Origin of the sequence: Rhodococcus sp. IEGM 1372 (assembly GCF_030056835.1) — a bacterium.
GTDB lineage: Bacteria > Actinomycetota > Actinomycetes > Mycobacteriales > Mycobacteriaceae > Rhodococcoides.
Window position 1 is genome coordinate 1 of record NZ_JASHKS010000022.1, and the last position, 54,885, is coordinate 54,885.

Here is a 54,885-nt window from a genome sequence, read left to right on the forward strand (position 1 = left end):
CCGAGGATGCGGTGGTCGGTTCGGTGCGATTCGTCGAGCAAGGCCTGCAGTCGCTTGGTTATCTGCGGCATCAGCTCGTCCGGGCCGACGCCGATTTCCTGATCGACGGTGTCGCTCGCGAGCAACTCGCCGCCGAGGGTGAACACGCCCAGCTGGGAGCGGCTGCGTCCGATCGCGGCGGCGAGCACCACACCGGCGTCGATGTCGAAGGACAGTCTCGCCGGGGGTCTACCGCCGGTGGAGTGCGTGTCCTCGGTTTCGATGACCAGGCCGAGCTCGGTGAGCGCGGCGACGCGGGAGGCGACAGCCGATCGCGACAGTCCGGTGATTCGGCCGAGCTCGGCACGAGTAGCTGCTTCTCCGTCGCGAATCAGAGCGAAAACCTCACCTGCCGTCGCAGGTGGAGCGCTCAGGCGCGGCATGGACATAAACGCCATTCAACCAACTGGCAACTTTTACGGCAACAGCCTAAGAAGCTCCACTTAGAACTTTGAAAAACATAAGTTGGGTTGTCGATCGACCTAATGAGCCTTAGGGTGAGTGATGAGAGACCGAACATCGGAGATACTCATGGACACACTTCATCCGGTCCTGCGTCAGGTCACCGACCGCATCGCAGACCGCAGCCAGTCCGACCGCACCGCCTACCTCGCGCGAATCGCATCGGCCGGGGATCGAGGCCCGGCCCGTGGCCGCCTCGCCTGCGCCAACATCGCCCACGGCTTCGCAGCCTCCGGCAAGGCCGACAAACAGGCCCTGCGCGGCATGGTCAAGCCCAACATTGCGATCGTCTCCGCTTACAACGACATGCTCTCGGCGCACAAGCCGTTCGAGACCTACCCGGCCGTGCTGAAGAAGTCGGTCATCGACGCCGGCGGCATCGCGCAGTTCGCCGGTGGGGTCCCCGCAATGTGCGACGGCATCACGCAGGGCCGCGACGGCATGCAGCTCTCGCTGTTCAGTCGCGACATCATCGCGATGTCGACCGCAATCGCGTTGTCCCACGACATGTTCGACGCCACCCTGATGCTCGGGGTGTGTGACAAGATCGTCCCCGGAATGCTCATCGGCGCACTGAGTTTCGGCCATCTGCCTGCGGTGTTCGTGCCCGCCGGGCCGATGACCACCGGACTCCCCAACGGGGAGAAGGCAAAAGCGCGCCAGCTCTACGCCGAGGGCAAGGTGGGGCGCGAGGCTCTGCTCGACGCCGAGGCCGCGTCGTATCACGGCAGTGGCACCTGCACGTTCTTCGGAACGGCCAATTCCAATCAGTTGCTCATGGAGGTCATGGGCCTGCATTTGCCGGGATCGTCGTTCGTCAACCCCGGAACCGCGATGCGCGATGCGTTGACCCGCGAGGCCGCGCACGTCGTCACCGGTCTGACGTCGTTGGGCGACAACTACACACCTGTCGGGGAGATCGTCGACGTCAAGTCGATCGTCAACGGCTGTGTCGCGTTGCTCGCCACCGGTGGTTCGACCAATCACACGATGCACCTCGTCGCCATCGCCAAAGCCGCGGGTGTCACGTTGACCTGGCAGGACCTGTCCGATCTGTCGGCCGTCGTGCCGCTGATGGCCCGGATCTACCCGAACGGCAAGGCCGACGTGAATCACTTCCACGCTGCCGGTGGACTCGGGTTCGTCATCGGGTCCCTGCTCGACGCCGGGCTGATGCACGAGGATGTGAAAACCGTTGCTGGGCAGGGTCTGCGGCGCTACACGCAAGAGCCGAAGCTCGACGGCGACGGGGTGATGTGGCAGGACGGTACTCGGATGAGCCACGACGACAGCGTGTTAAGAGGTGCGAACGAGCCGTTCAGCGCCGACGGCGGACTGAAGATGCTGACCGGGCCGATCGGCAAGTGCGTCATCAAGACTTCTGCACTGGCACCCGAACATCGCGTGGTCACCGGACCGGCGCGAGTGTTCGACGATCAAGCCGACTTCCTCGAGGCATTCGACGCCGGGCTACTCGACGGCGACTTCGTGGCCGTGCTGCGTTATCAGGGCCCGAAGGCCAACGGTATGCCCGAGTTGCACAAGCTCACCCCGGCTCTCGGAATTCTGCAGGACAAGGGACGGTCCGTGGCGCTGATCACCGATGGCCGAATGTCCGGTGCCTCCGGCAAAGTCGCTGCGGCAATTCACCTCACGCCCGAGGCCGCGAGTGGGGGACCGATCGCGAAAATTCTCGACGGTGACATCATCACCCTCGATTCCCTCGGTGGCACACTGTCGATCGACGTACCGCTCGACGAGTTCGAGGCACGGCCGGTCACCGGCCGAGCCTTGGACAAGGACGAGTGGTCCAGCACCGGTCGCGACCTGTTCTCGGGCATGCGTGCGCTCGTCGGCCCTGCCGACGAGGGTGCAATGTTCGTCATGCGCTGAGTCCCTGTAACTCCAGAAGAAGGTAAGAACGTGACTGCATCTCTGCTCGACCGCGTGCCCGTCATCCCCGTCGTCGTCATCGACGACCTCGACCATGCCGTTCCGATCGCCCGCGCCCTGGTGGCGGGCGGTGTGCCCGTCATCGAGCTGACGTTGCGGACACCGGTGGCCCTCGACGCCATCGAGCGCATCGCCGCCGAGGTCCCCGACATCCTCGTCGGTGCCGGCACCATCATCACCCCCGGCCAGGCCAAGCAGGCCGCCGATGCGGGCGCTCAGTTCCTGGTGTCGCCGGGCTGCACTTCGGGATTGACCAAAGCCATGCGAGACACCGGGCTGCCCCACTTGCCCGGTGCCGCAACGGTATCCGAGGTGCTCACCCTCCTCGAAGCCAGCTACACCGAGCTCAAGTTCTTCCCGGCAGAAGCCTCGGGCGGGGCGAACTTCCTGAAGTCGATCCACTCGCCGATCCCGGCCGCGCGATTCTGCCCGACGGGTGGCATCTCGAACGCCAATGCATCGACGTACCTGGCCCTGCCGAACGTCGGCTGCGTCGGGGGATCGTGGCTCACTCCGGTTTCGGCCGTGGCGCAGGAGGATTGGGACGCCGTCACTCGGTTGGCCGAGGCCACCTCGACGCTGAAGACCTCAGCTCAGTAGCGGTCTTCGGTACGCGCGTTCATCCGCGGGTGACCGAGATACCGCCGTCGACGTAGAGCGTTGTGCCGTGCACCATCGCGGCGTCGTCGGAGACCAGGAACAACACACCGTTCGCGATGTCCTGTGGCGAAAGCACAGTGCCTGCAGGCGTTCCGGCCGTCATGGCGTCCAACACCTCCCGCGCGTCCTCGTTGCCCGGGGTCAGCGTCGCACCGGGTGCGAGGGCGTTCACCCGCACGCCGCGTGGACCGAACTCGGCGGCCCAACTGCGCGTGAGTTGTTCGTCGGCGGCCTTGGTTGCGGAGTACATCGCGGCGAACGGGCTCCCCATCGTGGCCATCCACGATCCGATGTTCACGATGACGCCGCTGCCGCGCTCGGCCATGGCCGGTGCCAATTCACCGACGAGCACGTGCGGAGCACGGACGTTGACGGCGAGCATCGCATCGAGTTGCTCGTCGGCGAGATCTGCGGTTGCGGTGGCGGGATAGATACCGGCGTTGTTGATCAGAATGTCCACGCGACCTTTCAGAGCTTCGGTGGCGGCCCCAGCGAAGCCGCGAATGTCCTGGTAGCTGCCGGAGAGGTCCACCGGCACGAAACTCGCGGTGCCGCCGGCCGCGGAGATTCGATCGACCACCGCCGACCCCTTCGCGGTGTCGCGGCCGCTGACGACGATCGATGCTCCGTGCGCGGCGAGAGTCGAGGCGATGGCGGCACCGATACCGCTGGTGGATCCGGTGATGACGGCGGTTCGTCCGGAAAGTCGCTGTGATGCGGAAGAAGTCATGACGTCATGTCTACGGGCGCTGAACACGGCCAACCAGGCGTCACTCGACCTAGGTCTGACATGACCAGGCTGGCAACCATCGCTGTCGCTACTGTGGAATTCGTGAGCAACGACAGGTCCGCCCTCAGCGCATTTCTGCGTGATCGGCGCGACCGCATCACCCCCACCGAGGCCGGACTGCGCACGTATCCCGGGACCCGACGAGTGCCTGGACTGCGGCGGGAAGAACTCGCTGCGATGGCCGGAGTGAGCCCGGACTACTACAGCAAACTCGAACAGGGTCGGCAGGCGAACGTCTCGATCGAGGTGCTGCGAGCGATCGCTCGGGCATTGAAGTTGAACGAGGTGGAGTCGGCTCATCTGCTCGACCTTGCATCGCCCGCCGGATCCGTCGATGACGCCACCGAGCGACCGGATCCGGGATTGCTCCAGGTGATGAGGGCGCTCGATCACGTTCCGGTGCTGCTACTCGGACGCTCGGGCACCATCCTGGCCAGCAACGCATTGGTTCGATCAGTGCTGAGCTTGCCGTCGGCGGCCGGAGAATCGCTGTTCGACTATCTTTTCGCAATCCCATCGCCCGCGAGCGAATCGTCAACTGGTCGCAGTTCGCGGCCGCCGCGGTCGCCAATCTGCGCCGCGACCTCGCTCGTCGACCCGGGGACCGCGTGCTCACTGCCTTGATCGACGAATTGCGTTCCAGCGAGCCGTGTTTCGAGCAATGGTGGAGCGACCACGAGGTCCGTGAATTCGAACGCGCAACCAAGATCATCCAGCATCCGGCGGCGGGGACCCTCGAATTCGGTATCGAATTTCTGACCTCGCCCAGCGAGCCGGGGCAGAGTCTCATCGTCTACACGGTCGAGGACGGATCGAGCACCGCCAAGATCCTGCCGATCCTGGCGAGCTGGGACCCCAATTCGGCAATCACCACCTGAACTCGAGATCGACCGGATTCGATTCGATGGAACCCGACGCGTCGGTGCGGCGTCCTACTAGCTGTCCGTCATCGAACAATCGGGGGAAATGATCATGTCGAATCCGTACGAGCAGTCAGAGTTCCAGCAGCCCTATCCGGCAGCGCAGTCCTATGTGCAGGCACCGACTCTGCCGTCGTCCAATGCGGGATGGGCCGTCGTCGCCATCATCTTCTTCTGGCCGTTGGCCATCCCGGCGTTCAATCACGCACTGAAGGTGCACCCGCTGTGGATGATGGGAGATGCTCAGGGCGCGCACTATTCGTCGAATCGTGCCGGGTTCTTCGGCAAACTGTCGCTGGGGATATTCGTCGTCCTCATAGTCCTGTACTTCGCCTTCATTGCCTTGGTCGTCGCGAACTCGTACTAGGGCCAGACACTTGACCTCGACATGACTCGAGGTTCTAGCGTCACGGGCATGGACACAGAGTCCGATCCGGATCGTGACCGCGCTGACGTGGTTGTGTCGCCGCCCAGGGTGCCCGGCCTCGCTGCTGGCCGGGCACTGTCCGAGCTGGTGGTGTCGTCAAAGTAGACTCCATAGACCGTGAGCCTCACCCTCGGAATCGTCGGACTGCCCAACGTCGGCAAGTCCACCCTCTTCAATGCACTGACCAACAACGATGTGCTGGCCGCGAACTATCCGTTCGCCACCATCGAGCCCAACGTCGGTGTGGTCGCGCTGCCGGATCCCCGGCTCGAGAAGCTGGCCGAGGTGTTCGGTTCGGAGAAGCTCGTGCCTGCGCTGGTGTCGTTCGTCGACATCGCCGGCATCGTCAAGGGTGCGTCCGAGGGCGCAGGACTGGGCAACAAGTTCCTCGCCAACATTCGTGAAGCCGACGCCATCTGCCAGGTCGTTCGTGTCTTCGCCGACGACGACGTGGTGCACGTCGACGGTCGCGTCGACCCGACCGCCGATATCGAGGTCATCGAAACCGAACTCGCTATTGCCGATCTGCAGACGCTAGAGAAGGCCATCCCGCGCCTCGAGAAAGAGGTGCGGATCAAGAAGGATCGCAAGCCTGCACTCGACGCGGCGCTGGCAGCGCAGGCCGTGCTGAACGACGGCAAGACGCTGTTCTCGGCCAAGGCGAAGCTGGACTTCGAGCTGCTCGGTGAATTCCAGCTGCTCACCACCAAGCCGTTCCTCTACGTCTTCAACGCCGACGAGTCGGTGCTCACCGACGACGCGAAGATCGGCGAACTCGCCCGCCTCGTCGCTCCCGCCGACGCCGTGTTCCTCGACGCGAAGATCGAGTCGGAATTGCTCGAACTCGACAAGGAATCGGCAGCGGAACTGCTCGAATCCGTCGGACAGACCGAGCCTGGTCTCGACGCGTTGGCTCGCGCCGGCTTCCACACCCTGGGCCTGCAGACCTACCTCACCGCAGGCCCGAAAGAGGCCCGTGCGTGGACCATTCATCGTGGTGACACCGCACCGCAGGCAGCGGGCGTCATTCACACCGACTTCGAGCGCGGATTCATCAAGGCCGAAATCGTCTCCTTCGACGACCTCGTAGCCGCGGGTTCCATGGCCTCGGCCAAGGCTGCAGGCAAAGTGCGCATCGAGGGCAAGGACTACGTCATGTCCGACGGCGATGTGGTGGAGTTCCGCTTCAACGTCTGATCGACGAATCCGCAGAATCGGTGGCGCAGTACGACCGCGTGTCGGATATTCTTACCGCGGTGGTACGCGCCACCGACTGCGCTTCCACGTGGCAACCACGTGAATCATCGAGGAGAGGCCTGACCAGATCAGGACATGTCCGGATGGGGTGCGGCGCAGAATTGCGCCATCTTCATTCCGCCGATGCCTGACATCGGTTGACGAAAGGACATGACATGTCGTCGAAGGACGAGAAGAACCTGACTCAGGTGATCGAGAAGATCTCGAAGATGGACGAACCGCAGCGTTCGGTCATGCAGCGTGTGCACGACATCATCGTGTCCGCGGCCCCCACGTTGAAGCCGCGGATCTGGTACGGAATGCCCGCCTACGCGAAGTCGGCGAGCACGCCGGCGCTTGTGACGCTGCGCAACGACGATCGATTGAATCTGGCCATCACCGAGAAGGCGGCATTTCACGCTGCCGGTGGTGCGGACGGGCAATTGATGCCGGCGGCGTGGTTCTTCGAGACCGTGGACGAGGACACTGCGCACCGAATCGCCGAGATCGTCCGTTCGGTGGTCGACTGAGGACGTTCGCTCGACCCCGGGTTCCGTCGGGACAATGAGAACTAGAGTCCCCTCGCCGTGACGGAAGCCCCAGCAGGACCGGGGTGTCATGGTCGTTCACGCCGGAATTCTGTAGCTGACGTTTGGCGGTGACTCCCTGGTCCGGCGTCGCCGCGCGTGGTAGCACATGAAGTGCTACTTTGGTGCGATGGAACGAATCGGCATCAGGGAGTTACGGCAACACGCCAGCCGTTACCTGGCGCGCGTGAAGGCCGGCGAAACCGTCGAGGTCACCGATCGTGGCAAACTTGTGGCGCTGCTCGTCCCACCCGAACCTGGTCGCGATGCCGTCGATCGCCTCGTTGCCGAGGGACGATTGTCGGCGGCAACGCTTCCGGTTCGTTTTCCCGAACGAGTGCGCGCAGAGGTATCCACAGAATCCATGCTCGACGACATGCGTGACGATCGGTGATTTACCTCGACTCGTCCGCTGTGCTCAAGCTCATCTTCGACGAGGCCGAAAGCGACGTCCTACAGACCTGGCTGACGGAGCGAGCGGGAGTGCCTTGGGTCAGTAGCGAACTGGCCAAAATCGAAGTTGTGCGCGCAACGCGTCGCTATTCACCAGGTTCGGTGTCCACTGCTCGGGCAGTGGTAGCGCAGATGAATCTCGTCCCCATCGATTCGAGTGCAACCGACCTGGCGTCCGAAGTCGGTGACCCGATGCTGCGCACCCTCGATGCGATCCATCTGGCCAGCGCACTATTGGTTCGAGACCATCTCACGGCGTTCGTCGCCTATGACATCAGGCTGGCAGCGGCCGCAGAGGCGCACGGCTTGACCCTCGATGCGCCTGGCTGACGCCACAGCTCGGGTCGTTGTCAGCCCGGGGAATCAATGTTGACTACGCTCCGAATCAGACGATAGGAGAACGTGAATGGGTCTGCAGGAACTCGAGGCTTTGGTGCACCGAACGGCCACAGCTGGGGAACCTTTCGAGCGTGGAGCCGACGAGGCGGAGCAGGCATATTTGTCTTCGCTTGCGGCACGGCCGAGTACGAAGCTGATCTGTGAGGTCGGATTCAATGCCGGTTTCTCGAGTTGGGCGTTCCTCGACGCATCACCCGACACGACCGTCGTGTCTTTCGACCTGGCCGCGTATGCATACAGTGCCGCCGCGAAAGCCCATATCGACGAACACTTTCCGGGCCGACACACCCTGATTGAGGGCGACTCGCACACCACCATTGCGGCCTACGCGAAGGAACACCCGTACATGCGGTTCGCCGTCATCTTCATCGACGGAGACCACTCGGTGGAGGGCGCTCGCGCAGATCTCGACGATCTACGTGCGCTCGCTACCGCAGAATCGGTCGTGATCATGGACGACATCACCCCGTGGCTCTGGTTCGGCGAAGGCCCCACTCAGGCGTGGCAGGATGCGGTCGACGAGGGTCGGATTCTGCACACGCAGTACTTCCGCGACGGGGAACCTGTCGACGCGGTGGAACCTCCCGCCGCTCGCGCCTGGGCCGAGGGCCGCTACCCCTTCTGAACCTCCGTGCGGTGCAAGCAGCGTTCATCCACGACAGTCGGACACGGCCTGCCGAACCAACTCGGCAGCCTCGTCGGAGTTCGATGCGTAGTGGACATTGTCGAAGCGGTGCAGGTAGGCGTCGTAGATGCCGGAGACCTTCTTGTTCACGTTGTCCATCGCCACGACACGTTTGCCCATCATTGCGGCCAGTACAGCTGCGTGCAGTCGATCGGTGAGCACGACAGGAGCTAGGTTCAGAATACGTTGCGCCACACGAAGGTTGAGCTTGGCTGTTTGCTCGTACGAGCGTAGAAGAGCGGGGTAGAGCAGCCGATTCGTTCTGGGGAAACGTTGCGCAATCAGAGTCGGCAGCATCACAGCCGTCGAGATCGCCAGATCCGCTCCGCGCAGGCCCCAGTCGTAGTGCACGGACGAGGCGTCGATGGTCACCGCCGTGTGGCCGAGGCTTTCCGAATCGGCGCGCAGGAGTTTCACGACGTCCACTGCAGATCCTTCGGTGCTTCGAGCGATGTCGGCACCGAACGCCATGTCCGGACAGTATTCGACGCGGTTGTTCGGGAAATGGGCGAGCGCCAACTCGTACGAACGCTTTTCACGCAGCATGAGGGTCAGATCCGGGTGCTGTGCGTACAGGCCTGCGGTCCTCGCAAGGGCGTCGGTGTCGGCAAAGTCGATGCTCTGGGGGAGGCAGACGATCTTGTTGCGAGGAAACCGCGCAACGATCGCTTCACGGAATTTCTGGTCGATCGGCCACCGGTCACCGAAATTTCCCCCGCCTTGCAGAAACAGGGTCCCGTCACCGATTCGTTCCTCGAGAAGAGCATCGTTGTGAGTGAACGGATCCGACACGTAGTCGACGTGCACGTCCAACCGCTTCAAATACTCGACCTCGCCGGCGTAGATGAGCGAGTCGCCGGCGTTGTAATGATTCGGAAAGTCCAAGTGAGCCACTCGATCTCCCGATGCCGCGTGAGGCCGCAGGACGGCGAGAGTCTCCTCGCGTATCGCGTCGATGGCCCCGCGGGTCATCGGACGCTCGGCCGCTGTCGTCGGCCGAGCGTCGTCACTCGAATCCGCAGTGCGCCGTAGTGAATCCCGATGTAGTGAGCCCACAGACCGACGGGCATCGGTCTCAGCATCTTCGGTAACCACGGATTGCGAACTGTCGCAAGATAAAGAATCGACACTGCATGTACGGGGATCCGCACGAACGACGACGGGTGCGGGCAGCCAGCCGCACGGTGCTTCGTCGACAGTTGGTAGGACGTGTGCCCGTACGCGCGGCCTTGCACGAACGATCGACGGACAGTGGTTCTGATGCGGTAGGCGACCAACGCATCGGCGGCATGTCCGAGCGTCAATCCCGCTTGCTGAATCCTCCACGAGTAATCGACGTCCTCGGCACCGCCGATGAGGTCCTCGTCGAAGTCTCCGACCTTCTCGAAAACTCCTCGCCGCATTGCGAAGTTGCTGCCCGGCGCGTACGGCAGGTAGGCAGTGGGGAACAGAGCGCCGGGTGGCGGTACATTTCGCCACTCCGCCACGTCTGCCGAATTGAGGGATTCGATTTCGAGTGCGCCGCCCACAGCGTCGAAGCTGTCGAGCGCGCGCACCATTGCAGTCAGCCAGGTCGTATGAGCGACGTCGTCATGGTCGAGGAAGGCCGCTACGTCACCGCGTGCGGCTTTCACGCCGACGTTTCTGGCGTACGAAGCTCCTCGCTTGGCGGAGGCGTCGACCCTACGTATCGACAGAGGCAGAGATAGCTCTTCGAGGTGTGAGCGCAAGCCGTCGGTCGAGCCGTTGTCGCTGACTACGAGCTCGACATCGCCCGTGTAGTCCTGTGCGGCGATGGCCTCGAGCTGCTCGTCCAGATCGGGCAAGCCGTTGTACACGGGGAGGACGATGGAAACCAGACTGATCGGCACGCTCGGACCTTACCGCGAATTCGAGCGCTGATCGGTCGCGTGCCCCGCTGTCCAGGCGCAGGTCGGCTACTTCTTCCCACGAAGTTTCTTCTCCAGCGGGGTCGGGAACGAAGGGACCACCGGGGTGCCGTCGAGCAGAATGGTGAGTCGTTCGGCCTCGGCTGCAACTGCTTTCGACGCCGTCGATCCGACGTCCTCGAGCAATTCGGTGACCACCTCGCCGGAACCGGTCACCGCCCAGCCGCCGACGATGCGGCCCCCGGACCAGATGGTCGGGCCGATGTTGCCGAAGGTGTCGAATAACGGGGCCTTGTGTTCGCCGAGATACCAGGTGCGGTGCTTCCAACCCATCGGCGTCGGATCGAGTGCAGGTAACAGCATTATGCCCGTGCCGGACGGTTTGTCGAAGGTAGTGCCGGGCAACATGATTCCGTCGCCCTCGGTCAGTTCGACCGCCTCGGTGTCGAGGCTCGAGACCGCACCGCGAGTCTGCGTCTTGTTCCAGCCCGTCCACCACTGCAGATCGTCGAGGGTTGCAGGTCCGAATACTTCGAGCCAGCGTCGTGCCAAGTCCGTCCTGGCCTCGGTCTCGTCGAGATCGGGAATCCCGTCCGGCCACCAGTGATCGATCGGTGCCCATGCGTGTCGTCGGGATGTCCACGCGCCCCGCGGTTCGACGCGCACCAGTTTTCCCTCGGCGGCCATCATGACCAGCACCTCGGAGGTGACGTACCTCTTGACGTCGTACACCTTGTCGGTGGTCGGCAACAGCGCGGTCTTGAGCCCGGGCACGGCGGCCGAGAGCTCGGCTCCGGTCGCGGTCCCCATCGATCGCAACGCCGATTCGGTCTCGGCTTCGGTTGCGGCGAGCCATGATTCGACGTCTGCGATCACCGGTTCGGTGGGCAACGTGGAGACTTGCTTGATCAGGCGCGCTCGCATGGTGCGCGCAACCCCGAGGCTCGCCGCTGCGTGAATCATCGGAACGTCGTCGTGCGCGACGACGAACATGGTGCGCCGCATCGCCATCAACCGCACCAGACTCCGGCGCTCGTACATCGCGTCGCGAACATCCGAGAGGCCCAGTGTTCGAGCGCGAGCCAGCACCGACAGATACACCGTCGCCGGATCGGTCGCATGCAACGCGAGGAGTGACGACACCACAGCTTCGGTGGTCGAGGCACGGGCAAAGTGCTGCGCGACGAGCCGGTGTCGGCGCTGAGCGTCGGTGATCTTCACGCGATCAGTGTGACTGCTCTTGTGGCGCAGGGCCGACGAATCCGGTGCAAAGAGCGTCGGCGATGTCGTTCATCCCGTGTGCGCGGGCGTCTCCTGCCGCACCGACGTGGTCGTACTCGACCAGCACGAACGTGACTGTCCAGCTGCCGCGGTCGTGATCGTCGAGTACCGCGTAGCGCGCATGCGGAGACCCGGATTCCATGACGTGCGGGTAGGGCTGATCGTCGTCGTACGCGGGGGTGCCGACGCTTCCCGGATTGACCACGAGTGTGCCGCCGGGGAGAGTCCACTGTCGCTGCAAGTGGGTGTGTCCGCAGGCGATGACAGCTCTGTCGGTGAAACCTGCTGCCCGGTCGAGAATTTCGGCATCGGTTGCCTCGCGAGAGCCGTCGGGGTCGACCGAGTGCAGAAAGTACTGCTGATCATCGGTGGGTGTTCCGTGCACTGCGAGGATTCCGTGATCGAGGTCGAGTGAGAACGGCAGCGAGCCCAGCCACTGTCGATGCTCGTCGTCGAGTCGATCATGGGCGTGCCGATCCCAACTGCCCATGGAATCGGGATGCTGTTCGAGCAGATAGCGATCGTGATTGCCGGCGATAGTGGGGAAGTCCAGCGCCATCAACCGATCCGCAGTTCGACGCGGATGCAGGCCGCCGGAAAGCAGATCGCCGAGATTGATCACCGTGTCGACGCGATGGCGTTCGATGTCTTCGAGGACGGCGTCGAGCGCCGCGATGTTGCCGTGAATATCGGCTATGAGAGCTACTCGCACGACCACAGAATTGCAGCGGGGTCAGTCGACTGCAACACGGCAGCCACTGGGCAACCCTCGCCTAGCATGAGGACGCATGCGACGCTCTCGGTTGGTTTGTGTCTCTATCGCTGCTGCCGTGTTCCTGACCGGGTGTACGGGACCACCCCCTCCAGAGGAGGAGCGTCTCCCTGCGCGAGTGTCGTTCGACGACGGCTATGGCCAAATTTTCGTGATGAACGAAGACGGCACCGGCTTACGTCAGGTCAAGCCTACTGTGACCGGTGAAATGTCCGATACGAGGTATGCGAACTACGCCTCGATTTCGCCCGATGGATCGTCCATCGCTTATACCCGAAATGGCCGGTTCATCGAATCTGTGGATTTGGAGTCCGGAAATTCACGGACTCTGTACGAGGGGGGATATCAGCCCACCTTCTCGCCGGACGGATCGACAATCGCATTCACGAGCCTCGACGGGATCAGCGCGATGAATGCGGACGGTAGCGACGTACGGCTGTTGGCTCGCGAGGAGAGTGCGTTCGGCGCAGCTTTCACACCCGATGCGACCCGCGTCGTCTTCAATATCGGCGGATACATTGTCGCTGTACCTGCTACGGGCGGTGAGACGACTGTGGTTCTGAGAGATCAGTTCTGGAACGCCGACCCTACATTTTCCCCGGATGGTTCAACAATGGTCTTTTCCAGCAATCGGGGTGGAAACAACGGGTCTGAGCTGTATTCGATGCCTGCGGCCGGTGGACCGATCACGGCTTTGACCGACACGTATGCGGTGCACCCTCAGTTCAACGCGGACGGTTCCCGGATTATCTACAACAGGGCGACGACGCGTACCGGCGAACTGGTTACCGACATCGTCAGTTACGAGCGGTCCGAACTTGCAACGATGAACGTTGACGGCTCCGATCAGATTCGGCTGACTCCGCAGTCGATCACAGCGCAGGACGCGAGCTTTGGCGGAGGAAGGCCCTGACGGCATGTTGCTTGCGCGACGCGGACCGGCACGAGGGCTGTTGTCGGCTTTCCGTTCGGGACACTGTTCTCGTGAACGATGCGGACCTCGAACAGCGGAGATGAAAGACTCCTGCCCGACTTCAGCGCCGCGGAGGTCGAGCGGCTCCTGAATGCAACCCGTCCATGGTCCGTGACTAGCCAATGGGAGCGGCTGTCACGGTTTCTGACAGCGAATCTGAAGGTCGAGAATTTCGGTGTCTCCGACAAAGCGATCACAGAAGCCGAGCTCGCGATGTGCCCGTTGGCCGAAGAAGTACGGGAACTCTACCGATGTGTCGAACGAGTTGATGACCGCCGGGGCATGCTGCTCTTGCCTCCCAGTTTCGAGCTGTTGCCCGTTTCGCAGGCCACCGATCTGGCGGTAAATAAGCGCCTTGCTCGAAGGCTTGACCTTCCCACTTAGTGGCCGACGTTGGTGGATCGACCAGAATGAAAAGTATGGCGCAATACTGGAGCGAGTATTCGTTGTCCGAGGTAGACGGACGGGTGCCTAGCGAGCTACCCGCGGGACGCTACGTCAGCGTCATCACGAACGGTCACGGCGCGTTGACCGCGTGGGTTGCTGGACCGGGCCGGTGCTACCGCACGCCCTATCAAGCATCCGCTCATCCGCCAGTGCGGGTCACTCGCGGTGACCCGAGCAAAGAACCCGAGGAAGTCTGGTTCGAGCCCTTCACCGAGTCGGACCTTCGGATGGTGAACGACGACGTCAACGCCTACCTCGCAGACGCCGGCGTTCGCCTGCAGCCACGGGGATACAAATGGCACGTGCTGGTGCCTGAGAACATCCGCGACGGTCGTGAGTTGGACAACGCGATGGGAGAGAAGAACCAGTGGATCGAGCCAGCAGAGGTCCTGAAGGCAATACGACGATTGTACGAATCAGTGGTGGGCCAAGCGCCGCCACCATCGTGACAGCGCCGGCTGTGTCTGCATCGGTTGGTCTCGTGCTTGTCAACGGCCTGCCGAGTCTGCTGGTGACCGTGCTGCACAACGACAGTCTGCGATCACAACCACAGGGCTGAAACCGCTACGGTGCGAATACCTTGCCCGGGTTCAGGATTCCGTGGGGATCGAGTGCCTTCTTCACCGCGCGGTGCATGTCCAACACCACCGGATCGAGTTCTTGCACCAGACCGTCCATCTTGAGCAGTCCGACTCCATGCTCGCCGGTGACGGTGCCACCGAGTTCCAATGCCGCGTCGATGATTTCGGCGAAGGCGGCCTGAGCCCGCTCCCGAGCCGGGAGGTCGTCGTGCGGCGTGATGAGCAATGGGTGCAGGTTTCCATCGCCTGCGTGGGCGATGTTGGCGATCGTCGTCTCGTAACGCAGGCCGATCTGCTCAATGCGTGAGAGCATCTCGGGCACATGCTTCTTCGGCACGCAGACATCCTCGGTCAACACCGGGCCCATGCGCTCCATCGCGGGATACGCCAACCGTCGGGCATCGAACAGCGCGTCGGCCTCCTCCTGATCCGTCGAGACCGCAGACCACGTGGCCCCGGCCTCGTCGAAGCACGAGAGCATCTTCTCGGCTTCCTGATCGCCGATCAGTCCGGGATCGTCGATCCGCCCGAGCAACACCACATTCGCCTCCACCGACAGTCCCATGTTCTTCCAGGCGTCGACGGCGATAAGGCACTGCTTGTCGATCAGCTCCAACGCTGAGGGCGTCAATCCTGCGGCGGCCACCGCTGCGACGGCACGCCCGGCGTCGACGATCGAATCGAAGTAGCCTGCAACGGTCCGCTGCGGATCCTGGAGCGGACGGAGCTTGAGCGTCACCTCGGTGATGATGCCGAGCGTGCCTTCCGATCCGACCATCAGACCCGCAAGATCGTATCCGGCAACGCCTTTGGCGGTTCTACGTCCGAGCCTCACCAGCTCTCCGGTTCCGGTGACCACCTGCATGCCCATGACGTAATCGCGCGTGACGCCGTACTTCACGCAGCACAGTCCACCGGCGTTGGTGGCGACGTTGCCGCCGATGGTCGACCACGGCGCGCTGGCCGGATCCGGCGGGTACCAGAGACCCTGTTCGGCGACCGCTGCCCGCAAGTGGTCGTTGACCACCCCCGGTTCGACGACGGCGTAGCGCTCGAGCGGGTCGATCTCCTTGATCGCGTCCATGCCGTCGAGGGCGAGCACGACGCATCCCTCGGTGGCATTCGCACCACCGGACAGTCCGGTGCCCGCCCCGCGAGTGACAATGGGCGCGCCGTGAGCGAGGCAGGCGCGAACGACGGCCTGCACTTCTTCGGCGGTGCGGGGCCGAACGACCGCGATCGGGACCGAATACGGTGCCCACTCTGCCTCGTCGTGCTGGTACGGCGCGATGACGTCGGGATCGACAACGATCCGATCCGTGGGGAGCGAGTTCGACAACCGATCGACGAGCGACATGTCTCGACTGTAGCCATGCGATGTCCGATAGCGTCGGGTCATGGCAGTCGACTTTTCGTGGTCTCAATTTCTGTGGATTGTCTTCGTTTTCGTCGGGGTGCCGTCGACGTTCTGGGCTCTTGTTCTGTGGGCCGTCTTCGCGAAGCGTCGACAAGGAAGGGGAACCGGTCCGCTCGGCCTGTGGGCCACCGGATCGACTGCTGCCGCATCGGGTTTCGTGGCGTGTGCAGGGTGGCTGAGCTGGTCTGCCGACTATCGGGGCGAAGTCCGTGGACCGGGTCTCCCGGCCCCTAACGAGTTCCCAACATGGCAAGTCGCTGCGTGCGGTGCGACGGTCGTGTTGCTGTGCCTGCTGGCTGCGCACCTGTCACGATGGCCGAAGACCGGGGGACACGTTGCTGCGTTGGGCATGACGGCGGGCTTCTCGACGGCGTTCTGCGTCGAAGCGAGTACCGATGCCACCGGGCAGTCGGGTGTGGGTGTCATTCTGTGCATGCTCGGCTGGGGATTCAGCTTGACCCTGCTGATCCTCGTTCGAAACGCGGTCGTTGGGCGGAAACAGCCTGCACGCGAGCCGTGAACGACGTCAGATCTCGATACCCGTTGCCTCGACCACGCTGGCCCACAGGGCATCTCGCACGCGAGGTGAATCACCCCGCCACGACGGGTAGTGCGTCGGACGCGGGGCTCGGTCGTGCCAGAACGTGCCGGTACTGGTCAATGCCTGGTCGGATGCGACGAGCCAGACGATGGTGTCGGCCCCGTCGTCGGCACTGCGCAGAATCGGCTTCATCACCGAACCGAACAGTGGCATCGATCCAGTCACGCCGGGTGTCGCCGCCCAGCCGGGATGCATGCTGTGCACAACCGGATCGTCTTCGAGTGAGAACCGCTCGGCCAGTTGCTCGGTTACCACCACCTGCATGCGCTTGGTCCTGGCGTACGCCGTCATACCGGAGTACTTGCCGTTCTCGTACTCGAAATCGGCGGACTGCAGCGGCACCGGGTACATGCCGCCGCTGGAGACGAACACGACCCGCGATCCGGCGTCGAACAGTTCGCGCAGTCCCACCGTCAGCGCGACCGGCCCGAGAACGTGGGTGGCGAAAGCAGATTCGTGACCTTGTGCGGACAGTTGCCGCCCGTCCGGCATGACCCCGGCGCAGTGCACGAGCGCGTGCACCGCGGTGAGTTCCGACGCCAATGCCGCGACCAATTCGGCAACGGAATCGAGGTTGCTGATATCGCACTCACGCACCACCAGGGAGGCGTCGGGCACCTCGGCTCGGATGGCGGCGGCCGCGGACTCCAGCCGATCGGCCGACCTGCCGACCAGGTGCACCCGTGCCCCCAACCTGGCCAGTTCCTTCGCGGTGGCTGCGCCCAATCCGGACGACGCGCCGGTCACCACCATGTCTATGGGGGAGGGGAACGGCGTCGGATCCGCGGCCCAGAATCGGCGGCGCACCGTGGCACCGATGCGGGAGTATCCGGGAACGACTGCTCTGTCGAGGATCGTGTCCAGCGTGCGGGTCAGCAATGACATGGGCCTCTGATACCCCGCGGTAACCGGATGTATGCGCGCCCGCACGCTGGGGTCGATGCCAGAATGTGTCCATGGTTCACCCCGCCGTCTCCGACGACACCCGAGGCATCCTCGCCGAACTTCCCGCCCACCGACGCGAGACGTTCGAGTTGCGCCTCGAGCAGTGGTTTCCCGATCTGCACGACGCGGTCACCGCCGTCTACCCCGATCCCGACGCCGTGGCGGCCACCCTCGTGGAGATCGCTGCGCGCGCCTATGCCGCCCGCCCGGAGGATCTGCACCGGCTCGATCAGCGTCGTTTGCTCGAACCGGACTGGTTTCAGCAGCCGGACATGTTCGGCTACGCCTGTTACGTCGACCGGTACGGACAGACGCTGCGCGGGGTGGGCCAGCGGCTCGACCATCTGACCGATCTGGGTGTCACCTACCTGCACCTGATGCCGCTGCTGCAACCGCGGCCCGGCGACAACGACGGCGGCTACGCGGTGATGGACTACCGAGCGGTGCGCGAGGATCTCGGTACCAACGAGGACTTACGGGCGCTCGCGGAGACGCTCCGCGGACGCGGCATCAGTCTCGTGGTCGATCTGGTGCTCAATCACGTTGCTCGCGAACACGAATGGGCCGAGAAGGCGCGCGCAGGCGATCCGAAGTATCGAGACTACTTCCTGATCTATCCCGATCGCACCACCCCGGACTCGTACGAGCGCACTCTCCCCGAGGTGTTTCCCGACTTCGCGCCCGGCAGCTTCACCTTCGACGACACCCTCGGCGAGTGGGTGTGGACGACGTTCAACGAATGGCAGTGGGATCTGAACTGGGCCAATCCCGCTGTGCTGCAGGAGTTCGCGAGCATCGTGCTGCACCTGGCAAACCTCGGGGTGGAAGTGCTGCGCCTCGATGCGATCGCATTCCTGTGGAAGCGGCTGGGAACCAACTGCCAGAACCAGCCCGAGGTGCACGCGGTCACCCAGGCCTTGCGCGCCACTGCTCGACTCGCTGCTCCGGCCACGTTGTTCAAGGCCGAGGCGATCGTCGGACCCCGGGATCTGCTGCCGTACCTGGGTCAGGGGCGGCACACCGGACGAGTCTCGGACATTGCCTACCACAACTCGCTGATGGTGCAGGTGTGGTCGATGTTGGCAACGGGCAGTACAGCATTGGCGCGACACGCGTTGGCGTCGTTGCCCCCGACGCCGCCGAGTGGCACCTGGGTGACCTACGTTCGCTGCCACGACGACATAGGCTGGGCCATCGACGACGGCGACGCGGCGTCTCTCGGCCTCTCAGGAGCAGGGCATCGCCATTTCCTGGCCGACTGGTACTCCGGGGAATTCGACGGCTCCTGGGCCGAAGGCCTTGTATTCCAGTACAACCCGGACACCGGCGACCGCCGGATCAGTGGAACCGCAGCAGCGCTGACCGGTCTGGGCCCGTCCCGCCTGGATCCCGACGGCGCGTTCGGGCGAATCTTCCTGGCGCACGCCGTCATTGCCGGATGGGGCGGAATTCCGGTCGTGTGGAGCGGCGACGAGCTCGGCTCCCCGGGCGATCCGAACTGGGCCGAGGAGCCAGCTCATGCCGAGGACAACCGGTGGGTGCATCGGCCGCGCGTGACCGACGCCGATCGCACCGGCCGATTCCAGCAGGGGAGCGACGCGCAACGAGTGTTCGACGGCATCGCGCGGATCGCGAAGGTGCGCGCCGGACTACCGATGTTGCACGCCGAGGCACCGGTGGACGTACAGAGTGAGTCCGACGACGGTCTGCTCGTGGTGCGCAGACGGCATCCCAGCGGCACCCTCGTCGCCCTCTACAACGTCACCGCCGAACACCGGCCGTTCCCGCACGCGCAGCTGATCGAACTCGGAATTCCTGCCCCGGTCGAGGTCCTCTCGCAGCACGATCTGCAGGTCGACGACGCCGGCTCGGTGTGGTTGCCGCCGTACGCGGCGTGGTGGATCGTCGACAGCCCGCTGCGTTAGGAGAGGCGGAGCCGTGACCGGGCTGTTACCCTCCCCGAGACGGTCGGATGGATACGAACAAGGGGACAATGTTCATGCTGCATGGTCGGATACGAAGTCTGGTGCTCGCTGTAGTGGCGGTGTTGGTCGCCACGATGGCAACGGTGCTGATGGGGACCGGTGTGGCGAAGGCCGACTCCGAGCTCGTCTACGTCTACTCGCCGTCGATGGACAAGAACATTCCGGTCAAGGTGCTCAAAGCTGCGGGTGGGGGCCCGGCACCCACCCTGTATCTGCTCGACGGCCTGCGCGCGCCCGAGAACGACAACGGCTGGCTCATCGAGACCGACGTCGAGAGCTTCTTCGCCGACAAGCACGTCAACGTGGCCATCCCGTTCGGCGGCGGCGGCACCTTCTACTCCGACTGGCAGCGTGACGACCCCAAGCTCGGACGCGTGAAGTGGGAAACCTTCCTCACCCAGGAGTTGCCTCCGTTCATGGCCGATCGCTTCGGCAGCGACAACGTCAACAACGCGGTGGCCGGACTGTCGATGAGCGGAACCTCGGCGCTCAACCTGGCCGCCCATCACCCCGACTTCTACAAGGCGGTCGCCTCGTTCAGCGGTTACCCGACCGCCAGCAGCCCCGGATTCGCGCAGGGCATTGCCGTCGCCGTCGGCGAGATGGGCGGCAACGCTCGCAACATGTGGGGTACCTGGCCGTCTGCGGACTGGATCCGCAACGATCCGTCCCTCAACGTCGGTGCGCTGCGCAACACGGCAGTCTTCGTCTCCTCGGGAAGTGGCTCACCGGCCACGGACCCTGTGTTCAACCCGGCCAGCAGCAGCTTCGACCCGGTCAGGTTCGCGCAGATGGTGCCGCTCGAAACAGCCGCAGGCATGAGCAGCCGGGCATTCGTTCCGCTGCTGCAGGCTGTCGGTGGTCGACCCAACGTCAAGATCACCGGTACCGGTGTCCACTGGTGGAACCACTGGGAGCAGCACCTGCACGACGCATGGTTCGAGACAATCGCCCCTGCCGTCGGCGGCTGACAGCTACTCTTTCCGCCATGACGCCACCGCGGATCACCGTCGACTACACGGTGCTCGATTGCCCGGATCCAGCAGCGCTTGCCCGCTTCTACAGTACGATTCTCGGCTGGGAGCCTTCCGGCGACGACGGTGACTGGGTGGTGATTCACGGCCCGGGCGAGCTGCGGCTGGCGTTCCAGCGTGCGCCGGAGTTCACTCGGATCGACTGGCCGAACGACGGGATCAAGATCCACCTGGACCTCGTGGTCGACGACATGGAACAGGCCAGGGACTTCGTCGTCGACGCCGGGGCCGAACTCATCGACCACGCGCAGCCCTCGTTCTGGGTGTACCGCGATCCCGCGGGGCACATCTTCTGCCTGTGCAAAAGAGAATGAAGGAACCGTCATGGTCAGCGAAACCCACCCGGTACTCGTCGAGCGATCAGCCCTCGTCCGCGCCGACGCCGCGACCGTGCACGCTCTGATCGACAACTTTCACCATTGGCAACAGTGGTCGCCCTACGAGGGACTCGACCCTGGTTTGCAGCGCACCTACACCGGTCCCGACGCGGGAGTAGGGGCGTCGTACTCGTGGTCGGGTAACCGCAAGGCCGGCGCGGGGACGATGACCATCACCGAATCGATTCCCGAAGAACTGATCGTGCTCGACCTCGCGTTCACCAAGCCGTTCAAGAATCGGAACGTCACGGCGTTCCTGCTCGAGCCTGTCGCCGACGGGACCCGGGTGACCTGGCGTATGTCGGGAAAGCAGAGCAAGCTGTTCGCTCTGATCGGAAAAGTGTTCTCGATGGACAAGCTCGTCGGACCGGATTTCGAGAAGGGGCTCAGGCAGCTCGCCGTTGTGGCCGAGAAGGGCTGAGTCGGTTCTCCCGTAGATCCGTCTGCTCGCCGAGCCAGCGGGCGAGAACCTGGCAGCCGGTGAGGCCGTCTGCATAGTCCTCGCGCGCATACGCGATGTGTCGGCCACCGCCGGGGTTCGACCACTCGAATCGACGCCAGCGCATCGACTGCGGCAGATACCCGCCCAATTCTGCGGCCGCGGTGCGGAGGCGTCGAACATCCTTCGCCCACTGCGAGGGTCGAAGGCGCGTCCGGGTCGCGTTTTGGAAGCTGTTGCTGCGCAGTAGTTTCAGTAGTTCACGCAGCCAGATTTTCGGGGTGCGAAACGACATCCATCGGGTCAGGTCGGCAACGTCGCGAATGAGACTGTCGTCGCTTGCGTTGCAGATCATGTCGGACTTCAGACCGATCCACTGAACCGGAATCGACTCGGGCAGAGCCGGACCCGCGCCGGCGACGCCACGTCCGGTGCAGCCGTCGACGGCACCCACCGGCTGCTGAGGGTCCGATACCAGACCAGCGGCAACGATGCGGCTGCCGTCGATCGTCCCGTCGTGGACGAGACCGAGGACCTCGCGCACCACCGTCGCTCCCTGGGAGTATCCGATCAGCGCAATCGGCCCGGCAGTGCTCTCGACTGTGCGGCGTAGACGCCGGACACCGATGTCTGCGCTGTGCCGAAAGCAGAGTCCACCGAGCGCGACCGGACCGTACGACGCCGGATAGCCGACCCAGCGGTCGACGAAGCGGTCGTCGAGCTCGCGGGTGACGCAGGCCAGCAGGCCCGTCACCCGTGTCCGGTGGTCAGACGGATGTGATTCACCGGTACCTCCGACAGCGAGTACGGTGATCGTTTCCTGGCTCATGGCTGTCAGTCTGGTGGGCGAACCTGAGCCCGACGCCCGACAAATGCTGAGAACTGTCTGGCAGTTCGGTCCCGGTCAGGACAGAGCGGTACGGACCTCGTCGAGAGCGTCGCGAAGGAGTGTCTCGTACAGATCCGGGTCGGGTACGGCGGCGCTGTTCGATGTGATTCCGATGGTGACGGTATCGCCGATGCCGTGGACTCCGTGGGTCAGACTCATGGCGGGGGACAGGGCCGGAAAACCTGCGGTGAATCGGACGGCGCCGCCGCCGAGCGTCAGGTCTGCGGCACCGCGCGAGACACTGGACACGACGGTGTTCCCGGTGACCGTCGGCGGGGCTGCGGTCGGATCGAACTGCGCGACGCCCCATTCGGCCAGAAATGCTGGCACGTGTGCTTCGACGTCGTCCTGTGATGTTCGGGCGGCGTGCGCCAACGGATGATTTGCGCGAGCTCGGCGCGCAGCCAGATCGGCGGCGATGAGCTGACTGCGAGTACGGATGTCCGGTTCGGCGGGGAACAGTCCGACGCCGACATTGCCGAAATTGTTTCGCGCGTCGGCTCGCTCATCCCTCGCCACGGTGACCTCGGCGGCCAGATCCGGACCGTCGCCGAGAAGCCGTTGCAGTGCAACGGATACTGCAGTCAGCACGAACGTGGTGACGGTGGTCCCGCTGGACTGCAGGTCGGTTTTCGGAAGCACGATGGTCCGCACCGACGTCCGGCCGGTGGGCGGCACGTCGAGGGCGGTCGGAGCGCGCGGGTGTGCGGGCGGGGGAAGGTCGCCCGAGTCGGTGCCTCGCCCGAGGCTCAGCGCGTCGCGTCGGGCGCGGACACCGCCGCGAACCATCTGCGCCAGCCGAAGCGGAAGAGTTGCGGCGGCAACGATTGTGGATGCCGACTCGAACAGCGCGCGAGGCTCTGCCCGGACGCAGGCAGGCGGGAGTGGATGCGTGCCGAACAGCTCGCGAGCAGTGCGAGCGGCCAGTGTTCCGTCGGCCGCCGCGTGCGAAAGCTGCAGCACGGCAACGAGGGCCGTGCCGCCTGGAGCGTCGACGATGTTCGGATACAGGTGCAGGTGCCACACGGACACTCGGGGGTCGACCTGACGTGCGAACGATGCAGCGATCGCCTCGAGGCACTCCGACCATGTGCTCGTTTTTCGGTGCACGGAGATCGCGTCGGAGCGCGGGCCCGCCTCGGTCCAACGGGGATAATCGAGGCCGCACGCGACGTCGCTGATGCGTCGACTCAGGACCTCGATGCGGCTGCTGCGCTCGTACAATCGGGCCACCTCGGAATCGAGGTCTCCCGATTCGCTGGCGAAGCAGTACAGCAGAAACTGGTCGCTCGGAATCTTCGACGCCATCCAGTACGCACGCGCGTCGGTCGGATGCAGGCGGGTCGATCCGGGGCGGTTGTGGGCGGCTCGAACGCGGGGCACTCGTCGAGCCTATGCGTCCCTGTGTGAACCGGAAATCCACAGACTGGCCGGTCCCATTCTGTGAACTGTCACCAGGATGGGCCGAGGACTTCTTCGATTGCCTGGAGGTCTACCGGCACCATGGGCGCTAGCCTGATCCAATGCATCGACCAGCACTGTGGCCGCGACGCCGCGGCGGCACCCAACGGCGGGTGTCGTGACGCCCAGAGTTGCCTCGGGTTATCGGGCTGGACTGCGTTCCTCGACCAACGCCGCCGCATCGGCCGACTTCGTCACCGACATCTCCTACACCGAGTACGGCTCCGCGGCCTGCACCCTCGGGGTCGCGGCGGACAACACCGTGTTCGTCGCACCCGCGTTCACCGTGGACGGCATCGGGGTACTGCGCTCGTCCGATTTCGGAAAGTCATGGCGTGCATCGGTTCCCGAGGGCGTGCGGCAGGGTCGGAATCGTCCGTATCTGTATTTCGACGACGTCGACGAGCGTCTGTTTCTGCACGCCGGACGATTCGACGCGGTGCCGCCCCATCAGTTGCGAACGGGCTTCACCCTGGGGGTCAGTGACGATCGAGGCGAAACCTGGCGCACGCGCACAGTGGCATCGAAAGCCAGGATGGATGCCAAAGTCTTTGCCGGTCCAAGCAATTCACGGACCGGAAGGGTTACGTACCTCTCCGCGCCCACGCCGTTCGCAGTACGTGTGCGGCCACTGATCAACGTCACCCGTCAGGTCATCTGGCGGTCCTTCGACGGCGGGGTGAAGTGGGAAGTAGCCGGTGGTTTCGACATCGATTCGAAGAACATCCCCGGATTGCCGAGTCGGGAGTACGTCTCGTTCGGTAAGGGTGTCGTCGGTCCGGACGGCACCGTCTACATCGGTGGCCGCTACGGTCGACGGTTCGCTGTGGCGGTCAGTCGCGACGAGGGCCTGACGTGGGACGTACGGATGGTCCCGGGATCGGCGCTGGCGAAGTACCACAACGCAGTGCATTTTCTGCTGCTCGGTTCGCGCTATCTGCTGCCGGAGTCGATGGCCGTCGACGACGACGGAAACGTGTACGCGGTGTGGCCGGACCGCGACGGATTGCTGCATGCTTCCTGGTCCTCGGACGGTGCGGTGAATTGGTCGAGGCCGGTGGTGGTGTCGGCACCGGGAGTGCGCGACGCCCGCTTCGGCGCGATCACCGCCACCGGGTCCGGGCGGGTGGGCATCGCATACTACGGACGCGAGAAGGGGCGTGCCTTCCACGGCTTCATCGCGCAGTGCCGCGACTTCCGTACCGGCAGCCCGGTGTTCGTCGGCGGCAAGTACAACGAACCCGATGCGCCGCTGTTTCCCTACGGATTCTGCAGTGGCGTTGCGGGTTTCGGTTTGGGCCGTTCACTCAACGAGATAGTCCGCGTGCATTTCGCCCCCAACGGTGACCTCGTGACCGGGGCCGCGATGCAGATGCGGGGAAGGAACAGGCAACGCCCCTGGGCGGCGCGCTCGCAACACACCGAGATGCAGGCGGTCCTGGGACGGCTGGGTCGCATCGTCAGGGCATAGACGAAAGGCCCTGCAGCGGAGCGCTGCAGGGCCTTTCGTGGTCTTGCTTACCTACTAGGCGACGTTGATCATGCCGACTGTGGGGAAGAAGAAGCAGCTCTTGTCCGAACCGTCGAGGGCCTTGTGGTTCACCGTGCCGAACACCGCGGCCAGAACGGTTCCCGATCCGGTTTCGACGGGTACGGCGCGGGCACCGGCGGCAGGCAGCGAGTCGATCGCTCCGATGACGAACGGCCGAACGATGTCCTTCGCGGCGTCGGGCACACCGGAATTGGTGAGGATCGAATCGGCGAGAGTGGTTGCCAGGCCGCCGAAGTCGGCGAATCCGCCCTGCAGGGTGTTGACGTTGAACCAGGCGACCTGCATCCCGGTCTTGTTCTCGGAATCGTTCACGATTCCGGCCGGGACGAACGCGAACATCGTCTCGCCCTTGTCGACTGCATTGAGCTCGGGAATCTGGATGGACGGCAGGAACGGCAACGTGGGGATGGCAGGCGCGGTCAGCTGCGGCCACGGTCCTGCCGCTCCGCCTGCGACACCGGGAACGATGCCGAGGGGCGAGCCCGCCGTTGCGGAGCAGTTGATCGCTGCGGTGGGGTAGAAGAACGGCGTGATGCCGAAGTCGGTGAGGGCTTTGTTGGCTGCGTTCAGTGCGGCGAAGGGATCGACGTTCGCATCCTCGGCGACCGGGGTGCGTGAGTCGGCGATCGCGGTCGCGGCGTCGAGCGAGGCACCACCCTGTCCCTGCAGTGCGGCGATCGCCTGCGCCAGCGGATCGGCCGATGCCGGATCCGCTGCGGCAGTGGCGGGAACAGCGAGCAATGCCGCGCAGGAGAGCGCGAGCGCGCCCGCCAGACGGCTGAGGCGACGAGACATGTGTGACTCCTGTGACTGATGTGGCTTATGTTGCGGTTGCGCTGATATCACCACACATCATCTCGACGTCACAAGCTCAGATAGATTCCGTTGTTCAATCGAGACGGTCCCAACGAGTTGGGCTATGACCGCCGTCACCCCACGTCGATGCCGAAGTCGCGCACGATTCCCTCCAGTCCCGAGGCGTAGCCCTGGCCGATGGCGCGGAACTTCCATTCGGCCCCGCGTCGGTACAGCTCGCCGAACACCATCGCGGTTTCGGTGGAGGCGTCTTCGCTGAGGTCGAAACGGGCGAGTTCGCGCCCATCGGACTTGTCGACCACGCGAATGAAGGCGTTGACGACCTGACCGAAGTTCTGGCCCAGGGCGTCGGCGTTGTGAATGGACACCGGGAAGACGATGGAGTCCACTTCCGGGGTCAGGGCAGCCAGGTCGACGTCGATGCTCTCGTCGTCACCTTCGCCCTCGCCGGTCCGGTTGTCGCCGGTGTGCTCGATGGCACCGTCGGGGGAGCGCAGGTTGTTGTAGAAGACGAAGTAGCTGTCGCTCAGTGCCTTCTTCGTGGTGCGAAGTCCGATAGCGCTGGCGTCGAGATCGAAGTCTCCGCCGGTGGTGGCGCGGACATCCCAGCCGAGTCCCACGCTCACCGCCGTCAGATTCGGTGCTTCCTTGGTCAGCGAGACATTTCCACCCTTGGCAAGCGTTACGCCCATGTCCATCCACTCCTCAGCGCGTTCGTCCGTGCGTCGTCCTCTCCACCATATTCATGTTCGTCATCTGGGTGCGCGAGGTGCTCGTGTGAAGCTGGAGGGGAACGGGGTGGGTGTGAGCAGTGGGGCTGGCGGTACCGATGGGATTGTGGTGGGATACGACAAACGATGGAAGATAGCAGTGGTTGTGCGGTTTATCGGGTAGGCGCGCCGCCGCGATCGAACGACGATGGAGATTTTTGTGCAGGTTTCGCGACGTGAACTGTTCAAGTACGCCGCCGCGGGGTCCGCGGCCGCCGTCGGATTGGTTGCGTTGGGTTCGGCGACCGCGCACGCCGACGCCGGGCTCGGCACACTCGTCGACTATTCGGGTGGGGTGCCATCGGCATCCGCGATCAAGAATGCCGGTCACCTCGGAGCTGTCCGCTACGTTTCCGATCGGCGACCGGATGCGAACTGGATGATCGGGAAGCCGATGCGCAAGTCCGAGGCCGATGCCTTGACATCCGCGGGCCTGGAAGTGGTCTCGAACTATCAATTCGGCAAGGGGACCACGTCCGACTGGCGTGGCGGGTACGCCGCGGGCGTGAAGCATGCAGAGCGAGGCCTCGAACTCCACCTCGCCGCCGGTGGTCCGGCAGACCGCCCGATCTACGCGTCGATCGACGACAACCCCACCGCTGTGGAGTTCGCAACCCTGATCGCGCCGTACATCCTGGGCTGGCAGTCGGTGATCGGAGCCGAGAACACGGGAATCTACGCCAATTCACCGACCATCGAATTGGCCTCGGTCGCCGGCCTCGGCCGGTGGTATTGGCAGCACAATTGGGGAACGCCGAAGGGCTTCGTTCATCCCGACGCGCACATTCATCAGATCCGAATCGACAAGGATTTCGTGGGCGGGGTCAAAGTCGACATCAACAATATTCTGAAGGCCGATTACGGGCAGTGGTCGAAATCTGCCGCTGACATTCTCTGAAACAACATCGATGTAATTCTTTTCCGGCAATCTCCGAATGCAGCACGGCATTCGGAGAACCCGTGCATATTCTTTCCGAATTCACCCCACAAACAGTTCGCCCCCGGCTTCTCACGGAAGCCGGGGGGCGAACTGCGTCAGCAGTGCAGATACGAGCTACGGGACGTAGACCGTACCGATGGTGGGCAGGAAGGTGCAGCTGCGCGGTGCGGCCGCCGGGTCTTCCTTCGACTGCGTGGTGATCGAACCGGAGACGACCGAGAGAACGCGTCCGGGGCCGGTGTCGGCTATCGCGGACAACGTCGCCGGACCGTCGGTGTTGATCATGGATGCGCCGGTGAGATCCTGGGTGCCCGAGCGACGGTTGTCGATGTTGAGCCAGGTCACCGTCAGGGGAGCTGCCTGCTCGGCGGCAATCGGGGCGGTGCCGAGAGCGGTGAAGACGAAGCCGGCCTGGCCTGCGCCGGGTCCGGGAGGCGGCAGGGTGGCTGGTCCGGGCACGGCCAGTGCGGTTCCGACGGAATCGGCAGTGTCGGAGATGCATCCCACACCGAGCGTCGGGTACAGGAACTGGGCGATGACGGGTCCGTCGGACGGCAGTTCCGGTCCGCCGCCGCCGGAGCCGTCCAGGAACGTGATGACCCGTTCGAGCAGGGACTTGACCTGGTCCGGCAGCTGCGCCGTCTCGAGCAGCGCGCGGGCCTGACCCAGCAGGTCGGCGGCCGGGGCGGCTCCCACGTCGGCAGGTCCGGCTGCGGCACCGACGATGGCCGGTGCGAACGAGGCGAGTGCCTCCACCTCGGCCAGGTTGGGCATCGGCTCACCGGGGGCGGGAAGGAACTGAGCGATCAGAGCAGCGGGATCGGCCGGTGCTGCGGGCAGATCTGCCGGTGCCATCGGCACCAACGGCTGTGCGGATGCGCTGGTCGGCACGACTAGTGCGGCGGCTGCGGCTACGGCGAAAGCTGTAACTACGCGACGCGTTCCGCGGGTACGAAGCACGGTGATATTCCCCATTCTGATCATGACGCGGGCCCACGGCGACAGCCGGTGCTCGAGGGGTCACTCTATGTAGCGCAATCCCCGATGTACAGCTGTTGTCGATCGAGCCCTCCCCCGTCGCATCTATGCCAGGGCAGTCTATTGGTCACACGCTGCGAATTCTCCGCAGACGCACACGATAACCTGTTACTGAAGTTGTCAGTGTGAAAGGTGATGCAAATGTTACTCGGGTGCATCGGTGGTTGGGGCGCGTGAGCTGAGCCCTATAAGCTCGACGATCGATACACGGCATCGATACCGAACGGAACCGCACGCACAGTGAACCGACTTGTTCGGCTGGCCCCCGTTCTGCTCGCGGTCTCGGTGATCAGCCGATTCGTCTGGGCCTTCGCGACGCCCAACGGAATGAACCTCGTGGACCTCCACGTCTACGTCGACGGCTCCGCGACACTTCTCGGCGGCAATCTGTACGACTACACGTACTCGGTGCAGACCCCGGACTTCCCGCTCCCGTTCACGTACCCGCCTTTCGCCGCTCTCGTGTTCTTTCCGCTGCACTATCTGCCGTTCACGCTGGTCGGAGTGCTCTGGCAGGCCGCGACCATGATCGCGCTGTTCGCCGTGGTGAAGCTGACGCTGTCGATGGTTCTCGGCGACGAGCGCGCCGCCGAGCCGCGCTGGGTGCGTGTCGCAATGCTGTGGACCGCGCTGGGTCTGTGGTCCGAACCCGTTCGGACGACGCTGGACTACGGCCAGGTCAACGTGTTCCTGGTGCTGCTGGCGATTGTCGCGGTACGCAGCAGCAGGTGGTGGGTGGCAGGCGGGCTGGTCGGGTTCGCTGCCGGAATCAAGCTGACCCCGGCCATCACCGGCCTGTACTTCCTGGCCACTTGGCGGTGGAAGGCAGCGGCGTTCTCGGCAGTGGCCTTCGCCCTCACCGTCGCGGTCAGCTACGCGGCGCTCGGACACCAGGCGGCCACCTACTTCACCACGCTGCTCGGCGATGCCGACCGAATCGGCCCCGTCGGCTCGGTCTGGAACCAGTCCCTGCGGGGCGCGCTCAGCCGGATCGCAGGGGAGGACGTCGGGCAGGGGCCGGTGTGGATCGCCGCCGCCGTACTCGCGACAGGACTTGCGATCGCGGCATGGCGGGCGATCGGACGCGAAGACCACCTGGGCACGTTGGTGATCGTGCAGCTCCTCGGCCTGCTGATCTCGCCCATCTCGTGGTCGCATCACTGGATCTGGGTGATCCCGATGGTGATTTGGCTGGTGCACGGGCCGCTACGCGACGTCGCCGGGTCGAAGATCGTCGCGGGCTACTGGTTGGTGACGGTCACCGTGGGGGTGCCGTGGCTGCTCAGCTTCTTCCAGGAATCGATCTGGACCATTCCCCGTCCCGGCCTCGAGGCGTGGGCCGGTGCCGTGGACGTCGTTGGAGCTGCCCTGTTCCTGGGCTGGGTGGTCTACGCGGGACGCATCAGGAAGGCCCGACCAGTGAGTCGATCCGACGCGCCAGATCCACATCCTTCTGTGTGAGGCCGCCGGCGCTGTGCGTCGAGAGCGTGAACGTGAGCGTCCGCCATCTGATGTCGATGTCGGGGTGATGGTCCGCCTCTTCCGCGGCCTCGGCCACGCGGTTCACCGCCTCGATCGCCGCTGGAAACGACGCCAGTTCGACGGTGCGCGTCAGCGATTTCCCGTCCACGGTCCAATCGGCGAGTCGGGCGTCCTCGATGTCACGGTCGGTCAGCAGTTCGGTCATAGAAAGATGGTGGCATGTCCGGTACCCCCGCCGCTGTGGTTGTCGCAGCCGCGTTGACGCACCAGGGCAGGCTGCTGCTCGCCCAACGAACTCGTCCGCCCGAGCTGGCCGGCCGGTGGGAACTGCCCGGCGGCAAGGTGGAGCCGGGGGAGTCGGAGGACGCGGCCCTGGTGCGCGAGCTGCGTGAGGAACTGGGCGTGGAGTGCTCGATCGGCGCGGCGCTCACCGGCGACGTCGACCTGCCCGGCGGTCTCGTGCTCCGCGCCTACCGGGCCTGCCTCATCTCGGGAGTTCCTGCAGCACTTGAACATTCGGCTCTACGGTGGGTGGACGCAGAAACCCTGCCGACGATGGATCTGGTCGATGCCGACCGACTCTGGATGCCCGAGTTGCAGGAAATTCTGCTCACTTCGCCCGAGCGGTCTTCAGACCTTTCTTGAGGTCTTTCTTGGTCGCCCCCGCGGATTCCAGCTTCTTCATTCGCATGATCACGACGGGGCATTTGATGCAACGAACCTTCTTGCGGCAGCATTTTTTCTTGGGCTTCATCCCCGAGACATCTGCGGCCTTTATTTTGCCCATGAGCACCAAGACTAATGGGTGGCGCAGGTCACAGACCTGAGGGTGGCGCGGGGCACTGCCGGACTACGGGTAAACTCGATCAGTCGCGAGAACCTCGCGGTGCAGCGCGCTTCTCTAGCGACATAAGCCCGCTAGCGAACAAGAGCCCGCATTCGACTCCAGGAGAATTTTTCGCGTGAGCGCCCCAAGCAGTGCAGACAACATCGACAGCACCACCACTTTCCGCAACGTCGCCATCGTTGCACACGTCGACCACGGCAAGACCACCCTGGTCGACGCCATGCTTCGACAGTCCGGCGCGTTCGAGGAACGTGCCGAAGCGATCGACCGCGTCATGGACTCGGGTGACCTCGAAAAAGAAAAAGGCATCACGATCCTGGCCAAGAACACGGCCGTCCACAAGCGCAATGCCGACGGCACCATCACCGTCATCAACGTGATCGACACCCCCGGCCACGCCGACTTCGGCGGAGAGGTCGAGCGCGGCCTGTCCATGGTCGACGGTGTCGTCCTCCTCGTCGACGCATCCGAGGGCCCGCTTCCGCAGACCCGCTTCGTGCTCCGCAAGGCGCTCGCCGCCTCGCTGCCGGTGATCCTGGTCGTGAACAAGACCGACCGTCCCGACGCGCGTATCGAAGAGGTCGTCTCGGAGAGCCACGATCTGCTCCTCGACCTCGCGTCCGACCTGGACGACGAGGCATCCGAAGCCGCCGAGCTGGCGCTGGACCTTCCGGTTCTCTACGCCTCCGGCCGTGAAGGCAAGGCATCGAAGGTTCAGCCCGAGAACGGCCACGCACCCGACGCCGAGAACCTCGACGAGCTGTTCGAGGTCCTGCTCAGCTACGTCCCCGCGCCCAAGGGCAACGTCGACGCTCCACTGCAGGCGCACGTCACCAACCTCGACGCGTCTGCCTTCCTCGGCCGTCTCGCCCTGGTCCGTATCCACAACGGACAGCTCTCCAAGGGCCAGACCGTGAGCTGGATGCGTGAGGTCGACGGCGAGCCCGTCGTCCAGAAGGCCAAGATCACCGAGCTGCTCAACACCATCGGCGTCGAGCGCGTGCCCGGCGAGAAGGGTGTTGCAGGAGACATCGTCGCCGTCGCAGGCTTCCCGGACATCATGATCGGCGACACCCTCGCCGACCTCGAGAACCCGGTTGCCCTGCCGCGCATCACCGTCGACCAGCCGGCCATCTCGGTCACCATCGGCACCAACACGAGCCCGCTCGTCGGACGCGTCAGCGGCCACAAGCTGACCTCGCGCATGGTCAAGAGCCGTCTGGACCAGGAGCTCATCGGTAACGTCTCGCTCAAGGTCCTCGACATCGGTCGCCCCGATGCCTGGGAGGTCCAGGGTCGTGGCGAGCTCGCTCTCGCCATCCTCGTCGAGCAGATGCGTCGTGAGGGCTTCGAGCTCACCGTCGGCAAGCCCCAGGTGGTCACCCAGACGGTCGACGGCAAACTGCACGAGCCCTTCGAGGAGCTCATGGTCGACACACCGGAGGAGTACCTCGGTGCCGTCACTCAGCTGCTCGCCGCACGCAAGGGCAAGATGGTCCAGATGACGAACCACGGCGCAGGCTGGGTTCGCATGGAATTCATCGTTCCTTCGCGTGGCCTGATCGGTTTCCGCACCGAGTTCCTCACGGACACTCGCGGTACCGGTATCGCCAACGCCGTCTTCCACGGGTACGCACCGTGGGCCGGTGAGATCCGCGCGCGCCACACCGGCTCGCTCGTGTCGGACCGTCACGGCACCGTCACTCCGTTCGCGATGATCCAGCTGGCCGATCGCGGCACGTTCTTCGTCGAGCCGGGCGCAGACACCTACGAGGGCATGGTCGTGGGCATCAACCCGCGTCAGGAAGACCTCGACATCAACGTCACCCGTGAGAAGAAGCTGACCAACATGCGTCAGTCCTCCGCAGACGTCATGGAGACCCTGGCCAAGCCCAAGAAGCTGGACCTGGAAATGGCCATGGAGTTCTGTGCAGGCGACGAGTGCGTCGAGGTGACCCCCGAGGTCGTGCGCGTCCGCAAGGTGCACCTCGATTCCAACGAGCGCGCTCGTGAGCGTTCGCGGAGCAAGACTCGCGACAAGGCTGCTCTGTAAGACTCACTTCGTGCGGCAGAAGCGACGTGTCACCCTTGTGGGGCGCGTCGCTTCTGTCGCACAAGGTAGCCGACTACGAAGGAGATCCTCGTTGCGCAAGGTGCTGATGCCGACGGTTCTGGTTTCTGCCATCGCTCTGGTACTCACCGCGTGCACTGCGGATCCCCCGCCCCCGATCGAGAGCATCGAGACCACGGTCAGCACCACGATGGTGCCGGCGAAGACCGGTGACCCGGTCGTCGTCGCCATCGACGATGTCGGCATCGGCTTCAACCCCCATCTACTGGCAGATCAGTCGCCTGCCACCGCCGCGGTCGGTTCACTGGTACTACCCAGCCCGTTCCGTCCCTCGCGCGACCCGGACACCGGGGTGACGACCTGGGAACCGGACCTGTCGCTGTTGATCTCGGCCGAGGTGACGTCGCAATCGCCGTTCACCATCCGCTATCAGCTGCGCAACGAGGCCCAGTGGTCCGACAGCGCGCCGATCGCCGCCGAGGATTTCCGCTACCTGTGGCAGCAGATGACCACTCAACCCGGCGTCGTCGATCCGGCCGGGTACGCCTTGATCGACGACGTCGCATCCTCGGGCGGTGGCAAGACGGTCGACGTGACGCTCTCGTCGCCGTACCCGGCCTGGCAGCGACTGTTCGCCGATCTGGTGCCCTCGCATCTGCTCAAGGACTCACCCGGCGGTTTTCAGGGCGGCCTGACGGACAACGTGCCGGTCTCCGGTTCTCGGTTCAACATCAAGACCGTCGACCGGGGGCGGGACGAGATTCTGCTCGAACGCAACGACCGATTCTGGGGCGAGCCCGCATCACCCGACCAGATCCTCATCCGCCGCGGGGGCACCTCCGCGCAGCTGGCCGATTCACTGCGGTCCAGTGACGCTCAGATCGCCCAGGTTCGTGGCGACTCGGCCCTGCGAGCCCAACTCTCGGCAATTCCCGGCGTGCGGACCGACACCATCCGGCAATCCCGAGTGCTGTCGATGACGGTCAACGGGCGAGCGCCGAACATGTCGAATTCGGTTGTGCGACAGGGGATACTGGGTCTACTCGACCCCGATCTACTGGCGACGGTCGGAGCCGGCGGTGGCGCGACGGATCGCCGGGCTGCAGCGCAGCTGTCCTCGCCGTCCGACCCCGGATACACCGCGACGGCACCGGCCCCCATCGGCAGAACAGCTGCTCTCCAACTGCTCGAACGGGCCGGGTTCGTACCGACACCCGATGCCGTGGTGACATCGACCCCGAACCCGAGCGCACCGACCACCGCCGCTCCGACGACGAGTCCCGACCCGACCTCCACGAGTGCTCCGGGCCCGAGTGTCACCAAGCTTGCGGACCCGACCGGCACCGCGTTGCGGTTCGTGATCGGTGCCGTCGAGAACGACGACATCGCGCTCGCGGTCGCCGGAACGGCCGCAGACGAACTCGTGGGCGCAGGCATCGATGCGACCGTGACCCCACTTCCCGCCGACGAGCTGTATTCGACGGCGTTGACCGACGGAGCCGTCGACGCGGTGGTCGGATGGACCAGCGCGGGAGTCGACCCCGCCACGGCACTCGCCTCCCGGTTCGGTTGCGTCGACGAGCCGGCCGACAGCAGCGGCGACGGCGTCGAGATACCGCGAAATCTGTCCGGCCTGTGTGTTCCGGAACTGCAACCGACGATCGACAGGGCACTGGTCAGCGGCCTCGAATCCTCCGTGGCCACCAACGACATCGAGCCGAGGCTGTGGTCGCTGGCGTCGACGCTGCCGATCATGCAGGACGCGTCCGTGGTGGCCGCCGTACCCGGCATCACCGGCGTCTCGCTGACCGGCCCGGTCGAGGTCGGGATCTTCGCCGACGCGCCGCAGTGGATGCGGACGCCCCGGTGACTCGCATCGATCGCCCCGCCGTCATCGTGTTCGACGTGAACGAGACGTTGTCCGACATGTCCACGATGCCGGCACGGTTCGCCGACGTGGGCGCTCCGCCGCACTTGTTCGCGACGTGGTTCGCGGGCCTGCTCCGGGACGGCTTCGCGTTGGCAGCAGCGGATGCTGCCCAGCCCTTCGCCGTCATCGGTTCCGGTTCGCTTCGTACCCTGCTGTTCGACACCGCCTCGAACCCGGATCTGGACGCCGCGGTGGACCACATCATGGGTGGTTTCGCGGAGCTCGACGTTCATTCCGATGTCGTCGAGGGAGTGACCGCCCTGGCAGCACTCGGCATCCGGCTGATCACTCTGAGTAACGGTTCGGTCCAGGTGGCACAGACCCTGCTGGACAAGGCCGGAGTGCGCGAGAATTTCGAGTCGTTGCTGTCGGTGGAAGCCGCCGGTCGATGGAAGCCGCACGCGGACTCCTACCGCTACGCACTCGATCAGTGCGGCGCGAAGCCGGAGGACGCCATGCTCGTCGCGGTTCATCCCTGGGACATCGACGGCGCGCACCGTGCAGGCTTGGCGACCGCCTGGATCCATCGCGACGGCGGGCCGTACCCGGATTACCTTGCCGCACCCGATGTGACGGCACGATCGCTCCCGCATCTGGCGCAGCTGCTCGGCCGATGACAGCAGTGATGCCGATGCCGGCAGTGATACGGACGACAGAACGAACGGCGAGTAACCAGCGATGACAGGGCAGGCAATGACGGATCAAGCGATGACGGAGCCACAGCGGTTGCTCATGGTGCACGCGCATCCGGACGACGAAACCATCACCACCGGCGGCACCATCGCGCATTACGTCCGCGCCGGGGCCGAGGTCACGGTGCTCACCTGCTCGCTCGGCGAGGAGGGCGAAGTGATCGGTGAGACGTGGGCCGATCTGGTGGTCGATCGCGCTGATCAGCTCGGCGGTTACCGGATCCTGGAATTGCACCGCGCGCTCGCTGCCCTGGGCTGCAACCCGCCGCGCTTTCTCGGTGGAGCCGGACGCTGGCGGGATTCCGGGATGGCGGGGACGTCGGCGGCTCGCAAACCGCGCGCGTTCGTCAACGCGGACCGTGACGAGGCCCTCGGAGCGCTCGTGGCGGTCATGCGTGAGCTCCGGCCGCAGGTCGTCGTCGGATACGACCCCGAGGGCGGGTACGGCCACCCCGATCACCAGCAGGTGCACTCGCTGGTGACCGAGGCTGTCGAGATCTGCGGAACCGAGGTCTACCCCGATGCCGGAGCGCCGTGGGAGGTGTCGAAGTTCTACTGGACCGTCACCGGACACGATCAACTGCAGTCGGGTCTCGCCGCGATCGACGAGCTTCCGGCCGGATGGCGACTGCCGGTCGACGGTGAGCTGCCCAGCGTCCCGGAAAGCACGATCACCACCAGTATCGACATTCGGGGCGTGCTCGACGCCAAGCGGGAAGCACTGCGCGCACATGCGACTCAGGTGACCGTCGCGCCGTCGGGCAACGAGTACGCACTGTCCAACGACATCGCCCAGCCGATATTGCTCGACGAGCAGTACGTGCTCGTGCGGGGCGAATCCGGCAGCGATGCGACGGGCAGGGAGACGGACCTTTTCGCAGGCGTACTAGGCTGTGCTTCGCATCACTGAATGACCACAGGGTCGATCTCACCACAGCAGGGGCGGAACACACATGTACAACTGGGTAGTGCAGGACGCCATCGTCGCGTTCGTCGATTCTCTCAAGCCGCAGTTCGGCGCACAGGCAGATCTGTACCAGTACGTTCTGGGTCAGATCGCCATGGGCGCGAGCAATCTGCTCACCTCGCTCGGGTACCCGCCGGTTTCCTGAGTGCCGGCGCACTGAAACAACCAGGGTCAAGGCAGTATTGGGCGCATGATCTCGAAAGCTGCATCCAATACTGTCGCCCTGGTGTCCTGGGCGACGGTCGCAGTGCTGGTGTTCGACGGCTTTCTGTCCGGAATTCTGTCGGTCTTCTTTCTCCCGACCTACCTCGGTTCGGTGCAATTCCCCGTCAGCGCACTGCTCGGCGGAGTTGCCAATGTCGCGTTGATCCTGGCGGCGCGCAAGGTCGCCGAGCGGCCGCTCTGGGTGGCGTCACCCTTGATCGGATGGTTCGCCGCGGTTCTGCTGTGCATGTTCGGCGGGCCCGGCGGCGACGTTCTCCTGCTCGCCGATTGGCGCACCATGCTGCTGATCGTTGCCGGAGCGGGCCCCGCAGGAGTGCTGCTGTTCATGTTCCGGATGAAGGCGATCACAGCAAGCGTGCATGCCGACCCGCATCCCGCAGTACGTCCTCGATCATCGTCGGAGTCAACAGTCCGGTGAAGGTGTTTCGCTGGCTGACGTGGTAACTGGCGAACACGGTGATCGAGCCAAGATCGAGCTTGGCTCCATGGCCGAACTTCGGTGCAGGCCTTGGTATCTCCCATCCATTGGCCGCCAGTATGGGCAACAGGGACTGCCAGCCGAAGGCACCGAGGACGAGCACCGACCGTAGCGTCGGGCGCAGCAACCGCAGTTCGTCGTCCAGCCAGGGCCTGCATGCGTCTCGCTCGGCGGGAGTCGGCTTGTTCTGCGGCGGAGCACAGTGCACCGGCGCGGCAATGCGAACTCCGTTGAGCGTCAACCCGTCTCCGATATGTGTCGCGGTGGGTTGGTTGGCCAAACCGACCGCATGCATCGCGCGATAGAGAACGTCCCCGCTTCGGTCTCCGGTGAACATCCGGCCGGTGCGGTTGCCGCCGTGCGCTGCCGGGGCCAGTCCGACGATCAGCATGGCCGCGTCGGCGGGCCCGAAACTGGGAACCGCTCTACCCCAATATGTTTCGTTCGCAAAAGCGGCTCGCTTCTCGAGCGCGACCTGCTCGCGCCACTGCACCAGACGCGGGCAGGCGCGGCATTCCGACACTGCGAGGTCGAGTTCCTCGATGCTCTGCGGCCGCGTCATGTCAGGTTCGGTGCAGCCAGATGTCTCCGGCTCCAGGGGTGACGGCGTCGATCATCGCCCACGCGTTCTCGATGGGGATGTCGATCACCTCGTAGTGACCGACGCCGGCCGGAGTAGCGGCGACGATGGTGGCCACCCCGGCGCGACGCTGGAAGAACGTCTGCCGCACCGTCCAGCCGATGATGCCTGCGGCCTCGAGGCTGTGCCGACTCCTGTCGAGCGAGCCGTGTCGGGTGATGAGCCAACCGGGCAGTACCGCGTGGCCGAGTCCACGGAAGCGATCGTGCGCGAGCCCGAAGGCGGCGAGGAACAACACCCCAAGCGCGATCCAGGCGAGTATCGGGATGGGCGCGCCGACGTACTGCGCGATTCCCAGGCCGGCCGCGATGACCACCACCGGCAGCACCGCCCGGGTGTAGCGGCGACGCCGCGCCGCGGGTCCGTGCTGCAGCAGGGGTCGGTCGGCGCCGCCGTGCAACCCGGCGTCGCCCAGGACCGTGGTCATCATGCGGAGTGCCTCGGCTCGCGGAGCCTGGGGGAGCAGCAGCGACGATTCCTTCTTCTCGGCGCTGACGCCGGTCATGATGGCGTCGAGCCTGGCACCTTTCACCGCGCGCAGCAGCAGTGGTTCGGACAGTGACGTGCCGCGCAGCCGCTTGCGATCGAGTGTCGACTGACGGGTCCGCAGCAGTCCGTGACTGACGTGCAGCGTGCGCCCCTGATCGGTGACCGTCAGGTTGGCGTAGGTCAACAGGTAGCGAATGCACGCGAAAATGCTCGACACGACCAGCAGTGCAATCAGGGCCACGACCACGAACAATGCGATTCCCAGTTGCTCTGCGGAATCGATGCTGTTGGAGACCACCGAGGACTCCGCCAATGTTCGCCCGAGTCCGTACTGAAACAGCACACCGACGGCCGCAGCGATGGTGACGATGCCGGTGATGGAGAACGGTGCGAACCGCACCCACGAGAACTGCCAGTGAGCGATCTCCACTTCGGGTTCGGGTGCCGCCGTTGGCATCCCGTCGGACATCGGTATCTGTCCCGAGACCCGCTGCAGCAGATCTCCACGAAGTGAAGGCACCAGTGACGTGTCGAGAGCGTTGAGCTCGAAGGCCTCGCCGTTGCCTGCTTGTCGGCCGGTGCCGATACGCAGGATGGACAGCCCGAGCACCCGGTGCAGAACGTTCGCCTCCACGTCGACCGACCGAATCCTGTTGCGCGGAATGGACAGAACTTTCTTCTGCAGCACCCCGCTTCGCAGTTGCACGTGCACCGGACCGATCCGGTAACTGGTGGTGAACCACCGCAGTATCGCGAACACCACGACGACCGCGAGAATGCCGAGACTCCAGTAGTGGTTGCCGCTCTGGCTGCCGACGAAGAACGAGATCAGCAATACGGGCAGGAGCTTGATGCCCTCGTTCACCGGATGTACCAACAACATTCGCTTGTCCAGGCGCAGCCACGGCTGCTCCTCCTCGACGGCCAGCAGTTCTGCCTGGTCCTGCGGGTCACCGACGGTCACGTTGCGTCTCCGACGGTACGGCCGGCGATGTCGGTGAGGCGCGCGACCGTCTTGTCCGCGACTTCCTGGTCGAGTGCCGTGATCTTGACCGCGCCGGCAGAGGACGCCGTCGTGACCGTGACCGTGGCCAACCCCAGCAGACGATCGAGAGGTCCGCGCTCGGTGTCGACTGTCTGTACCCGCGAGATCGGTGCGATGCGTCGCTCCTGGCTCAGCCAGCCGGTGCGGGTGTAGACCGCGGTGTCGCTGATCTCCCAGCGATGCACGCGATACCGCCACTGGGGCACGATCGCGATGTGCAGCACAGCGAGCACGACCGAGGCGACGAAGACGGCTACATGCGGCCAGGTCGTCCAATTCGAGTCGACGATTGCCCACACGATCTGGGCGACGAAGATCGGTACCCACAGCAGACCGGCGCTCAGAGCCCAGAGCAGACGTGCGCGCGGAGACGGTTGCCACTGTGGATCGGTCATCGTTGTCACGGTTGCAAACCTAGCTGTCCGTTCCTGCCGCGGTCGTGACGACGCGGTGCACGAACCGCAACTTCTCGTGCACGGGTTGCGCAATGGTGAAGGGATAGAGGTCGCCCTTGCCCATCGACCTGTTGACCCTGTTGAACACTCCCGACAGGATCTGCCAGTCCTCGAGGATGTCGTCGATGTTCGCGTCGTGATAGCTCGTTCGTGGAGCGACATCGTCTCGCATCGCCCAGGCTGCCAGGTCGGCACGCAACACCACTCCGGACTCGGCCGCTGTGGCCAGTGTGTCGGTGATGTGCAGGTAGTGCGCAAAGCATTCCGCGAAGTCCTCCCACGGATGCATCGTGGCGTACTCCGAGATGAAACTCTGCTGCCAGTCCTCGGGTGCACCGAACTTGTAATGACGTGCGATCGCATCCGAGTAACTTGCGCGCTCATCGCCGAACAGCACTCGACAGTCGTCGATGAGCGGGCCGTTCTCGACGAGGATGTTCTCGTAGTAGTGGCCGACCTCGTGCCGCAGATGACCCAGCATGGTCCGATACGGTTCGCGAAGCCGCACCCTCAGGGCCTCGCGATGTGCGTCGAGTGACTCCGCCAGGTCGATGGTGATGACACCGTTGGCATGACCGATGGTGATCTGCTGACCGGAGGTCCGAGAGGACAGCAGGTCGAAGGCGAGCCCGCCGTCACGTTGTCGGTACGAATCGACAGGTAGGCCCAGATCCAGCAACTGGAAGAGAAGCTGACGCAGGGAAGCGGATGCGTCGGCCAGCTTTTCCAGTGCGATCGTGTCGTCGCTCTCGGGCCTGCGGCGAATGAGGCGGCCCGCCGCACACTGCCCGCTGCCGGAGTTCTCGGCAACCAGCCAGTTGCAGTGCCACGACCAATTGACGCAACGGTGCCAGCGAACTCCATCGACGACGACCTCGTCGCCCGGGATCGCGATCAGGGTTCTGGACGGGAGATGGAGGCCGAGCAGGGTCGAGCACGATGGGCAGCTCTGCGACTCGAAAGGGGCGAGTCGGCCGCAGGCCGGGCAGGCGAAAGCGCGCATGAACAGGAGCTTCCCACGAGGGCGTGCGCTTTCCCGCCCGTACGAACGGCGGCATCCTGAGTCGTTACCGAATGGCGACGTACGGATCGGCGAAGGACTACCGACCCCTGCGGTGGCACGTCCGTACCAGGAAGGCGCATGATCGACTGGTGACTTCGTTGCCTGACACCGCTCCAGCTGCTTCTGCCATGCGCCGCGTTCTGCGTCGTGCCCGGGACGGAGTCTCGTTGAATGTCGACGAGGCGACGGTTCTGCTGCATGCGCGTGGAGGCGATCTGGTGGATCTGATGGCGTCGGCTGCGCGGGTTCGTGATGCGGGTCTCGAGTCGGCCGGGCGTCCGAAGACGGTGTCGTACTCGCGAAAGGTGTTCGTACCCATCACCCGGTTGTGCCGCGACAAGTGCCACTACTGCACGTTCGTCACGGTCCCGGGCAAGCTCAACGCTTCCGGCCACGGGATGTTCATGGATCCCGACGAGATCATCGACGTCGCCCGCAAGGGTGCCGCGCTGGGCTGCAAGGAAGCACTGTTCACCCTCGGCGACCGGCCGGAGGAGCGGTGGCCCGAGGCCAAGGCGTGGCTCGACTCGCGCGGCTACGACTCCACGCTCGACTACGTGCGCGCCATGTCGATCAGGGTGCTCGAGGAGACCGGTTTGCTGCCGCACCTCAATCCCGGAGTGATGTCGTGGCAGGAACTCTCGCGCCTCAAGCCGGTCGCCCCGTCGATGGGGATGATGCTCGAGACCACCTCGCGTCGGTTGTTCGAGGAGAAGGGGCAGGCGCACTACGGCAGTCCGGACAAGGATCCCGAGGTTCGCCTGCGCACGCTGACCGACGCGGGACGGCTCAACATTCCGTTCACGACCGGCATTCTGGTCGGTATCGGCGAGACGCTGCGTGACCGCGCCGAGTCGATCATGGCAATTCGCAAGGTGCACAAGTCTTTCGGGCACGTGCAGGAAATCATCGTGCAGAACTTCCTGGCCAAGTCCGATACCGCGATGCGGTCCGTTCCCGACGCCGGTCTCGAGGAATTCCTGGCGACGATCGCGGTGACGCGAATGGTGGTCGGCCCGTCGATGCGGATTCAGGCTCCGCCGAACCTGGTGGCAGCGGAGGAGACCGCAGCGTTGCTGGGCGCAGGCGTCGACGATTGGGGCGGGGTCTCGCCGCTGACCCCCGATCACGTCAATCCCGAGCGGCCGTGGCCGAACCTCGACACTCTCGCGGATCTGTCGGACAAGGCGGGCTATCGCTTGGTGGAACGTGTTGCAGCGCAGCCGCAGTACGTCCTCGCCGGTGCTCCGTGGATCGATCCGCGGATCTCGGCGCACGTGCGGGCGCTGGCCGATCCCGAAACGGGCATGGCGCGCGAGAACGTGAACCCGACGGGTCTGCCGTGGCAGGAGCCGGACGAGGAGTGGGAGTCCTCGGGCCGCGTCGACCTGAACACCGAGATCGACACCCAGGGGCGTAACACCGAGACGCGTTCGGATCTGGCGAATGCGTTCGGCGATTGGGATTCGATCCGCGAGCAGGTGCGTGATCTCGCCGGGCTCGAACGGGTGGACCGGGACCTGGTCTCGGCGTTGACGGCTGCGGAGAAGGACCCGGCCGGGTTGTCCGACGAGCAGTACCTCGCGCTCGCGACCGCCGAGGGCCCGGGAATGGACGCCGTCGCTGCTCTCGCCGACGATCTGCGCGAGCAGGTCAACGGAGACACCGTCACCTACGTGGTGAACCGGAACATCAACTTCACCAACATCTGCTATACCGGCTGCCGCTTCTGCGCGTTCGCTCAGCGCAAGGGCGACGCCGACGCATTCACCCTGTCCACCAGCGAGGTCGCCGATCGGGCGTGGGAAGCGCACGTCGTCGGGGCCACCGAGGTGTGCATGCAGGGCGGGATCGACCCCGAACTGCCGGTGACGGGTTACGCCGATCTGGTTCGCGCGGTCAAGGCCAAGGTGCCGTCGATGCACGTGCACGCCTTCTCTCCGATGGAGATCGTCAACGGGGCATCGCGGGGCGGTCAGTCGATCCGTGAGTGGCTCACCGAACTCCGGGCCGCGGGGCTGGACTCGATCCCGGGAACGGCCGCGGAGATTCTCGACGACGAGGTCCGCTGGGTACTCACCAAGGGCAAGCTCCCCGCGGCCGAGTGGATCGAAGTGATCACCACCGCGCACGAGGTCGGCCTGCGGTCGAGCTCGACGATGATGTACGGCCACGTCGACAATCCGTCGCACTGGGTCGGCCACCTGAACGTGCTCAAGAAGATCCAGGACAAGACCGGTGGGTTCACCGAGTTCGTGCCGCTGCCCTTCGTGCACCAGTCCTCGCCGCTGTATCTGGCCGGGGCCTCGCGACCCGGCCCGACCAACCGGGACAACCGCGCCGTGCATGCTCTGGCCCGCATCATGCTGCACGGCCGAATCGACAATATTCAGACCTCATGGGTGAAATTGGGAATCACGGGTACACAGGCGATGCTGAACGGGGGCGCGAACGATCTGGGCGGGACCCTGATGGAGGAGACGATCTCGCGGATGGCGGGTTCGCAGAACGGTTCGGAGAAGACCGTTGCGGAACTGCACGAGATCGCCGACGGCATCGGACGACCGGTTCGTCAGCGCACCACCACGTACGGCCCGGCTCCGGCGGTGTCCGTTGCCGGCCTGATCTGACCCTCGGGGTCACTCTCGAAATGGAGCTTGTCTGACATGGACGACCGTCGCGTCGCCGCGGTGCTGAGCAGTGCCGTCGCCATCATCCATCCCGTGCTCGACATCCTCGCGACACGCGACCCGATAGGGCTCAAGGGCAGGACGTTCCGCGAGTCCTCTGCGGATGATTCGACCCTCGACAACGTCATCGACTTCCTCGCGAAGGCCTTCGACACCACCGACTTTCCCGGCACCGCGGGCTGGGAGAAGCTCGACAGCGAGGCGCGCTCGCAGTGGTGGGTCAACCGCATCGGCGCTCTCAACACCGTCGCCGTCGCGTTCCCAGGGGTGTTCGGCATCCTGGTCAACCGGCTGCCGATCCAGGATCTGCTCGGCTTCGCCAACCAGGCGATGGTGCTGGTGGCCGTGGCCCGCGAATCGGGGGTGACCGACCGCGAGACGCATGTGGCGCTACTCGGCTCGGTGCTGTGCAAGCGCGACCTGACGTCCCTGGCCGACAGTGCTCCCGCGAAGAAGGAAGAGTCCCCCAAGTCGGGTCCGTTCGCGCTGCTGCGCGGCATGTGGCAGATCGCCAACGTGCTGCGCGACGTCGCAGGCGAGCTGGAGAAGCGTCCGCATCCTCGTGGCATCTACCGCGTGCTCGGTGCCATCCCGGTCGTCGGTGGCGTCGCCGGATACTTCGGCGAGCGTGGCGCGCTCTCTCGTGCCGCCAAGCAGGGCCGCAAGTGGCTCGCGGCCCACAAGAAAGCCTCGAACCTCGGGGCCGACTCGCCCGCGAAGCAGCTGCGGCGATAGCCGATCGAGCCAGGTGAGGTCACCCTGGTCGGTTTGCTCCAGGTTCGGACCGCGATACTAGGATGCTCAGGGCGCGCGAGCGCCCACGATCGATACAGGAGGGGAGAGCAGCAGTGACCTACTCGATTGCAGAACCGTGCGTAGATGTACTGGACAAAGCGTGCATCGAAGAGTGCCCGGTGGATTGCATCTACGAGGGTAACCGAATGCTGTACATCCACCCCGACGAATGCGTCGACTGCGGAGCCTGCGAGCCCGTGTGCCCCGTCGAGGCCATTTTCTACGAGGACGACGTGCCCGAGCAGTGGAGCGCATACGTCGGTGCCAACGTCGACTTCTTCGACGACCTGGGATCTCCCGGCGGCGCTGCGAAGCTCGGCAAGACCGACTACGACCCGCCGTTCATCAAGGCTCTGCCTCCCATGGGCGAGAACTGACGCCTTGGCACGCAGAGCGGTGGCAGCGGCGCTGCCCGATTTTCCATGGGACTCGTTGACCGCTGCCAAGGAGAAGGCGTCGGCGCACCCGGGCGGCATCGTCAACCTGTCGGTGGGTACACCGGTGGACCCGGTTGCGTCGGTGATCCGTACGGCCTTGAATTCCGTTGCGGGCGAGCCTGGTTACCCCACCACGGTCGGTACCGTCGCGTTGCGCGAGGCCGCGGTGGCCGCGCTCGAGCGTCGGTACACGATCACCGGTCTCTCGCCCGACGCGGTGCTCCCGGCCATCGGCACCAAGGAAATGATCGCCTGGCTGCCGACGCTGCTCGGCCTGGGAGCCGACGACCTCGTTGTCATCCCCGAATTGGCCTACCCCACTTACGAAGTGGGGGCACTGCTGGCGGGCGCGCGAATTCTGCGAGCCGACGGGCTGTCGCGTCTGGGCCCCGAGCGGGCGTCGCTGATCTTCGTCAACTCACCGTCCAACCCGTCCGGCAAGGTGCTCGGAGTCGAGCATCTCCGCAAAGTCGTCGACTGGGCCCGCGAGCGTGACGCCATCGTCGTCTCGGACGAGTGCTACCTGGGACTGACCTGGGACGCCGAAACGGTCTCTGTGCTGGATCCGCGCGTGTGCGACGGCGATCACACCAATCTGCTTGCGGTGCACTCGCTTTCGAAGACCTCGAATCTGGCCAGCTACCGCGCCGGCTTCGTCACCGGCGACGCATCCCTGGTTGCCGAGTTGCTCGAGGTACGCAAGCACGCCGGCATGATGGTGCCGCTCCCGATCCAGGCCGCCATGACCGCGGCACTGGCCGACGACGAGCACGAGAGCATTCAGCGCGAGCGGTACCGATCACGCAGGACTGTATTGAAGGAAGCCGTCGAAGCAGCCGGATTCACCGTCGACCACTCCGAGGCCGGGCTGTACCTGTGGGCGACGCGGGGCGAAGCGTGCCGCGACACCGTCGACTGGCTCGCCGAACGCGGCATCCTCGCTGCCCCGGGAGAGTTCTACGGACCGAACGGTGGACAGCACGTGCGCATCGCACTCACGGCCACGGACGAACGCATCGAGGCTGCAGCCGCTCGTCTGCGCGGGTAGTCGGGTTTCTCTGGTGCGCTGAGCGTCCACTATTCGACTTAGCGAGCGGGATTCCGTCGCTGGACGTGAATTGTGGACACCCACGTCAGTTGGCTGGCGTACGACCGCGCGAACCCTCGTCTCGGCTGACGTCGGTGCGCTGAGTGTCCACAATTTCCCACGGCTGACGGGATTCCGTCGCTTGACGTGAATTGTGGACACTCAGGTCAGTTGGACCCAACTCGAACCGGGTGTTCTCATGTACCCATGACCCTCAGCCTGCTGCTCAGCTTCGCCGGTGTGTGCTTTCTGCTGGCGATTCTGCCCGGGCCCGATTCGTTTCTGGTGCTGCGTTACAGCATCGGCGGTCTCAAGCCCGGGATCGCGGCGGCGATGGGCGTCGCGATCGGTGGACTGTTCTGGGCGGTGCTGGTAGCCGTCGGGCTGGCGGCGATCGTCGAGCAATCCGCGACCGCGTATCGCGTCGTCAAGATTCTCGGCGGACTGTATCTGCTGTACCTGGGCGTGAAGGCTTTCCGCGCCCGACGGAAGAACAAGGTGGCCGGTGAGCCGCTGGTGCCTGTCGCTGCGTCTGCGTGGTCGGCGTTCGGCGCCGGAGTTCTCTCGTGCGCGCTCAATCCCAAGGTCGGGCTGTTCTACCTCGCAGTGGTGCCGCAGTTCCTCACCGTGGTCACCTTCACCGGTGCCATGACGCTCGGGCTGGTCGAGGTGGTTGTCGCCGCTCTGGTGATGGGAGTGTTCTCCGTTCTCGCCTCACGTGCGGTGGCTCTGCTGAGCAGGCCCGCGGTGACCGACTGGCTGGACCGCATCAGCGCCGGATTCCTGGTCGCGCTCGGCATCGGAACTGTCGGGTCCGCCGCCTAACGGAGCGCGCCGATCACGGCTCGAGGTCCGGCTCGCCCACGTCCCAGCCGCCGCGTCGGATGCGCAGGATGTAGACCAGTTCGTTGCTGCCGAACGCCTCGACGGTGGTGAAGCGTTTGGGCTCCGTGTTGACCTCGGGATTGCGTGCGTGCGCTTCCTCGTAGAGCTGAGTGGCTCGAAGATCGGCCAACTCCACACGGGTCCAGAAGTCGTCGGACTGCACCGAGTAGACCAGCCTGGGCGCGCCGTCGGTGACGTGTGCGATGTCGATGTCGTCATCGTCGGAATCGGAGTCCTCGAGGTCCAGGTCGAGGTCGTCCTGGGAATCGGTGTCCTGCTCGGCGTCGGTTCCGATCAGATAGACACCCGCCTGCAGGTCACCGGCGGCGACCGTCATGTACTCGGCGTAGTCGCCGGTGTCGATTCCGTCCACGTCCATGTATGTACGGTAGCCATGTGCTGCTTCGTTCACTGAACCCACTCGCCGTTGCGCGGGGAGACGACATTCCCGACGCCATCACGATCGACGGAGTCTCGCTCTCCCGTGCCGACATCCTGGGCGCGGCGACGTCCGTGGCCGAACGCATCTCGCGTGCCGACCGACTGGCGGTCTACGCGACGCCGTCGGTGAAGACGGTGCTCGCTGTTGTGGGTGCACTCATCGCCGGTGTCACCGTGGTGCCGGTTCCGCCCGATGCCGGGGTGGCCGAACGTGAGCACATCCTCCACGACTCGGGCGCGCAGGCGTGGCTCGGTGAAGCGCCGCCGGACACCTCCGGACTCGAGGTCCTGCCGGTGCGTCAGCATGCACGGTCGTGGCACAGCTACCCCGAACCGCAACCGTCCTCGGTCGCGTTCGTGCTCTACACCTCCGGTACCACCGGCCCGCCGAAAGGCGTGTTGATTTCTCGCAGTGCCATCGCGGCCGGGCTCGACGCGTTGGCGCAGGCCTGGGCCTGGACATCGAGAGACACTGTGGTGCAGGGACTTCCGTTGTTCCACGTGCACGGTCTCATCCTCGGCGTCCTCGGCCCCCTGCGAGTGGGCAGCCCGCTGATCCACACCGGGAAGCCGACGCCGGAGCTCTACGCGGCAGCGCGCGGATCCCTGTACTTCGGGGTGCCGACCGTATGGTCGCGTGTCGCCGCGGACGAGGCGTCGGCCCGCGCCCTTGCCGGTGCCCGACTGCTGGTTTCCGGTAGTGCGCCGCTCCCGGTCCCGGTGTTCGAGAAGCTACGTGAACTCACCGGCCAGGCCCCGATCGAGCGATACGGCATGAGTGAAACCCTCATCACCATCAGCACCCGCGCCGACGGGGAGCGTCGAGCAGGCTCGGTGGGACTGCCGGTCGCAGGCGTCGAGACCCGGCTGCGCGGTGAGAAGGGTGAAATCCTGCCGCACGACGGCGAATCCATCGGAGCGTTGCAGATCCGCTGCCCCATGCTGTTCGACGGCTACCTGAACAACCCGGACGCGACGGCGAAGACCTTCACCGAGGACGGGTGGTTCGACACCGGAGACGTCGCTCTCGTCGAGCCCGACGGCTTCCACCGAATCGTGGGACGAGCCTCGACCGATCTGATCAAGTCCGGCGGCTATCGCGTCGGCGCAGGGGAGATCGAGACGGTGTTGCTGGGGCATCCGAGCGTCGGCGAGGTGGCCGTGGTCGGTGTGCCCGACGACGACCTCGGCCAGCGCATCGTGGCGTACGTCGTCGGCACCGATGTGGAGGATCGAGTGCTGATCGATCTGGTGGCCACCGAGCTCTCGATTCACAAGCGGCCCCGCGAGATTCGAGTGGTCGACTCTCTCCCACGCAACGCGATGGGCAAGGTCCAGAAGAAGTTGCTCGGCTGATGACCCCTTGACGGCATAGGTTAGGCATGCCTATTGTTTCCGGTCATGACCGCACCTGCGCCTGAATCGGCCGCCGCTTTCGCTCTCGGAGCACACCGATCGGAGGCAACCATCATCGAGGCGGCGACGCGTCGTGAGTTCCTCATCGGCAGCGTTGCCCTCGCTGCGTTGATCGCCGGCTGCGGTAGCGGTGAGGAGCAGGCCACGGGCGATGGGACGGTAGGGGACGGCTATCCCCGCACGATCGTCGACGATGCGGGTGAGTCCGTCGTGATCGACAGTCGACCGCAGCGGGTTGCCTGTGTGGCCAACCTGTGGGATCTCGATACAGTACTTGCGCTCGGGGTCGTCCCCGTGCAGTTCGGGGTGCGCGAGGGCTTCGCCGAGATGATCGGCGCACCGAACAGATCATGGGAGTGGCACGAGAACGCCCTCGCCGAACTCGGTGGGACGAGTGAGCGGATCTCCCTCGGTGAGTCGATCGACACCGAGCGCATCGCAGCCGCCGAACCCGATCTCATCATCGGCGACGACGGGGTGGCCGATTCCCGTTCTCAGCTCGAATCGCTTGCCCCGGTGGTGCAGATCGCGTCGTTCGATTGGCGGGCCAACCTCGAGATGATCGGTGACGCACTCGACCGGCGAGATCGCGCCGACGAGCTCATCGCGGACACCGACGCCAGGATGTCCGCCGCGCTCGAAGGGCTCGACGTCGGCGGTGCCACCGTCGGCTTGATCGCCGCCTACGACACGTCCATGTTCTACGGGCTCGGTCACGAGTCGATCCCCGCCGTCGATCTGTTCCGGCGAGCCGGGTTCACGACGGTCGCCGCACTGTCCGACGGAGCGACAGCCGACGCCCCGCGTCCGGAGTTCTCCGCCGAAAACGCCGACGTCCTCGCCGATGCCGATGTGCTCGTCGTGTTCGACTTCGGCTCGGCCGGGATCGTCGAGACCGGACTGTTCCCGTCGTTGCCGAGCGTCGCAGCGGGCCGGGTGGTGGTGCTCGAACAAGGTGAAGTGGCGCAGGGCTTCTCGACGTTGAGCCCGCTCAATCTCGACCTCTGCATCGACGTGGTTCGCCGCGCGGCCGAACTGCTGTGAGTACACGCCCCGGGCTACGTCGTTCGGCCGGTCGTCAGCGAGCGTTCGAGTAGGCGGTTAGCCTCGAAATCATGACCTCTCTCGACGGCGCACGCATTCTCGTATTCGGTGCCAGCGGCGGTCTCGGCGGACCGATCGTCGAGCAGCTCGCGAAGGCCGGGGCTCGGTTGACTCTGAGCGGCCGGAGCATCGAGTCGGACCATCACACGGTGAACGCCGATCTGACGCTGCCCGATTCGGCCCGATCGGTGGTCGCGGAGGCCGTCGAACACCACGGCGGATTGGACGGAATCGTCATCGCCGCGGGCGTTGTGGCGTTCGGACCGGTGACCGAGGTGGACGACGACACCGTCGACGAATTGCTGCTGCTGAACTATCTGGCACCGCTACGCGTGCTTCGAGAAGCACTGACCACTGTGGACCAAGGCGGGTTCGTGCTCAACATCAGTGCCGTCGTGGCCGACAAGCCGATGCCGAACATGGGTGCCTATTCGGCGAGCAAGGCAGCGGTGAGCGCGCTGCTGAAAAGTGTTCGTACAGAAGCGCGGAAGTCGAAGATCAGGATCGTCGACGTGCGTCCGCCGCACACCGAGACGGGGCTTGCGACGCGGCCGATCGCCGGGCAGGCACCGAAACTACCGCAGGGTCTGACGCCGGATGCGGTGGCAGCACGTATCGTCGCGGCGATCACCGACGACGAGACCGACGTCGGCGCGGATCAGTTCTCGTAAGCTATTGTCGGCATCGTGACCGAGACACACGTGACCGACGCAGCCAGAAGGCTCGGGCGTCGTCGCACCATCGACTTCGGTCTCGTCTGCACTTCTTCCTGTTCGTAGCTGTCGATCGAACCCATCCCCGACGAGCATTTCGCGCTCCTCGGGTAGTTCCGGCAACCCTCGAATCGAACAGGAATTCTCCATGACCACTTCTGTGTCCCACATCGGCGGCGTCATCGCTGCCACCGACGATGCCGTGCAGGCCGACGCCAAGAACGCCCACGCGGTGTTCCGTGCCTCCGCCACCGCGCACGATGCCGTCGCCAGCACCGTCACCCTGGGCAAGTTCAGCGTCGAGGTCGACGAGCCGCCCGCCCTCGGCGGTGAGAACAAGGCCGCCAACCCGGTCGAGTACTACCTGGCTTCGCTGCTGTCCTGCCAGGTGGTCACCTACCGCGTCTGGGCCGAGAAGCTCGGTATCGTCGTCGACGACATCAAAGCCAAGGCCGAGGGTGACCTCGACGTTCGCGGATTCTTCGGTTTCGACGACAACGTTCGTCCCGGATTCGGTGAGGTGCGCGTCGTCGTGACCGTCACCGGTCCCGAAACCCGGGAGCGGTACGAGGAGCTGCAGAAGGCCGTCGACGACCACTGCCCCGTGCTGGATCTGACGCGCAATCCCACCCCGATTCACACCGTTCTCGAAACGGCCTGACGTCATGAGCGAACGGACATTCGGCCTGCGTACCAGAGCAATTCACGCCGGAGCGAGACCGGATCCTTCCACCGGTTCGCGTGCTGTGCCCATCTATCAGACGGCGAGCTACGTGTTCGAGAATTCCGCGGACGCAGGCGATCTGTTCGCTCTGCAGAAGTACGGCAACGTCTACAGCCGCATCGGCAACCCCACGGTCGCCGCCTTCGAGGAGCGCATCGCGAGCCTCGAAGGCGGCATCGGGGCGGTGGCGTTCGCCAGTGGGTTGGCGGCCGAGTTCGCAGTGTTCGCTGCGCTTGCCGGCACCGGCGACCACATCGTTGCCGCGGCCGGGCTCTACGGCGGCACGGTGACCCAGCTCGACGTCACGCTACGTCGCTTCGGCGTCGAGACCACGTTCGTTCCCGGTACCGATCCTGCGGATTACGCAGCAGCGGTGACGGATTCGACCAAACTGCTCTACGCCGAGATCATCGGCAATCCGTCGGGTGAGAGATCGCCGACCTCGAGGGTCTCGCCGCCGTAGCGCACGATCACGGAATTCCGTTGGTCATCGACGCGACGATGGCGACGCCATGGCTGAGCAGACCCATCGAATTCGGCGCCGACATCGTGATCCACTCGGCCACCAAGTTCCTCGGCGGTCACGGATCGACGCTCGGGGGAGTGGTGGTCGAATCCGGGCGATTCGATTGGGGCTCGGGCAAATTTCCGCAGATGACGGCCCCGGTGGACTCGTACGGCGGTCTGTCGTGGTGGGGAAACTTCGGCGAATACGGCTTTCTGACCAAGCTGCGCAGCGAGCAGTTGCGCGACATCGGCGGCGCACTGGCACCGCAATCGGCATTCACGTTGATCCAGGGAGTGGAGACGCTGCCGCAACGCATGGACGCGCACGTCGCCAATGCTCGGGTGGTCGCCGAGTGGCTCGAGGCGGATCCCCGAATCGAGTACGTGAGATGGGCTGGGTTGCAGAGTCATCCGCACCACGACCGGGCAGGGAAGTACCTCCCGGCCGGTCCCGGTGCGGTGTTCGCTTTCGGCATCGACGGTGGCCGCGAGACCGGGCAGGCGTTCGTCGAGAGCGTTCAGGTCGCCAGCCACGTCGCCAACATCGGTGACGTGCGCACCCTCGTGATCCACCCGGGCAGCACCACGCACCGACAACTGACCGACGAGCAACTCCGCGGAGCAGGTGTCGGTCCGGAGTTGATTCGGATCAGCGTCGGACTCGAAGATGTCGAGGACATTCTGTGGGACCTGGATCAGGCTCTGACCCTGGCAACCGGAAAGGCGAGGTCATGAGCGAGCGCACCTGGCAGGGCCCGTCCGCCCAGGAGCGGCAGCGCATTCTGCGGGAGACCAAGACCGTCGCGATCGTCGGTGCGTCCAAGAATCCCTCGCGGGCAAGCTACTTCGTCAACCGCTACCTCTCGTCGACGAGCAACTACGAGATCTTTCTGGTGAACCCGACGGTCACCGACATCGAAGGTACGACGGTCTACCCCACACTCGCCGACCTACCGAAGCCGCCGGATCTGGTCGACGTGTTCCGCAAGTACGACGACCTTCCTGCAGTGCTTTCGGAAACCATTGCAGCGCAGGCGAAGACGATCTGGCTTCAGTTGGGGCTGTGGCACGAGCAGGTGGCCCACGACGGCGAGGCAGCGGGATTGAACGTCGTCATGGATCGGTGCCTCAAGATCGAACACGCCCGATTCCACGGCGGATTGCACCTGGCCGGATTCGATACGGGAGTGATCGATTCGCGTCGTACCCGCGGTTAGAGGTTCACGCCTTCAGTAGGCGACCACTGATCACGGTGGCCAGTGCACGTGGAGCCAAACGGACACTGCCGGCGCTGATCTTGTTGGACAGGCCGGACACGATGCTGGCGGGGGTGCGGCGAGAGTCCAACGCGCGCAGAGCCGTCGCGACCACCTGCTCGGAGGTCTGGAAGTTGCCCACCGCGGCGTCCTCGGATCCGACGACGTCGAAGAACTCGGTGCGGGTAGGGCCGGGGGAGAGCGCGAGAATCTTCAGCGGCGAGGCGCGGTGCTCGAAGGCCAGCGCTTCGGTGAAGTTGAGGACGAATGCCTTCGTCGCGCCGTAGACGGCCATGTTGGGTGTGGGTTGGTACGCGGCGGTACTCGCGACGTTGATCAGTGCGCCGGTCAGGTTCGGCAGGAATGCGTGAGTGAGGTCCACCAGCGCACTGATGTTGAGGGCGATCTCGGCGGCGACGCGTGTGGGGTCCTCGTCGGCGAACTTCCCGTGCGTGCCGAAGCCTGCGTTGTTGATCAGGGTGGTGGGGGTGATTCCCTTGTCCGCCAATGTGGTTCGCAGGGTTTCGCCGATACCGGGGACGCCCAGATCCATGGCTACGACGGTGGCCGTCACGCCGTGATCGGCTTCGATACGCCGTGCTAGGGCGTTCAGTCGATCGGTGCGTCGCGCCACGAGGACGACGTTCTCGCCGCGTGCGGCGAAGCGGGTGGCGAATTCCTCGCCGAGGCCCGAACTTGCTCCGGTGATGAGCGCTGTGGAAGTCATGGCTGTCAATGTAGGCAGTGTCAGCATTGTTGTCAACGTCAACATCGCCTAGGGTGAGGTCATGGCAACGCAGCGCTACCACCATGGCGACCTGCGTGCGGTGTTGCTCGACGAGGCCGAACGGAGCATCGCGCACGGCGGGGTCGACGCGTTGTCGCTTCGGCAGCTGGCCAGAGACGTCGGCGTCAGTCACGGTGCCCCGGCGCGCCACTTCCGTGACAAGCAGGCGTTGCTGGATGCATTGGCGCTGCACGGTTTCGAGGAATTGAACCGCCGGATGGTCGCAGCGGCAACGGGACCCGGTGAGCTGATGGCCAGGTTCCGTGGCGTGGCCCGTGCCTACCTCGGATTCGCCGTCGAACACCCGGAGTTGCTGGATGTCATGTACAGCACCAAGCATCACCCCGACGCCAGTGAGAAGCTGAAAAGCGTTGCACACGAGAGTATGACCGCCACCGAGGCATTGCTCAGCGAGGCCATCGCAGCCGGTGTGATCACCGAGGCTCCACCCGAGATACTCGCGCGCGTCGCTTTCGCGAGTGTGCACGGACTCGCGATGCTGGCCACCGGCGACCTGCTCGACGGCGTCCCGACCGAGGATCTGCTCGACGCGACCGTCGACACTCTGCTGCGCGGGTTCACCTAAGTTGAACGGCATGACCGAATACGACCTGCAACGCTTCGTCGATGCTCAGGACCCCGTCTGGACCGCGGTGACGAAGGAACTGAAAGCAGGGCGAAAGCAGACGCACTGGATGTGGTTTGTGTTCCCGCAGTTGGCGGGGTTGGGGCGCAGTGCGACTGCCCAACACTTCGGCATCGCCGATCTGACCGAGGCGGAGCTGTACCTGTCCCACGAAGTATTGGGTCCTCGCTTGAAGAAGGCGGCCCGGCTTGTGGT

The 54,885-nt window shown here is 64.8% G+C and carries 62 protein-coding genes (1 of these 62 only partly in view); 42 read left to right on the forward strand and 20 right to left on the reverse strand.

The features are described from left to right. A partial coding sequence (locus QM590_RS17070) for a MarR family transcriptional regulator (protein WP_502942413.1) occupies positions 1-428 on the reverse strand: 428 nt, incomplete at its 3' end. Positions 429-570: 142 nt separating this feature from the next. Between QM590_RS17070 and edd the strand changes: the two genes are divergently transcribed. Both edd and eda read left to right on the forward strand, forming a co-directional pair. Continuing rightward, positions 571-2,394 (forward strand): phosphogluconate dehydratase, encoded by a 1,824-nt coding sequence (gene edd, locus QM590_RS17075; RefSeq protein ID WP_269595268.1) that lies wholly within the window; start codon positions 571-573, stop codon positions 2,392-2,394. A 30-nt stretch (positions 2,395-2,424) separates the two neighbouring features. Continuing rightward, the gene (eda, locus tag QM590_RS17080; RefSeq protein ID WP_269595269.1) at positions 2,425-3,054 is read left to right on the forward strand and encodes a bifunctional 4-hydroxy-2-oxoglutarate aldolase/2-dehydro-3-deoxy-phosphogluconate aldolase; all 630 of its coding nucleotides are present in this window, start codon (positions 2,425-2,427) and stop codon (positions 3,052-3,054) included. 19 nt (positions 3,055-3,073) lie between these two features. Here eda and QM590_RS17085 read toward each other — a convergent pair whose 3' ends face one another. Continuing rightward, a complete protein-coding gene (locus tag QM590_RS17085) occupies positions 3,074-3,844 on the reverse strand; it encodes an SDR family NAD(P)-dependent oxidoreductase (protein ID WP_269595270.1) in 771 nt (256 codons plus the stop codon). A 102-nt stretch (positions 3,845-3,946) separates the two neighbouring features. Between QM590_RS17085 and QM590_RS17090 the strand changes: the two genes are divergently transcribed. From QM590_RS17090 to QM590_RS17125, 8 genes are all read left to right on the forward strand, one after another. Beyond that, positions 3,947-4,528: a helix-turn-helix domain-containing protein gene (locus tag QM590_RS17090; RefSeq protein WP_269595271.1), complete on the forward strand. Its 582-nt coding sequence runs from the start codon at positions 3,947-3,949 to the stop codon at positions 4,526-4,528. After that, complete coding sequence (locus tag QM590_RS17095) at positions 4,435-4,782, forward strand: MmyB family transcriptional regulator (RefSeq protein WP_269595321.1); 348 nt, start codon at positions 4,435-4,437, stop codon at positions 4,780-4,782. Before QM590_RS17090 ends, QM590_RS17095 begins: the two co-directional genes overlap by 94 nt. A gap of 88 nt (positions 4,783-4,870) precedes the next feature. Beyond that, positions 4,871-5,191, forward strand: coding sequence for a CD225/dispanin family protein (locus QM590_RS17100; RefSeq protein WP_269595272.1), 321 nt, complete (start codon positions 4,871-4,873; stop codon positions 5,189-5,191). 177 nt (positions 5,192-5,368) lie between these two features. After that, the gene (ychF, locus tag QM590_RS17105) at positions 5,369-6,448 is read left to right on the forward strand and encodes a redox-regulated ATPase YchF (RefSeq protein WP_032386277.1); all 1,080 of its coding nucleotides are present in this window, start codon (positions 5,369-5,371) and stop codon (positions 6,446-6,448) included. Positions 6,449-6,663: 215 nt separating this feature from the next. Beyond that, positions 6,664-7,017 carry a DUF1801 domain-containing protein gene (locus QM590_RS17110; protein ID WP_269595273.1) on the forward strand — a complete coding sequence of 118 codons (354 nt, stop codon included), beginning with the start codon at positions 6,664-6,666 and terminating at the stop codon, positions 7,015-7,017. A 187-nt stretch (positions 7,018-7,204) separates the two neighbouring features. Beyond that, on the forward strand, positions 7,205-7,468 hold the full coding sequence (locus QM590_RS17115) for a type II toxin-antitoxin system Phd/YefM family antitoxin (protein ID WP_269595274.1): 264 nt from the start codon (positions 7,205-7,207) through the stop codon (positions 7,466-7,468). Then, the gene (locus QM590_RS17120; RefSeq protein WP_269595275.1) at positions 7,465-7,857 is read left to right on the forward strand and encodes a type II toxin-antitoxin system VapC family toxin; all 393 of its coding nucleotides are present in this window, start codon (positions 7,465-7,467) and stop codon (positions 7,855-7,857) included. The genes QM590_RS17115 and QM590_RS17120 overlap by 4 nt, the downstream gene beginning before the upstream one ends. A gap of 76 nt (positions 7,858-7,933) precedes the next feature. Then, positions 7,934-8,551 carry a class I SAM-dependent methyltransferase gene (locus QM590_RS17125; protein WP_269595276.1) on the forward strand — a complete coding sequence of 206 codons (618 nt, stop codon included), beginning with the start codon at positions 7,934-7,936 and terminating at the stop codon, positions 8,549-8,551. A 24-nt stretch (positions 8,552-8,575) separates the two neighbouring features. On the opposite strand, the gene QM590_RS17130 is transcribed toward QM590_RS17125, so the two are convergent. From QM590_RS17130 to QM590_RS17145, 4 genes are all read right to left on the reverse strand, one after another. After that, positions 8,576-9,583, reverse strand: a complete 1,008-nt coding sequence (locus QM590_RS17130; RefSeq protein ID WP_269595277.1) for a polysaccharide pyruvyl transferase family protein — start codon at positions 9,581-9,583, stop codon at positions 8,576-8,578. Next, positions 9,580-10,482, reverse strand: coding sequence for a glycosyltransferase family 2 protein (locus tag QM590_RS17135; protein ID WP_269595278.1), 903 nt, complete (start codon positions 10,480-10,482; stop codon positions 9,580-9,582). The genes QM590_RS17130 and QM590_RS17135 overlap by 4 nt, the downstream gene beginning before the upstream one ends. 66 nt (positions 10,483-10,548) lie before the next feature. Further along, positions 10,549-11,721, reverse strand: a complete 1,173-nt coding sequence (locus QM590_RS17140) for a winged helix DNA-binding domain-containing protein (RefSeq protein WP_269595279.1) — start codon at positions 11,719-11,721, stop codon at positions 10,549-10,551. A 4-nt stretch (positions 11,722-11,725) separates the two neighbouring features. Next, complete coding sequence (locus QM590_RS17145) at positions 11,726-12,493, reverse strand: metallophosphoesterase family protein (protein ID WP_269595280.1); 768 nt, start codon at positions 12,491-12,493, stop codon at positions 11,726-11,728. 178 nt (positions 12,494-12,671) lie between these two features. Here QM590_RS17145 and QM590_RS17150 point away from each other — a divergent pair, with 178 nt between their 5' ends. The 3 genes from QM590_RS17150 to QM590_RS17160 all read left to right on the forward strand — a co-directional run bounded on the left by QM590_RS17150 (position 12,672) and on the right by QM590_RS17160 (position 14,422). Then, positions 12,672-13,466 (forward strand): beta-propeller domain-containing protein, encoded by a 795-nt coding sequence (locus QM590_RS17150; RefSeq protein WP_269595281.1) that lies wholly within the window; start codon positions 12,672-12,674, stop codon positions 13,464-13,466. 78 nt (positions 13,467-13,544) lie between these two features. Beyond that, the gene (locus QM590_RS17155; protein WP_269595282.1) at positions 13,545-13,910 is read left to right on the forward strand and encodes a hypothetical protein; all 366 of its coding nucleotides are present in this window, start codon (positions 13,545-13,547) and stop codon (positions 13,908-13,910) included. Positions 13,911-13,945: 35 nt separating this feature from the next. After that, the gene (locus QM590_RS17160; protein ID WP_269595283.1) at positions 13,946-14,422 is read left to right on the forward strand and encodes a DUF5956 family protein; all 477 of its coding nucleotides are present in this window, start codon (positions 13,946-13,948) and stop codon (positions 14,420-14,422) included. Positions 14,423-14,537: 115 nt separating this feature from the next. On the opposite strand, the gene QM590_RS17165 is transcribed toward QM590_RS17160, so the two are convergent. After that, positions 14,538-15,911: an FAD-binding oxidoreductase gene (locus tag QM590_RS17165; RefSeq protein ID WP_269595284.1), complete on the reverse strand. Its 1,374-nt coding sequence runs from the start codon at positions 15,909-15,911 to the stop codon at positions 14,538-14,540. 40 nt (positions 15,912-15,951) lie between these two features. On the opposite strand from QM590_RS17165, the gene QM590_RS17170 reads away from it, so the two are divergent. Next, positions 15,952-16,491 (forward strand): hypothetical protein, encoded by a 540-nt coding sequence (locus tag QM590_RS17170; RefSeq protein ID WP_269595285.1) that lies wholly within the window; start codon positions 15,952-15,954, stop codon positions 16,489-16,491. 6 nt (positions 16,492-16,497) lie between these two features. Here QM590_RS17170 and QM590_RS17175 read toward each other — a convergent pair whose 3' ends face one another. Next, complete coding sequence (locus QM590_RS17175; protein ID WP_269595286.1) at positions 16,498-17,457, reverse strand: SDR family NAD(P)-dependent oxidoreductase; 960 nt, start codon at positions 17,455-17,457, stop codon at positions 16,498-16,500. A 71-nt stretch (positions 17,458-17,528) separates the two neighbouring features. Between QM590_RS17175 and QM590_RS17180 the strand changes: the two genes are divergently transcribed. From QM590_RS17180 to QM590_RS17195, 4 genes are all read left to right on the forward strand, one after another. After that, on the forward strand, positions 17,529-19,442 hold the full coding sequence (locus tag QM590_RS17180; RefSeq protein ID WP_269595287.1) for an alpha-amylase family protein: 1,914 nt from the start codon (positions 17,529-17,531) through the stop codon (positions 19,440-19,442). Between the two features lie 74 nt (positions 19,443-19,516). Further along, complete coding sequence (locus tag QM590_RS17185) at positions 19,517-20,473, forward strand: alpha/beta hydrolase (protein ID WP_094641227.1); 957 nt, start codon at positions 19,517-19,519, stop codon at positions 20,471-20,473. Positions 20,474-20,490: 17 nt separating this feature from the next. Next, positions 20,491-20,850, forward strand: a complete 360-nt coding sequence (locus QM590_RS17190) for a VOC family protein (RefSeq protein WP_269595288.1) — start codon at positions 20,491-20,493, stop codon at positions 20,848-20,850. A gap of 10 nt (positions 20,851-20,860) precedes the next feature. Beyond that, the gene (locus QM590_RS17195) at positions 20,861-21,334 is read left to right on the forward strand and encodes an SRPBCC family protein (protein ID WP_094641229.1); all 474 of its coding nucleotides are present in this window, start codon (positions 20,861-20,863) and stop codon (positions 21,332-21,334) included. Here the strand turns inward: QM590_RS17195 and QM590_RS17200 are convergent. After that, on the reverse strand, positions 21,300-22,181 hold the full coding sequence (locus QM590_RS17200; protein WP_269595289.1) for an alpha/beta hydrolase family protein: 882 nt from the start codon (positions 22,179-22,181) through the stop codon (positions 21,300-21,302). The two genes, QM590_RS17195 and QM590_RS17200, sit on opposite strands and share 35 nt — an antisense overlap. Before the next feature lie 75 nt (positions 22,182-22,256). Beyond that, on the reverse strand, positions 22,257-23,624 hold the full coding sequence (locus QM590_RS17205) for a WS/DGAT domain-containing protein (RefSeq protein ID WP_269595290.1): 1,368 nt from the start codon (positions 23,622-23,624) through the stop codon (positions 22,257-22,259). A gap of 196 nt (positions 23,625-23,820) precedes the next feature. Here QM590_RS17205 and QM590_RS17210 point away from each other — a divergent pair, with 196 nt between their 5' ends. Next, complete coding sequence (locus QM590_RS17210; RefSeq protein ID WP_269595291.1) at positions 23,821-25,173, forward strand: sialidase family protein; 1,353 nt, start codon at positions 23,821-23,823, stop codon at positions 25,171-25,173. A 54-nt stretch (positions 25,174-25,227) separates the two neighbouring features. On the opposite strand, the gene QM590_RS17215 is transcribed toward QM590_RS17210, so the two are convergent. Beyond that, positions 25,228-26,049, reverse strand: coding sequence for a hypothetical protein (locus QM590_RS17215; protein WP_269595292.1), 822 nt, complete (start codon positions 26,047-26,049; stop codon positions 25,228-25,230). 134 nt (positions 26,050-26,183) lie between these two features. Continuing rightward, positions 26,184-26,762: a TerD family protein gene (locus QM590_RS17220; protein WP_068052993.1), complete on the reverse strand. Its 579-nt coding sequence runs from the start codon at positions 26,760-26,762 to the stop codon at positions 26,184-26,186. 226 nt (positions 26,763-26,988) lie between these two features. Here QM590_RS17220 and QM590_RS17225 point away from each other — a divergent pair, with 226 nt between their 5' ends. Continuing rightward, positions 26,989-27,738, forward strand: coding sequence for a DUF1906 domain-containing protein (locus tag QM590_RS17225; protein WP_269595293.1), 750 nt, complete (start codon positions 26,989-26,991; stop codon positions 27,736-27,738). Positions 27,739-27,894: 156 nt separating this feature from the next. On the opposite strand, the gene QM590_RS17230 is transcribed toward QM590_RS17225, so the two are convergent. Further along, positions 27,895-28,755, reverse strand: a complete 861-nt coding sequence (locus tag QM590_RS17230) for an Rv1157c family protein (RefSeq protein WP_068052996.1) — start codon at positions 28,753-28,755, stop codon at positions 27,895-27,897. Between the two features lie 303 nt (positions 28,756-29,058). Between QM590_RS17230 and QM590_RS17235 the strand changes: the two genes are divergently transcribed. Beyond that, positions 29,059-30,279 (forward strand): mannosyltransferase, encoded by a 1,221-nt coding sequence (locus QM590_RS17235; protein ID WP_269595294.1) that lies wholly within the window; start codon positions 29,059-29,061, stop codon positions 30,277-30,279. Here the strand turns inward: QM590_RS17235 and QM590_RS17240 are convergent. Next, the gene (locus QM590_RS17240; RefSeq protein ID WP_269595295.1) at positions 30,221-30,505 is read right to left on the reverse strand and encodes a 4a-hydroxytetrahydrobiopterin dehydratase; all 285 of its coding nucleotides are present in this window, start codon (positions 30,503-30,505) and stop codon (positions 30,221-30,223) included. The genes QM590_RS17235 and QM590_RS17240 overlap by 59 nt on opposite strands. Before the next feature lie 14 nt (positions 30,506-30,519). On the opposite strand from QM590_RS17240, the gene QM590_RS17245 reads away from it, so the two are divergent. The 7 genes from QM590_RS17245 (at position 30,520) to QM590_RS17275 (ending at position 37,450) form a co-directional block, all read left to right on the forward strand. Next, the gene (locus tag QM590_RS17245) at positions 30,520-30,945 is read left to right on the forward strand and encodes a (deoxy)nucleoside triphosphate pyrophosphohydrolase (protein WP_269595296.1); all 426 of its coding nucleotides are present in this window, start codon (positions 30,520-30,522) and stop codon (positions 30,943-30,945) included. A gap of 317 nt (positions 30,946-31,262) precedes the next feature. Beyond that, positions 31,263-33,200 carry a translational GTPase TypA gene (gene typA, locus QM590_RS17250; protein ID WP_068052974.1) on the forward strand — a complete coding sequence of 646 codons (1,938 nt, stop codon included), beginning with the start codon at positions 31,263-31,265 and terminating at the stop codon, positions 33,198-33,200. Between the two features lie 106 nt (positions 33,201-33,306). Beyond that, on the forward strand, positions 33,307-35,088 hold the full coding sequence (locus tag QM590_RS17255; RefSeq protein WP_269595322.1) for an ABC transporter family substrate-binding protein: 1,782 nt from the start codon (positions 33,307-33,309) through the stop codon (positions 35,086-35,088). After that, positions 35,085-35,765: a haloacid dehalogenase type II gene (locus tag QM590_RS17260; RefSeq protein ID WP_269595297.1), complete on the forward strand. Its 681-nt coding sequence runs from the start codon at positions 35,085-35,087 to the stop codon at positions 35,763-35,765. Before QM590_RS17255 ends, QM590_RS17260 begins: the two co-directional genes overlap by 4 nt. Positions 35,766-35,856: 91 nt before the next feature. Next, a complete protein-coding gene (gene mshB / locus QM590_RS17265) occupies positions 35,857-36,750 on the forward strand; it encodes an N-acetyl-1-D-myo-inositol-2-amino-2-deoxy-alpha-D-glucopyranoside deacetylase (protein ID WP_269595298.1) in 894 nt (297 codons plus the stop codon). Positions 36,751-36,793: 43 nt separating this feature from the next. After that, positions 36,794-36,952, forward strand: coding sequence for a hypothetical protein (locus tag QM590_RS17270; protein WP_008714214.1), 159 nt, complete (start codon positions 36,794-36,796; stop codon positions 36,950-36,952). A gap of 45 nt (positions 36,953-36,997) precedes the next feature. Continuing rightward, positions 36,998-37,450, forward strand: coding sequence for a hypothetical protein (locus QM590_RS17275; protein ID WP_068052980.1), 453 nt, complete (start codon positions 36,998-37,000; stop codon positions 37,448-37,450). Here QM590_RS17275 and QM590_RS17280 read toward each other — a convergent pair. The 4 genes from QM590_RS17280 to QM590_RS17295 all read right to left on the reverse strand — a co-directional run bounded on the left by QM590_RS17280 (position 37,377) and on the right by QM590_RS17295 (position 41,142). Continuing rightward, positions 37,377-38,072: a uracil-DNA glycosylase gene (locus tag QM590_RS17280; protein ID WP_269595299.1), complete on the reverse strand. Its 696-nt coding sequence runs from the start codon at positions 38,070-38,072 to the stop codon at positions 37,377-37,379. The two genes, QM590_RS17275 and QM590_RS17280, sit on opposite strands and share 74 nt — an antisense overlap. 1 nt (position 38,073) lies before the next feature. After that, entirely contained in the window at positions 38,074-39,522 is a 1,449-nt protein-coding gene (locus tag QM590_RS17285) for a PH domain-containing protein (protein ID WP_269595323.1), read from the reverse strand. 77 nt (positions 39,523-39,599) lie between these two features. Beyond that, entirely contained in the window at positions 39,600-40,079 is a 480-nt protein-coding gene (locus QM590_RS17290) for a PH domain-containing protein (RefSeq protein WP_094668805.1), read from the reverse strand. A gap of 19 nt (positions 40,080-40,098) precedes the next feature. After that, positions 40,099-41,142, reverse strand: a complete 1,044-nt coding sequence (locus QM590_RS17295) for a zinc-binding metallopeptidase family protein (protein ID WP_269595300.1) — start codon at positions 41,140-41,142, stop codon at positions 40,099-40,101. 71 nt (positions 41,143-41,213) lie between these two features. Here QM590_RS17295 and QM590_RS17300 point away from each other — a divergent pair, with 71 nt between their 5' ends. The 5 genes from QM590_RS17300 to QM590_RS17320 all read left to right on the forward strand — a co-directional run bounded on the left by QM590_RS17300 (position 41,214) and on the right by QM590_RS17320 (position 47,036). Further along, positions 41,214-43,832: a bifunctional FO biosynthesis protein CofGH gene (locus QM590_RS17300; protein WP_411741340.1), complete on the forward strand. Its 2,619-nt coding sequence runs from the start codon at positions 41,214-41,216 to the stop codon at positions 43,830-43,832. A gap of 36 nt (positions 43,833-43,868) precedes the next feature. Continuing rightward, complete coding sequence (locus QM590_RS17305) at positions 43,869-44,627, forward strand: hypothetical protein (RefSeq protein ID WP_269595302.1); 759 nt, start codon at positions 43,869-43,871, stop codon at positions 44,625-44,627. Positions 44,628-44,740: 113 nt separating this feature from the next. Beyond that, complete coding sequence (gene fdxA, locus QM590_RS17310) at positions 44,741-45,064, forward strand: ferredoxin (protein ID WP_008714223.1); 324 nt, start codon at positions 44,741-44,743, stop codon at positions 45,062-45,064. A gap of 4 nt (positions 45,065-45,068) precedes the next feature. After that, on the forward strand, positions 45,069-46,172 hold the full coding sequence (gene dapC / locus QM590_RS17315; RefSeq protein WP_269595303.1) for a succinyldiaminopimelate transaminase: 1,104 nt from the start codon (positions 45,069-45,071) through the stop codon (positions 46,170-46,172). A gap of 246 nt (positions 46,173-46,418) precedes the next feature. Next, positions 46,419-47,036, forward strand: coding sequence for a LysE family translocator (locus QM590_RS17320; protein WP_094641247.1), 618 nt, complete (start codon positions 46,419-46,421; stop codon positions 47,034-47,036). A gap of 13 nt (positions 47,037-47,049) precedes the next feature. Here QM590_RS17320 and QM590_RS17325 read toward each other — a convergent pair whose 3' ends face one another. After that, entirely contained in the window at positions 47,050-47,475 is a 426-nt protein-coding gene (locus QM590_RS17325) for a hypothetical protein (RefSeq protein WP_068053020.1), read from the reverse strand. Positions 47,476-47,477: 2 nt separating this feature from the next. On the opposite strand from QM590_RS17325, the gene QM590_RS17330 reads away from it, so the two are divergent. The 7 genes from QM590_RS17330 (at position 47,478) to QM590_RS17355 (ending at position 53,218) form a co-directional block, all read left to right on the forward strand. Continuing rightward, positions 47,478-48,893, forward strand: a complete 1,416-nt coding sequence (locus QM590_RS17330) for an acyl-CoA synthetase (RefSeq protein ID WP_269595304.1) — start codon at positions 47,478-47,480, stop codon at positions 48,891-48,893. Between the two features lie 45 nt (positions 48,894-48,938). Further along, the gene (locus QM590_RS17335) at positions 48,939-49,997 is read left to right on the forward strand and encodes an ABC transporter substrate-binding protein (RefSeq protein ID WP_269595305.1); all 1,059 of its coding nucleotides are present in this window, start codon (positions 48,939-48,941) and stop codon (positions 49,995-49,997) included. Positions 49,998-50,068: 71 nt separating this feature from the next. Then, the gene (locus QM590_RS17340) at positions 50,069-50,728 is read left to right on the forward strand and encodes an SDR family NAD(P)-dependent oxidoreductase (protein ID WP_094668808.1); all 660 of its coding nucleotides are present in this window, start codon (positions 50,069-50,071) and stop codon (positions 50,726-50,728) included. 190 nt (positions 50,729-50,918) lie between these two features. Beyond that, positions 50,919-51,431 carry an OsmC family protein gene (locus tag QM590_RS17345; RefSeq protein ID WP_269595306.1) on the forward strand — a complete coding sequence of 171 codons (513 nt, stop codon included), beginning with the start codon at positions 50,919-50,921 and terminating at the stop codon, positions 51,429-51,431. 4 nt (positions 51,432-51,435) lie between these two features. Continuing rightward, positions 51,436-51,957 (forward strand): PLP-dependent transferase, encoded by a 522-nt coding sequence (locus tag QM590_RS25955; RefSeq protein ID WP_442972439.1) that lies wholly within the window; start codon positions 51,436-51,438, stop codon positions 51,955-51,957. A gap of 20 nt (positions 51,958-51,977) precedes the next feature. Beyond that, positions 51,978-52,736 carry a PLP-dependent transferase gene (locus tag QM590_RS25960; protein WP_442972440.1) on the forward strand — a complete coding sequence of 253 codons (759 nt, stop codon included), beginning with the start codon at positions 51,978-51,980 and terminating at the stop codon, positions 52,734-52,736. Next, on the forward strand, positions 52,733-53,218 hold the full coding sequence (locus QM590_RS17355; RefSeq protein ID WP_269595307.1) for a CoA-binding protein: 486 nt from the start codon (positions 52,733-52,735) through the stop codon (positions 53,216-53,218). The genes QM590_RS25960 and QM590_RS17355 overlap by 4 nt, the downstream gene beginning before the upstream one ends. Positions 53,219-53,222: 4 nt before the next feature. On the opposite strand, the gene QM590_RS17360 is transcribed toward QM590_RS17355, so the two are convergent. Next, positions 53,223-53,984 carry an SDR family NAD(P)-dependent oxidoreductase gene (locus QM590_RS17360; RefSeq protein ID WP_269595308.1) on the reverse strand — a complete coding sequence of 254 codons (762 nt, stop codon included), beginning with the start codon at positions 53,982-53,984 and terminating at the stop codon, positions 53,223-53,225. A gap of 61 nt (positions 53,985-54,045) precedes the next feature. On the opposite strand from QM590_RS17360, the gene QM590_RS17365 reads away from it, so the two are divergent. Next, positions 54,046-54,630 (forward strand): TetR/AcrR family transcriptional regulator, encoded by a 585-nt coding sequence (locus tag QM590_RS17365; RefSeq protein ID WP_269595309.1) that lies wholly within the window; start codon positions 54,046-54,048, stop codon positions 54,628-54,630. A gap of 10 nt (positions 54,631-54,640) precedes the next feature. Further along, on the forward strand, positions 54,641-54,885 hold the 5' portion of the coding sequence (locus tag QM590_RS17370) for a DUF1810 domain-containing protein (RefSeq protein ID WP_094688111.1). It continues 187 nt past the right edge of the window; the window shows 245 of its 432 coding nt (coding positions 1-245); it begins with the start codon at positions 54,641-54,643; the stop codon falls past the right edge of the window.

What these genes read in the sequence shown, in the direction of transcription:
- edd (WP_269595268.1), top strand. Translation starts at nt 571, where the DNA reads ATGGACACACTTCATCCGGTCCTGCGTCAGGTCACCGACCGCATCGCA.
- QM590_RS17085 (WP_269595270.1), bottom strand. Translation starts at nt 3,844, where the DNA reads ATGACTTCTTCCGCATCACAGCGACTTTCCGGACGAACCGCCGTCATC.
- QM590_RS17100 (WP_269595272.1), top strand. Translation starts at nt 4,871, where the DNA reads ATGATCATGTCGAATCCGTACGAGCAGTCAGAGTTCCAGCAGCCCTAT.
- QM590_RS17110 (WP_269595273.1), top strand. Translation starts at nt 6,664, where the DNA reads ATGTCGTCGAAGGACGAGAAGAACCTGACTCAGGTGATCGAGAAGATC.
- QM590_RS17115 (WP_269595274.1), top strand. Translation starts at nt 7,205, where the DNA reads ATGGAACGAATCGGCATCAGGGAGTTACGGCAACACGCCAGCCGTTAC.
- QM590_RS17125 (WP_269595276.1), top strand. Translation starts at nt 7,934, where the DNA reads ATGGGTCTGCAGGAACTCGAGGCTTTGGTGCACCGAACGGCCACAGCT.
- QM590_RS17130 (WP_269595277.1), bottom strand. Translation starts at nt 9,583, where the DNA reads ATGACCCGCGGGGCCATCGACGCGATACGCGAGGAGACTCTCGCCGTC.
- QM590_RS17155 (WP_269595282.1), top strand. Translation starts at nt 13,545, where the DNA reads ATGCGGACCTCGAACAGCGGAGATGAAAGACTCCTGCCCGACTTCAGC.
- QM590_RS17160 (WP_269595283.1), top strand. Translation starts at nt 13,946, where the DNA reads ATGGCGCAATACTGGAGCGAGTATTCGTTGTCCGAGGTAGACGGACGG.
- QM590_RS17165 (WP_269595284.1), bottom strand. Translation starts at nt 15,911, where the DNA reads ATGTCGCTCGTCGATCGGTTGTCGAACTCGCTCCCCACGGATCGGATC.
- QM590_RS17170 (WP_269595285.1), top strand. Translation starts at nt 15,952, where the DNA reads ATGGCAGTCGACTTTTCGTGGTCTCAATTTCTGTGGATTGTCTTCGTT.
- QM590_RS17175 (WP_269595286.1), bottom strand. Translation starts at nt 17,457, where the DNA reads ATGTCATTGCTGACCCGCACGCTGGACACGATCCTCGACAGAGCAGTC.
- QM590_RS17180 (WP_269595287.1), top strand. Translation starts at nt 17,529, where the DNA reads ATGGTTCACCCCGCCGTCTCCGACGACACCCGAGGCATCCTCGCCGAA.
- QM590_RS17185 (WP_094641227.1), top strand. Translation starts at nt 19,517, where the DNA reads ATGCTGCATGGTCGGATACGAAGTCTGGTGCTCGCTGTAGTGGCGGTG.
- QM590_RS17190 (WP_269595288.1), top strand. Translation starts at nt 20,491, where the DNA reads ATGACGCCACCGCGGATCACCGTCGACTACACGGTGCTCGATTGCCCG.
- QM590_RS17195 (WP_094641229.1), top strand. Translation starts at nt 20,861, where the DNA reads ATGGTCAGCGAAACCCACCCGGTACTCGTCGAGCGATCAGCCCTCGTC.
- QM590_RS17200 (WP_269595289.1), bottom strand. Translation starts at nt 22,181, where the DNA reads ATGAGCCAGGAAACGATCACCGTACTCGCTGTCGGAGGTACCGGTGAA.
- QM590_RS17215 (WP_269595292.1), bottom strand. Translation starts at nt 26,049, where the DNA reads ATGTCTCGTCGCCTCAGCCGTCTGGCGGGCGCGCTCGCGCTCTCCTGC.
- QM590_RS17220 (WP_068052993.1), bottom strand. Translation starts at nt 26,762, where the DNA reads ATGGGCGTAACGCTTGCCAAGGGTGGAAATGTCTCGCTGACCAAGGAA.
- QM590_RS17225 (WP_269595293.1), top strand. Translation starts at nt 26,989, where the DNA reads ATGGAGATTTTTGTGCAGGTTTCGCGACGTGAACTGTTCAAGTACGCC.
- QM590_RS17230 (WP_068052996.1), bottom strand. Translation starts at nt 28,755, where the DNA reads ATGGGGAATATCACCGTGCTTCGTACCCGCGGAACGCGTCGCGTAGTT.
- QM590_RS17240 (WP_269595295.1), bottom strand. Translation starts at nt 30,505, where the DNA reads ATGACCGAACTGCTGACCGACCGTGACATCGAGGACGCCCGACTCGCC.
- QM590_RS17245 (WP_269595296.1), top strand. Translation starts at nt 30,520, where the DNA reads ATGTCCGGTACCCCCGCCGCTGTGGTTGTCGCAGCCGCGTTGACGCAC.
- QM590_RS17255 (WP_269595322.1), top strand. Translation starts at nt 33,307, where the DNA reads ATGCCGACGGTTCTGGTTTCTGCCATCGCTCTGGTACTCACCGCGTGC.
- mshB (WP_269595298.1), top strand. Translation starts at nt 35,857, where the DNA reads ATGACGGAGCCACAGCGGTTGCTCATGGTGCACGCGCATCCGGACGAC.
- QM590_RS17270 (WP_008714214.1), top strand. Translation starts at nt 36,794, where the DNA reads ATGTACAACTGGGTAGTGCAGGACGCCATCGTCGCGTTCGTCGATTCT.
- QM590_RS17275 (WP_068052980.1), top strand. Translation starts at nt 36,998, where the DNA reads ATGATCTCGAAAGCTGCATCCAATACTGTCGCCCTGGTGTCCTGGGCG.
- QM590_RS17280 (WP_269595299.1), bottom strand. Translation starts at nt 38,072, where the DNA reads ATGACGCGGCCGCAGAGCATCGAGGAACTCGACCTCGCAGTGTCGGAA.
- QM590_RS17285 (WP_269595323.1), bottom strand. Translation starts at nt 39,522, where the DNA reads ATGTTGTTGGTACATCCGGTGAACGAGGGCATCAAGCTCCTGCCCGTA.
- QM590_RS17290 (WP_094668805.1), bottom strand. Translation starts at nt 40,079, where the DNA reads ATGACCGATCCACAGTGGCAACCGTCTCCGCGCGCACGTCTGCTCTGG.
- QM590_RS17295 (WP_269595300.1), bottom strand. Translation starts at nt 41,142, where the DNA reads ATGCGCGCTTTCGCCTGCCCGGCCTGCGGCCGACTCGCCCCTTTCGAG.
- QM590_RS17300 (WP_411741340.1), top strand. Translation starts at nt 41,214, where the DNA reads ATGGCGACGTACGGATCGGCGAAGGACTACCGACCCCTGCGGTGGCAC.
- QM590_RS17305 (WP_269595302.1), top strand. Translation starts at nt 43,869, where the DNA reads ATGGACGACCGTCGCGTCGCCGCGGTGCTGAGCAGTGCCGTCGCCATC.
- QM590_RS17320 (WP_094641247.1), top strand. Translation starts at nt 46,419, where the DNA reads ATGACCCTCAGCCTGCTGCTCAGCTTCGCCGGTGTGTGCTTTCTGCTG.
- QM590_RS17325 (WP_068053020.1), bottom strand. Translation starts at nt 47,475, where the DNA reads ATGGACGTGGACGGAATCGACACCGGCGACTACGCCGAGTACATGACG.
- QM590_RS17330 (WP_269595304.1), top strand. Translation starts at nt 47,478, where the DNA reads ATGTACGGTAGCCATGTGCTGCTTCGTTCACTGAACCCACTCGCCGTT.
- QM590_RS17335 (WP_269595305.1), top strand. Translation starts at nt 48,939, where the DNA reads ATGACCGCACCTGCGCCTGAATCGGCCGCCGCTTTCGCTCTCGGAGCA.
- QM590_RS17340 (WP_094668808.1), top strand. Translation starts at nt 50,069, where the DNA reads ATGACCTCTCTCGACGGCGCACGCATTCTCGTATTCGGTGCCAGCGGC.
- QM590_RS17345 (WP_269595306.1), top strand. Translation starts at nt 50,919, where the DNA reads ATGACCACTTCTGTGTCCCACATCGGCGGCGTCATCGCTGCCACCGAC.
- QM590_RS25955 (WP_442972439.1), top strand. Translation starts at nt 51,436, where the DNA reads ATGAGCGAACGGACATTCGGCCTGCGTACCAGAGCAATTCACGCCGGA.
- QM590_RS17355 (WP_269595307.1), top strand. Translation starts at nt 52,733, where the DNA reads ATGAGCGAGCGCACCTGGCAGGGCCCGTCCGCCCAGGAGCGGCAGCGC.
- QM590_RS17360 (WP_269595308.1), bottom strand. Translation starts at nt 53,984, where the DNA reads ATGACTTCCACAGCGCTCATCACCGGAGCAAGTTCGGGCCTCGGCGAG.
- QM590_RS17365 (WP_269595309.1), top strand. Translation starts at nt 54,046, where the DNA reads ATGGCAACGCAGCGCTACCACCATGGCGACCTGCGTGCGGTGTTGCTC.